This window comes from Pseudomonas sp. TE12508, assembly GCF_056279485.1.
This window is the reverse complement of the sequence record NZ_JBWCCN010000003.1, coordinates 335,324-389,233: the sequence shown is the minus strand read 5'-3', so window position 1 is coordinate 389,233 and position 53,910 is coordinate 335,324. Positions and strand designations below refer to the sequence as shown.

At 57.5% G+C, this 53,910-nt stretch carries 44 protein-coding genes, 4 tRNA genes and 1 riboswitch (1 of these 49 running past the window's edge); of the genes, 15 read left to right on the top strand and 33 right to left on the bottom strand.

What is annotated here, in order from left to right:
- Window positions 1-4,754 (top strand): beta strand repeat-containing protein (locus ACZ9IM_RS06200; RefSeq protein ID WP_476223556.1); only part of this gene is annotated, 4,754 nt, incomplete at its 5' end.
- 83 nt (window positions 4,755-4,837) lie between these two features.
- Here ACZ9IM_RS06200 and ACZ9IM_RS06195 read toward each other — a convergent pair.
- Window positions 4,838-4,914 (bottom strand) — tRNA-Arg (locus ACZ9IM_RS06195).
- A 292-nt stretch (window positions 4,915-5,206) separates the two neighbouring features.
- Between ACZ9IM_RS06195 and ACZ9IM_RS06190 the strand changes: the two genes are divergently transcribed.
- Window positions 5,207-5,440: a hypothetical protein gene (locus tag ACZ9IM_RS06190; protein WP_427625516.1), complete on the top strand. Its 234-nt coding sequence runs from the start codon at window positions 5,207-5,209 to the stop codon at window positions 5,438-5,440.
- 23 nt (window positions 5,441-5,463) lie between these two features.
- Window positions 5,464-5,643, top strand: a complete 180-nt coding sequence (locus ACZ9IM_RS06185) for a PA3371 family protein (RefSeq protein ID WP_008071818.1) — start codon at window positions 5,464-5,466, stop codon at window positions 5,641-5,643.
- Here the strand turns inward: ACZ9IM_RS06185 and phnN are convergent.
- Complete coding sequence (gene phnN, locus ACZ9IM_RS06180) at window positions 5,618-6,190, bottom strand: phosphonate metabolism protein/1,5-bisphosphokinase (PRPP-forming) PhnN (RefSeq protein ID WP_476223565.1); 573 nt, start codon at window positions 6,188-6,190, stop codon at window positions 5,618-5,620. The genes ACZ9IM_RS06185 and phnN overlap by 26 nt on opposite strands.
- 386 nt (window positions 6,191-6,576) lie before the next feature.
- On the opposite strand from phnN, the gene ACZ9IM_RS06175 reads away from it, so the two are divergent.
- Window positions 6,577-6,903, top strand: a complete 327-nt coding sequence (locus ACZ9IM_RS06175; protein ID WP_003178899.1) for an Arc family DNA-binding protein — start codon at window positions 6,577-6,579, stop codon at window positions 6,901-6,903.
- A 101-nt stretch (window positions 6,904-7,004) separates the two neighbouring features.
- Here the strand turns inward: ACZ9IM_RS06175 and mgtE are convergent, their stop codons facing one another.
- Complete coding sequence (gene mgtE, locus ACZ9IM_RS06170; RefSeq protein WP_008071822.1) at window positions 7,005-8,447, bottom strand: magnesium transporter; 1,443 nt, start codon at window positions 8,445-8,447, stop codon at window positions 7,005-7,007.
- A 321-nt stretch (window positions 8,448-8,768) separates the two neighbouring features.
- Between mgtE and ACZ9IM_RS06165 the strand changes: the two genes are divergently transcribed.
- Window positions 8,769-9,284, top strand: a complete 516-nt coding sequence (locus tag ACZ9IM_RS06165) for a cell envelope protein SmpA (protein WP_427625515.1) — start codon at window positions 8,769-8,771, stop codon at window positions 9,282-9,284.
- A 19-nt stretch (window positions 9,285-9,303) separates the two neighbouring features.
- Here ACZ9IM_RS06165 and ACZ9IM_RS06160 read toward each other — a convergent pair.
- The 7 genes from ACZ9IM_RS06160 to ltaE form a co-directional block, all read right to left on the bottom strand.
- Window positions 9,304-9,380 (bottom strand) — tRNA-Arg (locus tag ACZ9IM_RS06160).
- 71 nt (window positions 9,381-9,451) lie between these two features.
- A tRNA-Arg gene (locus ACZ9IM_RS06155) sits at window positions 9,452-9,528 on the bottom strand.
- A gap of 107 nt (window positions 9,529-9,635) precedes the next feature.
- Window positions 9,636-9,726 (bottom strand) — tRNA-Ser (locus ACZ9IM_RS06150).
- 62 nt (window positions 9,727-9,788) lie between these two features.
- Window positions 9,789-9,977, bottom strand: coding sequence for a carbon storage regulator CsrA (gene csrA, locus ACZ9IM_RS06145; protein ID WP_002554426.1), 189 nt, complete (start codon window positions 9,975-9,977; stop codon window positions 9,789-9,791).
- 186 nt (window positions 9,978-10,163) lie between these two features.
- Window positions 10,164-11,405, bottom strand: a complete 1,242-nt coding sequence (locus tag ACZ9IM_RS06140; protein WP_008071826.1) for an aspartate kinase — start codon at window positions 11,403-11,405, stop codon at window positions 10,164-10,166.
- A gap of 90 nt (window positions 11,406-11,495) precedes the next feature.
- Window positions 11,496-14,117 carry an alanine--tRNA ligase gene (alaS, locus tag ACZ9IM_RS06135; protein WP_476223555.1) on the bottom strand — a complete coding sequence of 874 codons (2,622 nt, stop codon included), beginning with the start codon at window positions 14,115-14,117 and terminating at the stop codon, window positions 11,496-11,498.
- 146 nt (window positions 14,118-14,263) lie between these two features.
- A complete protein-coding gene (gene ltaE / locus ACZ9IM_RS06130) occupies window positions 14,264-15,268 on the bottom strand; it encodes a low-specificity L-threonine aldolase (RefSeq protein ID WP_476223554.1) in 1,005 nt (334 codons plus the stop codon).
- A 212-nt stretch (window positions 15,269-15,480) separates the two neighbouring features.
- Window positions 15,481-15,650: riboswitch (FMN riboswitch) on the top strand.
- A 103-nt stretch (window positions 15,651-15,753) separates the two neighbouring features.
- Here ltaE and ACZ9IM_RS06125 point away from each other — a divergent pair.
- Window positions 15,754-16,263, top strand: a complete 510-nt coding sequence (locus ACZ9IM_RS06125; protein ID WP_008071834.1) for a 6,7-dimethyl-8-ribityllumazine synthase — start codon at window positions 15,754-15,756, stop codon at window positions 16,261-16,263.
- Window positions 16,264-16,387: 124 nt separating this feature from the next.
- Here ACZ9IM_RS06125 and astE read toward each other — a convergent pair whose 3' ends face one another.
- From astE to ACZ9IM_RS06090, 7 genes are all read right to left on the bottom strand, one after another.
- A complete protein-coding gene (gene astE / locus ACZ9IM_RS06120) occupies window positions 16,388-17,398 on the bottom strand; it encodes a succinylglutamate desuccinylase (RefSeq protein ID WP_476223553.1) in 1,011 nt (336 codons plus the stop codon).
- Between the two features lie 12 nt (window positions 17,399-17,410).
- The gene (locus ACZ9IM_RS06115) at window positions 17,411-17,701 is read right to left on the bottom strand and encodes a hypothetical protein (protein ID WP_007904718.1); all 291 of its coding nucleotides are present in this window, start codon (window positions 17,699-17,701) and stop codon (window positions 17,411-17,413) included.
- A gap of 20 nt (window positions 17,702-17,721) precedes the next feature.
- Window positions 17,722-19,068, bottom strand: a complete 1,347-nt coding sequence (gene astB, locus ACZ9IM_RS06110) for an N-succinylarginine dihydrolase (RefSeq protein ID WP_476223552.1) — start codon at window positions 19,066-19,068, stop codon at window positions 17,722-17,724.
- A gap of 166 nt (window positions 19,069-19,234) precedes the next feature.
- Window positions 19,235-20,704, bottom strand: a complete 1,470-nt coding sequence (gene astD, locus ACZ9IM_RS06105) for a succinylglutamate-semialdehyde dehydrogenase (RefSeq protein ID WP_476223564.1) — start codon at window positions 20,702-20,704, stop codon at window positions 19,235-19,237.
- Complete coding sequence (astA, locus tag ACZ9IM_RS06100; RefSeq protein ID WP_008071838.1) at window positions 20,701-21,726, bottom strand: arginine N-succinyltransferase; 1,026 nt, start codon at window positions 21,724-21,726, stop codon at window positions 20,701-20,703. Before astA ends, astD begins: the two co-directional genes overlap by 4 nt.
- Window positions 21,727-21,812: 86 nt before the next feature.
- Window positions 21,813-22,832 carry an arginine/ornithine succinyltransferase subunit alpha gene (aruF, locus tag ACZ9IM_RS06095; protein WP_427625511.1) on the bottom strand — a complete coding sequence of 340 codons (1,020 nt, stop codon included), beginning with the start codon at window positions 22,830-22,832 and terminating at the stop codon, window positions 21,813-21,815.
- Between the two features lie 227 nt (window positions 22,833-23,059).
- Window positions 23,060-24,280 carry an aspartate aminotransferase family protein gene (locus ACZ9IM_RS06090; protein WP_007904683.1) on the bottom strand — a complete coding sequence of 407 codons (1,221 nt, stop codon included), beginning with the start codon at window positions 24,278-24,280 and terminating at the stop codon, window positions 23,060-23,062.
- Between the two features lie 306 nt (window positions 24,281-24,586).
- Here ACZ9IM_RS06090 and ACZ9IM_RS06085 point away from each other — a divergent pair, with 306 nt between their 5' ends.
- Window positions 24,587-29,620 (top strand): dermonecrotic toxin domain-containing protein, encoded by a 5,034-nt coding sequence (locus tag ACZ9IM_RS06085; RefSeq protein WP_476223551.1) that lies wholly within the window; start codon window positions 24,587-24,589, stop codon window positions 29,618-29,620.
- Window positions 29,621-29,653: 33 nt separating this feature from the next.
- Here ACZ9IM_RS06085 and argR read toward each other — a convergent pair whose 3' ends face one another.
- From argR to acs, 7 genes are all read right to left on the bottom strand, one after another.
- Entirely contained in the window at window positions 29,654-30,634 is a 981-nt protein-coding gene (gene argR / locus ACZ9IM_RS06080) for a transcriptional regulator ArgR (protein ID WP_008071845.1), read from the bottom strand.
- Between the two features lie 245 nt (window positions 30,635-30,879).
- Entirely contained in the window at window positions 30,880-31,644 is a 765-nt protein-coding gene (locus tag ACZ9IM_RS06075) for an ABC transporter ATP-binding protein (protein WP_007904680.1), read from the bottom strand.
- A 27-nt stretch (window positions 31,645-31,671) separates the two neighbouring features.
- Window positions 31,672-32,784, bottom strand: a complete 1,113-nt coding sequence (locus tag ACZ9IM_RS06070) for a M14 family metallopeptidase (protein ID WP_476223550.1) — start codon at window positions 32,782-32,784, stop codon at window positions 31,672-31,674.
- Window position 32,785: 1 nt separating this feature from the next.
- Window positions 32,786-33,484: an ABC transporter permease gene (locus ACZ9IM_RS06065; RefSeq protein WP_476223549.1), complete on the bottom strand. Its 699-nt coding sequence runs from the start codon at window positions 33,482-33,484 to the stop codon at window positions 32,786-32,788.
- Complete coding sequence (locus ACZ9IM_RS06060) at window positions 33,481-34,170, bottom strand: ABC transporter permease (RefSeq protein WP_007904805.1); 690 nt, start codon at window positions 34,168-34,170, stop codon at window positions 33,481-33,483. Before ACZ9IM_RS06060 ends, ACZ9IM_RS06065 begins: the two co-directional genes overlap by 4 nt.
- Before the next feature lie 90 nt (window positions 34,171-34,260).
- Complete coding sequence (locus ACZ9IM_RS06055) at window positions 34,261-35,034, bottom strand: ABC transporter substrate-binding protein (protein ID WP_401177250.1); 774 nt, start codon at window positions 35,032-35,034, stop codon at window positions 34,261-34,263.
- A gap of 670 nt (window positions 35,035-35,704) precedes the next feature.
- Window positions 35,705-37,660 (bottom strand): acetate--CoA ligase, encoded by a 1,956-nt coding sequence (acs, locus tag ACZ9IM_RS06050; RefSeq protein WP_427625507.1) that lies wholly within the window; start codon window positions 37,658-37,660, stop codon window positions 35,705-35,707.
- Window positions 37,661-38,129: 469 nt separating this feature from the next.
- Between acs and ACZ9IM_RS06045 the strand changes: the two genes are divergently transcribed.
- The 4 genes from ACZ9IM_RS06045 (at window position 38,130) to ACZ9IM_RS06030 (ending at window position 41,665) form a co-directional block, all read left to right on the top strand.
- On the top strand, window positions 38,130-38,393 hold the full coding sequence (locus ACZ9IM_RS06045; RefSeq protein WP_123495813.1) for a DUF2790 domain-containing protein: 264 nt from the start codon (window positions 38,130-38,132) through the stop codon (window positions 38,391-38,393).
- Window positions 38,394-38,582: 189 nt separating this feature from the next.
- On the top strand, window positions 38,583-38,855 hold the full coding sequence (locus ACZ9IM_RS06040; protein WP_123495811.1) for a hypothetical protein: 273 nt from the start codon (window positions 38,583-38,585) through the stop codon (window positions 38,853-38,855).
- A gap of 646 nt (window positions 38,856-39,501) precedes the next feature.
- Complete coding sequence (locus ACZ9IM_RS06035; protein ID WP_007905373.1) at window positions 39,502-40,752, top strand: ribonucleotide-diphosphate reductase subunit beta; 1,251 nt, start codon at window positions 39,502-39,504, stop codon at window positions 40,750-40,752.
- A 367-nt stretch (window positions 40,753-41,119) separates the two neighbouring features.
- The gene (locus ACZ9IM_RS06030) at window positions 41,120-41,665 is read left to right on the top strand and encodes a BRO-N domain-containing protein (RefSeq protein WP_476223548.1); all 546 of its coding nucleotides are present in this window, start codon (window positions 41,120-41,122) and stop codon (window positions 41,663-41,665) included.
- Window positions 41,666-41,722: 57 nt separating this feature from the next.
- On the opposite strand, the gene ACZ9IM_RS06025 is transcribed toward ACZ9IM_RS06030, so the two are convergent.
- Window positions 41,723-43,024: an McrC family protein gene (locus ACZ9IM_RS06025; protein WP_476223547.1), complete on the bottom strand. Its 1,302-nt coding sequence runs from the start codon at window positions 43,022-43,024 to the stop codon at window positions 41,723-41,725.
- Complete coding sequence (locus ACZ9IM_RS06020) at window positions 43,021-44,580, bottom strand: McrB family protein (RefSeq protein WP_476223546.1); 1,560 nt, start codon at window positions 44,578-44,580, stop codon at window positions 43,021-43,023. The genes ACZ9IM_RS06025 and ACZ9IM_RS06020 overlap by 4 nt, the downstream gene beginning before the upstream one ends.
- 253 nt (window positions 44,581-44,833) lie before the next feature.
- Here ACZ9IM_RS06020 and ACZ9IM_RS06015 point away from each other — a divergent pair, with 253 nt between their 5' ends.
- Window positions 44,834-45,823 carry a hypothetical protein gene (locus ACZ9IM_RS06015; RefSeq protein ID WP_476223545.1) on the top strand — a complete coding sequence of 330 codons (990 nt, stop codon included), beginning with the start codon at window positions 44,834-44,836 and terminating at the stop codon, window positions 45,821-45,823.
- A gap of 61 nt (window positions 45,824-45,884) precedes the next feature.
- Here the strand turns inward: ACZ9IM_RS06015 and ACZ9IM_RS06010 are convergent, their stop codons facing one another.
- The 5 genes from ACZ9IM_RS06010 to ACZ9IM_RS05990 form a co-directional block, all read right to left on the bottom strand.
- Window positions 45,885-46,118, bottom strand: coding sequence for a hypothetical protein (locus ACZ9IM_RS06010; RefSeq protein WP_429424954.1), 234 nt, complete (start codon window positions 46,116-46,118; stop codon window positions 45,885-45,887).
- Window positions 46,119-46,206: 88 nt separating this feature from the next.
- Window positions 46,207-46,287, bottom strand: coding sequence for a hypothetical protein (locus ACZ9IM_RS06005; protein WP_476223563.1), 81 nt, complete (start codon window positions 46,285-46,287; stop codon window positions 46,207-46,209).
- A 69-nt stretch (window positions 46,288-46,356) separates the two neighbouring features.
- A complete protein-coding gene (locus ACZ9IM_RS06000; protein ID WP_476223544.1) occupies window positions 46,357-47,544 on the bottom strand; it encodes a hypothetical protein in 1,188 nt (395 codons plus the stop codon).
- A gap of 115 nt (window positions 47,545-47,659) precedes the next feature.
- On the bottom strand, window positions 47,660-48,028 hold the full coding sequence (locus ACZ9IM_RS05995) for a hypothetical protein (RefSeq protein WP_476223543.1): 369 nt from the start codon (window positions 48,026-48,028) through the stop codon (window positions 47,660-47,662).
- A 71-nt stretch (window positions 48,029-48,099) separates the two neighbouring features.
- Window positions 48,100-48,918 carry a sulfite exporter TauE/SafE family protein gene (locus tag ACZ9IM_RS05990; RefSeq protein ID WP_476223542.1) on the bottom strand — a complete coding sequence of 273 codons (819 nt, stop codon included), beginning with the start codon at window positions 48,916-48,918 and terminating at the stop codon, window positions 48,100-48,102.
- Window positions 48,919-49,189: 271 nt separating this feature from the next.
- Here ACZ9IM_RS05990 and ACZ9IM_RS05985 point away from each other — a divergent pair, with 271 nt between their 5' ends.
- Window positions 49,190-49,957, top strand: coding sequence for an AraC family transcriptional regulator (locus ACZ9IM_RS05985; protein ID WP_476223541.1), 768 nt, complete (start codon window positions 49,190-49,192; stop codon window positions 49,955-49,957).
- A gap of 202 nt (window positions 49,958-50,159) precedes the next feature.
- Here the strand turns inward: ACZ9IM_RS05985 and bglX are convergent, their stop codons facing one another.
- Entirely contained in the window at window positions 50,160-52,388 is a 2,229-nt protein-coding gene (gene bglX, locus ACZ9IM_RS05980; protein WP_476223562.1) for a beta-glucosidase BglX, read from the bottom strand.
- 338 nt (window positions 52,389-52,726) lie between these two features.
- Between bglX and ACZ9IM_RS05975 the strand changes: the two genes are divergently transcribed.
- Window positions 52,727-53,044 carry a helix-turn-helix domain-containing protein gene (locus tag ACZ9IM_RS05975; protein WP_123495775.1) on the top strand — a complete coding sequence of 106 codons (318 nt, stop codon included), beginning with the start codon at window positions 52,727-52,729 and terminating at the stop codon, window positions 53,042-53,044.
- Between the two features lie 11 nt (window positions 53,045-53,055).
- A complete protein-coding gene (locus tag ACZ9IM_RS05970) occupies window positions 53,056-53,310 on the top strand; it encodes an XRE family transcriptional regulator (protein ID WP_476223540.1) in 255 nt (84 codons plus the stop codon).
- A gap of 215 nt (window positions 53,311-53,525) precedes the next feature.
- On the opposite strand, the gene ACZ9IM_RS05965 is transcribed toward ACZ9IM_RS05970, so the two are convergent.
- Window positions 53,526-53,910 carry the end of an MBL fold metallo-hydrolase gene (locus ACZ9IM_RS05965; RefSeq protein WP_476223539.1) on the bottom strand. The gene runs 674 nt beyond the window's last position, so only the last 385 of its 1,059 coding nucleotides appear in the window; the start codon falls outside the window, past its right edge — the gene reads right to left on this strand; the stop codon is at window positions 53,526-53,528.

Genomic DNA, 53,910 nt, shown 5'->3' with positions numbered 1-53,910 from the left:
GCAGCGATGGCGTTGCCAGTGCCGTGCAATCGTTGAAGGCTGGCGAGAGTCACAATGAAGTGTTCACCGTGCAGGTCAGCGACGGCCTCGGCGGCGTCGACACTCAACTGGTGACCGTTACTGTCACCGGTACTAACGATGCCGCGGTGTTGTCCGCCGACATCGCCAACCTCACCGAGACCAATGCCCCACTGACCACCAACGGCACCCTGACCATCAGCGACGTCGACAGCGCCGCAACCTTCGTCGCCCAACCCAACACCGCCGGCAGTTACGGCCAATTCTCCATCGGCACCAATGGTGCCTGGAGCTATGTCGCCAACTCCGCCCACAACGAGTTCGTCGCCGGCACCACCTACACCGACACCTTCGTCGTGAGCAGTGCCGATGGCACCGTCACTTCGGTCACCGTGCATATCCTCGGCACCAACGATGCCGCCGTGTTGTCCGCCGACATCGCCAATCTGACCGAAACCAATGCCCCACTGACCACCAACGGCACGCTGACCATCAGCGATGTCGACAGCGCCGCGACCTTCGTCGCCCAACCCAACACCGCCGGCAGTTACGGCCAATTCTCCATCGGCACCAATGGTGCCTGGAGCTATGTCGCCGACTCCGCCCACAACGAGTTCGTCGCCGGCACCACCTACACCGACACCTTCGTCGTGAGCAGTGCCGATGGCACCGTCACCTCGGTCACCGTCAATATCCTCGGGACCAACGACGCAGCGGTGTTGTCCGCCGACATCGCCAACCTGACCGAAACCAATGCCCCGCTGACCACCAACGGCACGCTGACCATCAGCGATGTCGACAGCGCCGCGACTTTCGTCACGCAAACCAACACCGCCGGCAGCTATGGCCAATTCTCCATCGGCACCAATGGTGCCTGGAGTTATGTCGCCAATAGCGCCCACAACGAGTTCGCCGCCGGCACCACCTACACCGACACCTTCGTCGTGAGCAGTGCCGATGGCACCGTCACTTCGGTCACCGTCAATATCCTCGGGACCAACGACGCCGCGGTGTTGTCCGCCGACATCGCCAACCTCACCGAAACCAATGCCCCGCTGACCACCAACGGCACCCTGACTATCAGCGACGTCGACAGCCCGGAAACCTTCCAGGCCCAGTCCGGTACCGCCGGTGCCAACGGAACCTTCACCATCGATGCCGCGGGTAACTGGAGCTATACCGCCAACTCGGCCTTCGACGCACTCAATGTCGGCGACAACCTGACCGACACCTTCACGGTACTCAGTGCCGACGGCACGGCGACCTCGGTGGCCGTCACCATCAAAGGCAGTAACGACACCGCCGTGCTGTCCTCGGCCAGCGTCACGCTGACCGAAACCAATGCCCCGCTGACCACAGCTGGCACCCTCACCATCAGCGACGTCGACAGCCCGGAAACCTTCCAGGCCCAGTCCGGTACCGCCGGTGCCAACGGAACCTTCACCATCGATGCCGCGGGTAACTGGAGCTATACCGCCAACTCGGCCTTCGACGCACTCAATGTCGGCGACAGCCTGACCGACACCTTCACGGTACTCAGTGCCGACGGCACCGCGACTGCGGTGACGGTGACCATCAACGGCAGCAACGACTCGCCAACAATCACCTCCAACGGCGGTGGTACGACGGCTTCGGTCAGCGTGGCGGAGAACACGACGGCAGTTACAACGGTGGTAGCAACCGACGTTGATCTTCCGGCACAAACACTGAGCTACAGCATCGTCGGCGGAGCGGATGCCGCGAAGTTCTCGATCGTTTCAGGCACGGGTGCGCTGAGCTTTGTCTCTGCGCCCAACTTTGAAGCGCCGACTGATTCGGGAACCAACAACGTCTATGACGTGATTGTGCGGGCGTCGGACGGCACGTTGTTTGACGACCAGGCGATCGCGGTGACCGTGACGGGGGTCAACGACAACAGCCCGGTGATCACCTCCAACGGTGGTGGTGCAACGGCTTCGGTCAATGTGGCGGAGAACAGCACGGTGGTCACGACGGTGGCAGCGATCGACGCCGATCTGCCGGCGCAAACCCTGAGCTACAGCATCGTCGGCGGAGCGGATGCCGCGAAGTTCTCGATCGTTTCAGGCACGGGCGCGCTGAGCTTTATCTCTGCACCCAACTTTGAAGCGCCGACTGACTCGGGAATCAACAACGTCTATGACGTGATTGTGCGGGCGTCGGACGGCACGCTGTTTGACGACCAGGCGATCGCGGTGACCGTGACGGGGGTCAACGATAACTCCCCGGTGATCACCTCCAACGGTGGTGGTGCGACGGCTTCGGTCAATGTGGCGGAGAACACCACGGCGGTCACGACAGTAACGGCGACCGATGCTGATCTTCCGGCGCAAACCCTGAGCTACTCGATCCTGAATACGGCCGGGACGGACTTCAGCAAGTTCTCGATCAGTTCAAGCGGGGTGCTGACGTTCAATTCGGCGCCGGATTACGAGAATGCCCAGGATGTCGGTGATGCTGACGGTGACAATGCCTATGTTGTGGACGTTCTGGTGGCCGACGGCAATGGCGGAACCGACACGCAGACGATTACCGTAAACGTGCAGAACGTAGTTGAGACTCCAGTTGATACCGTGGCGCCGACTGTGACAGTGACGGGGACAGCCTTAGGGAATGTGATCAACCCTTTCCCTTCAACGTCGACAGTCACATTCCAGTTCAGTGAGGTTGTGAGCGGTTTCGACCTTTCGGACGTCACGGTAACAACAACGAGCGGAACGCCCCGCGGAACCTGGAGTAACTTCACGCAGGTAGACGGCGATACCTACACGGCAACGCTGACTAGAACACAATCCGGTAGCGTGAAAGTCGACGTTACCGCGAACAGCTACACCGACCTGGCGGGGAATGCTGGTGCTGCGGGAGGCAGTGCAAATCTTCCGGCAGGCGTTGCCGGCGAACCCATCAATCTAGCCCTCACTACTCCATCGGCCGATATTAGCGGTCCGATAACGGTGTCAATCAGCGGTGTTCCCTCGGGATGGATATTCAATGCGGGAACCGACAACGGCGACGGCACCTGGACCGTGCAGACCAGCGATCCTGGCGCATTGACTGTGACAACCCCAAGCGACTTCGCGGGAGCGTTGGTGCTTGATGTCAACATGTACTGGAGCAATAGTGACGGCAGCGACGGTAGTGCTTATGTGTTCAACAACATCGAAGTCTATGCCCCCGACGCACCAATCTTCGCCTTGTCCGCTGACGACAACCTGACTGGCTCGTCCGGTGCCGACACTTTCGTCTTCGCTCAGCCGATCGGCAACAACCAGATCTACAGTTTCGATGTCACGGCAGACAAGATCGACCTGATCGGCTTCGCGGGCGTCACCGGTTTTGCTGACTTGAGTATCGCTAACGACGCCAATGGCAATGCGCTGGTCAGCATCAGCTCCGGCCAGTCGGTCACCCTTAAAGGTGTCGATGCGGCGGACTTGAGCGAAGCGAACTTCCAGTTCGATGTGGACCCGGTCATGACCAATACCGGTACCCTCACCATTGCCGACGGCGCGATCATGCCGTTCGGTGGCAGCATTCATAACAGCGGCACCATCGAACTCGGCTCCACCGGCAGCGAGACCAATCTTGAGATTCTGTTCCGCGGTGCAACCTTGACCGGTGGCGGCCAGGTACTGCTATCCGACAGCGCGCAGAACGTGATTTTCGGTGGCAGCGCCGACACCGTGCTGACCAACGTCGACAACCGCATTTCCGGCGCCGGCCAGTTGGGCGCCGGGCAGTTGGTATTGGTCAATGCAGGCCTGATCCTGGCCAGTGGGCTGAACAGCCTGGTGCTCGACACCGGCACCCACACCATCACCAACAGCGGCGTGCTGGAATCCACGGGTGAAGGCGGCATGACGGTGGCCAGTGCGGTCGAAAACTCCGGTCACTTATGGGCCAACGGTGGCGACATGCGCCTGCTGGCCGACGTGATGGGCAACGGCAGCGCCACCATCGACGGCGACGCGACCCTGACCTTTTCCGGCGCAGCACACGGGTCCGTCGCCTTCCACGGCGACGGTGCGGGCACGCTGGTAATCGCACAGGCCGAAGCGGCGGGTTCCTTGGTCGGCATCCTCGGTCTGGAAAGCGATGACATGCTGACCTTCGGCGATCTCGCCTTCGGCGCCAACACCCAGCTCAGCTACAGCGCCAACGCCTCTGGCAGCGGCGGCCTGCTGACGGTGGACGACGGCATGCACCGGGCCGAGGTGAACCTGCTAGGGCACTACACAGTGGAGGACTTCCAGGTCTCCGACGGCGAGGCCGGTACCCAGGTCAGTTACAACGGAGCATCCAGTGGCACACTCGTAGGCAGCATGGCGGCAGACGTACTCAGTGGCGGCGACGGCAACGACATCCTGGCGGGTCGTGGTGGGGAGGACACGCTCAGCGGTGGCGCGGGAGCCGATATGTTCGCCTATCTCAACGCGGCGGAAGGCGGGGACACCATCCTCGACTACAACTTCGCCGAAGGCGACGCACTCGACCTCTCTGCCCTGCTCAGCGCCAACTTCGTTAGCGGTATCAGCCAGGCGTCCGACTTCGTCCAACTGGCGCAATCAGGCAGCGACATCACCGTGAAGGTGGATGCCGATGGTGCAGCCAATGGTACGAACTTCGCCGATGTGGCGGTCCTTGCCAACACGGGCACAAGCGGTACCGATCTGGTGCGCACCTGGTTTGGGGAGGCTGACCATACGCTGACGGCTTGATGTTGGGCTGGAGACGAATCCACCGCTGCAGACAACCACAAAAAAGCCCCACCAGATCACTCTGCGTGGGGCTTTCAAATAGGTGGTGTCCCAGGGCAGGTTCGAACTGCCAACCTTCCCCTTAGGAGGGGGATGCTCTATCCAATTGAGCTACTGAGACACAAGTCGCCCGCAAAGAAATGCGCAGCGATGGACGGCGTGCATGTTAACGGGCAGGCCCGCTTTTGTCATGTCGTCCGTAGGGCTTTTTAAGTGTAGGCAGACGCCTCACGAGAGCGTGGCTTTGTTTACCGTGCAAATTGCATAACCGCAAAATGCCATCATTGCAAAATGCAATGCGGGGATTTTGCAAAAATATCTTAATTCATTGTTTTTAAAGGATTTAATAGCCGTTAAACTTTTGGCATGCAGGCTGCTTCGGCTGTTCTCACAGAACACAGGAGGTCAGCCCCATGAACAGCGCTCTGTTAGTCGCAAACGCGGTCGCTTTGGCGGTTCTGGTGGGTTTTCATTTCTTCCCCGAAAACGATGTTGCGACGATTGCTCAACGCATCCCCCATTACCTGCAACTGCAAAAAACACCGCAGTTGGCAGTCCTGAGCGATCAACGCGGTTTTGTCAGCCAAGAGGTGAGCCAAGAGACTATTCAGTTGCGCACACAGTCTTTCGAACGCTTGGTATTTTGAAATCACCCCATCAGGAGCACAGCATGTCTAAATCAGCCGCAGGATTTTTCGTCCTCGCCTTACTGAGTGGCATCCTTCATTTGTCATTGGTCGGGGACACGGTCGTCACCCTGCCCCTGATTGCTTGCGCCGTGTTCGGTACGCTGTTCGTGCTGGCGCTGATCGCCGGGCGCAAGATCAAGTTCGATCCGGTTTTGCGCTGAGGTTCAGCAGCTCCAGAAGATTGGCGACAGTTACAGTAAGGTCGCCGGAGTTATCGAGTTGACAGATCTGCATACCATCGATTGGCTCATCAGCCGTAAACAGCGCATTACGGCGCAGTCTTGCTTCAATTTCTGCCGGGCTCTCACGCCCCCGCCGTAAAAGGCGCTCGCGCAGGGCTTCATCCTTGACCGTCAATAGCACCGGCAATAGCGTGGGATAGCGCTGTTGCGCTTCTGCCAGGTGCCCGCGCGAACCGTTGATCAACACATCGCGACCATCCGCGAGCCATTGGTCTACGCGCACAGGAATACCGTAATTGAGCCCATTGGCCTGCCACGACAGCGCAAAATCTCCTTCGGCCCTGCGTTGTTCGAACTCTTCGCGGGACACCTCGATGGCGTCTTCACCCACCGATTCCGCCGAGCGTGTGATAACGCGACGCACGACTTCACAATTGCGTGCGCGCAGCGGCTCGCGAGCGGTTTCGATAAGGCTGTCCTTGCCGGATCCCGAAGGCCCCATTAAATAAATTAGCCTGCCACCCATCCTGAAATCATCCCGCGCCATACGCCCAGACTAGTAAATCGGCCATTTGCCACTATCCTGTATAAGGTAAGGAACAAGGATCGAATCCGCATAGCATGCACCTTCAGGCGTCTTCGGGCATCACCTGTCGGGCAAGAGGACGCGGTCAGTCATTCGGACTCATGGATTATTTTCAAACCAGTCCGCATTTCTGGTAATAGGTGCTGGCATTAAGCCTTTACCCAGATCAATATTTGTCACAGAATTGACGCCAATGATCTGGCTAATTTGAGGCATGATACGCGCCTCTATCAATTCAGGTTGAACATTTGGCCGGAGTGCTTGTCCTATCTGACATCCTGCGGCCTATCCCGAGAACCGCTCCCCTGAACTAACCGGTTAAATATATGCGCCCATTGAAACAGGCAATTTATTCCAGCCGTACGGCTGACAAGTTCGTCGTACGTCTGCCAGACGGAATGCGTGAACGCATTGCCGAGGTGGCTCGCAATCATCATCGCAGCATGAACTCCGAAATCATCGCGCGCCTTGAGCAGAGTCTTATTCAGGAAGGCGCGTTGGGTGAAGAGTTGAGCATGCGCCTGGACAGCCCCGAACTGTCTTTGCATGAACGCGAACTGCTGCAGCGCTTCCGCCAGCTCTCCCACCGCCAGCAAAACGCTCTGGTTTCGCTGATCGCCCATGACGCCGAAATGGCCGCAGACGCTTCCTGATTCATCCCGAAAGCTCAAGCCAGCGTAATTGCTGGCTTTTTTTTGCCTGAAATTTGGCTAAAAAAAACCCGCCGATTGGCGGGCTCTTTTAAAACAGGACATCAAAGCAGGAAAATCGTCGCCAGCCCGAGGAAGATGAAAAAGCCGCCACTGTCAGTCATGGCCGTGATCATCACACTGGCACCCATTGCCGGGTCGCGCCCAAGCCGCGCCAGGGTCATCGGAATCAAAACCCCCATCAACGCCGCAAGCAACAGGTTAAGCGTCATGGCGGCGGTCATCACCACGCCCAGGGACCAACTGCCATAAAGCAAATAGGCTACCACACCAATCACGCCGCCCCAGACCAGACCATTGATCAGGCCAACCGCCAACTCCTTGCGCATCAGCCGCGACGTATTGCCGGTACTGACCTGGTCCAGCGCCATGGCCCGAACGATCATGGTGATTGTCTGGTTACCCGAGTTGCCACCGATACCGGCAACGATCGGCATCAATGCCGCGAGTGCTACCAGTTTCTCGATGGATCCTTCGAACAGGCCGATCACCCGGGATGCAATGAACGCGGTGATCAGGTTTATCGCCAGCCAGGCCCAACGGTTGCGCAGGGACTTCCAGACTGATGCGAAAATATCTTCTTCTTCACGCAGACCCGCCATGTTGAGAACTTCGTTTTCGCTCTCTTCACGGATCAGGTCGACCATTTCATCGATGGTCAGACGACCGATCAGCTTGCCGTTCTTGTCGACTACCGGCGCCGAGATCAAGTCATAACGTTCGAATGCTTGCGCTGCCTCGTAAGCATCTTCATCCGGATGAAAACTCACCGGGTCGCTGGCCATGACTTCCGACACCTGCTTTTCCGGGTCGTTGACCAGCAGACGCTTGATCGGTAACACACCCTTGAGCACGCCGTCGTAATCGACCACGAACAGTTTGTCGGTGTGGCTTGGCAGTTCTTTGAGACGACGCAGGTAACGCAAAACCACTTCGAGACTGACATCCTCACGGATAGTCACCATCTCGAAGTCCATCAGCGCACCGACCTGCTCCTCGTCATAGGACAACGCGGAGCGGACGCGCTCACGCTGTTGATTATCGAGGGTTTCCATCAGCTCGTGGACGACGTCTCGCGGCAGCTCGGATGCCAGGTCAGCGAGTTCGTCGGCATCCATGTCCTTGGCCGCCGCCAAGAGCTCGTGATCGTCCATGTCGGCGATCAGGGTTTCACGAACCGAATCGGATACTTCGAGCAGAATGTCGCCGTCGCGATCAGCCTTGACCAATTGCCAGACTGTCAGGCGATCGTCCAGCGGCAAGGCTTCAAGGATGTAGGCAACGTCGGCGGAATGCAGATCATCGAGCTTGCGTTGCAACTCGACAAGGTTTTGCCGGTGAACCAGGTTCTCGACCCGGTCGTGATGCGGACCTTCCTGGCGATGAGTCAGGTCTTCGACCACTCGCTGGCGCTGCAGCAGCTCAACGACTTGAGCGAGGCGGTCCTGCAAGCTTTCCTGCGTTTTCTTTACTTCAGCTTCAGACATAGGCGAACTCCACTCCCAGCAGCGGGGCACGCCGGAAGGATCAATCAGTCAATTCATGATTGTAAAAACGGGGTAACGAGTAACTACTGGGTAAGTCCATGGAGGTATTCCACAAGCCCCGGCGGGGCTGACGGGCGCAATGATAACACCGCCTGACGGTTTTAAACGTTAAAAAATCGCGGCTGAAACAAGTGCTTGCGAGATAAACCTGAGCGCCATCCTGATCCATGAAACTGCGACGACTCATCCTGAAAAGAAAACACACCGCCGCCTGAAAATGTAATGACTACCCTTGATGAAGACCGTCATGGAGGACGTCGAATGCCATCGATTGCTCATTATTTGCTTGCCACCCTGCTCTGCCTGCCGCCCCAAGTGCTCGCCACGACCGTTCACCGGTGCGAAGCGGCCAATGGGCACATCACCTTCACAACCTTGAGCTGTACGACAGGAGAAAGCCTCTCAGCACACGACGTACGCACGTTCCTGCCAGGCAGCGTGACGCCCCTGATGCCTGAGGCCGAGTCTCGCGAAACATCAGGTACGAAATTGCAAAGGAGAGAGCCGACGGTGGTTGGTCAATCCGAAGGCATATGTGGAGATCTGCTCAGCGCGAAGGAACGCCGCATAGCAATCATCAATCAGCGGGTCGTTGCCGGCATGAGCCAGCAGGACGTCGAAAGTGCGCTCGGCAAACCCGACAAAATCACCACCCGCAATTCAGCCACAAGCTATCGCTACGACAACAAGCGAGGGCGCAGTGCTCATATCGAGTTTGACGAGAAAGGTTGTACCAAAGGAAAAGCCAAATCGCAGACGGCAAAAAGCCCGCGTTAAACGCGGGCTTTTTGTTGTTTGGTGCACTCGACAGGATTCGAACCTGTGACCGCTCGGTTCGTAGCCGAGTACTCTATCCAGCTGAGCTACGAGTGCATTTGTGTTTTTATACCAGATCACAACTGGTTGAAGCCAAGTTATTCACATTACTGCAAACAACTCTTAAATGGTGCACTCGACAGGATTCGAACCTGTGACCGCTCGGTTCGTAGCCGAGTACTCTATCCAGCTGAGCTACGAGTGCATTTGTTGCCGCGCATTATAGGCCGTTGAATCTTTTTGTAAAGCACTTTTTCTAGTAATTTCAACAACTTACCGAAGAAGCCAGATTACAACGTACTACGCAAATAATGGCGGAGAACGGGGGATTCGAACCCCCGACACCCTTTTGAGGTGTACTCCCTTAGCAGGGGAGCGCCTTCGGCCACTCGGCCAGCTCTCCGCAACACGGGGCGTATCTTAACCAACCTTTTCCCCGTTTGCAAACATAAAAAACGATAAAAATTAATGGCTTGGTTCTTCGTCCTTCTCTTTCTTTATACGCAGGTAAATTTCTTCACGATGCACAGCAACCTCTTTCGGGGCGTTGACACCGATACGCACTTGATTTCCTTTTACGCCGAGCACGGTCACAGTGATTTCGCCATCACCAATAATCAGGCTTTCTGCGCACCGACGAGTCAGAATCAGCATACCTTTCTCCTCACGCATTTCATTTCAGGGACAACAGTCTGCAAAAAAAAGGCATTCGACCTACAACCGGAACGATCGCAGCCCTACATGCCTGAGTATTGACTAGCGCGAGCAAAAGAACAGTTTTGGTACGCGCCATTCAAAAAAACGAAGGGCGCGGTCAGACCGCGCCCTTGGGGGAACGTATTACTCGCCCTGTCGGGCCGGCGCATCCAGTTCGAAAGCCGTGTGCAGAGCGCGCACAGCCAGCTCCAGGTACTTCTCTTCGATCACCACGGACACCTTGATTTCCGAGGTCGAGATCATCTGGATGTTGATGCTCTCTTTCGCCAGGGATTCGAACATACGGCTGGCCACACCTGCGTGGGAGCGCATGCCGACGCCGACGATCGAGACCTTGGCGATCTTGGTGTCGCCAACGACTTCACGGGCACCGATCTCACGAGCGGTGTTTTCCAGCACGGTTTGCGCTGCCTGGTAGTCGTTGCGGTGCACGGTGAAGGTGAAGTCGGTGGTGTTATCGTGCGCAACGTTCTGCACGATCATGTCGACTTCGATGTTCGCGGCACTGATCGGGCCGAGAATCTTGAACGCCACGCCCGGGGTGTCTGGCACGCCACGGATGGTCAGCTTGGCTTCATCGCGGTTGAAAGCGATGCCGGAAATGATCGGCTGTTCCATGGTTTCCTCTTCATCAATAGTAATGAGGGTGCCCGGACCCTCCTTGAAGCTGTGCAGTACGCGCAGCGGAACGTTGTACTTGCCGGCGAATTCCACCGCACGGATCTGCAACACCTTGGAACCGAGGCTGGCCATTTCCAGCATCTCTTCGAAGGTGATCTTGTCCAGGCGCTGAGCCACGGACACCACACGCGGGTCGGTGGTATAGACGCCGTCGACGTCGGTGTAGATCTGGCATTCGTCAGCCTTCAGGGCTGCCGCCAGCGCCACGCCGGTGGTGTCGGAACCGCCACGACCGAGGGTGGTGATATTGCCGTGCTCGTCGACGCCCTGGAAACCGGCGACAACCACCACACGACCAGCCTTCAGGTCACCGCGAATCTTCTGGTCATCAATCTGCAAGATACGCGCTTTATTGTGCGCGCTATCCGTCAGAATCCGTACCTGATTGCCGGTGTACGACACCGCTGGCACGCCACGCTTGATCAGCGCCATGGCCAACAGTGCAATCGTCACCTGCTCACCGGTGGATACGATCACATCCAGCTCACGAGGAACCGGCTGACCGTCGCCACTGATTTGCTTGGCCAGATCGATCAGACGGTTGGTTTCGCCGCTCATTGCAGACAGCACAACCACCAGGTCATCGCCCGCCTCGCGGAATTTCTTAACCTTGTCGGCGACCTGCTCGATTCTCTCGACAGTGCCGACTGAGGTGCCTCCAAATTTCTGTACGATCAAAGCCATTTCAAAGCCGCCTCTGCCCATGAAGGGCGCCCAATAATCACTCAAACAGCGTTCTGGCCCGCCACTAGACCGCGGGCCAGACACACTGCCTTATAAACCCTGCTCTACAAATGGAACAGTCAGGGCCAATGCGGCATCCAGTGCGCCAGCGTCAATACCACCGCCCTGCGCCATGTCTGGACGACCACCGCCCTTCCCGCCCACTGCCGCAGCAGCCTGTTTCATCAAATCACCGGCTTTGAGTTGGCCAGTCAGGTCTTTGGTCACGCCTGCAACCAGAACGACCTTTTCCTCATGGACACTGCCGAGCAGGATCACTGCGCGGCCGAGTTTGTTTTTCAATTGATCGACCAGCGCCAACAGCGCCTTGCCGTCCTGACCGTCCAGACGCACGGCCAGCACTTTCACGCCTTTGACGTCCAGGGCAGAAGCCGACAGATCGTCGCCCGCCGCGCTGGCCGCCTTGGCCTGCAACTGCTCGAGTTGCTTCTCCAGCAGACGGTTGCGCTCCAGCACAGCCGACAGCTTGTCGATCAGGTTATCGCGGCTGCCCTTGACCAGGTTGGCCGCTTCCTTGAGTTGTTCTTCAGCCGCGTTCAAGTAGGCCAGCGCTGCTGCGCCGGTCACTGCCTCGATACGACGCACACCGGAGGCCACACCGCCTTCGCTGATGATTTTCAGCAGGCCGATGTCGCCGGTACGGGTGGCGTGAATACCGCCGCACAACTCGACAGAGAAATCGCCCATGCTCAGTACGCGTACGCTGTCGCCGTACTTCTCGCCGAACAGCGCCATGGCGCCTTTTTGCTTGGCGGTTTCGATATCGGTTTCTTCGGTTTCAACCTCGGAGTTCTTGCGAATTTCGGCGTTGACGATGTCTTCCAGCGCCTTCAACTGCTCAGGCTTGATCGCCTCGAAGTGGCTGAAGTCAAAGCGTAGACGCTGACTGTCGACCAACGAGCCCTTCTGCTGAACGTGCTCGCCCAATACCTGACGCAATGCAGCGTGCAGCAAGTGAGTGGCGGAGTGGTTAAGCGACGTCGCGTGACGCACGTCGGCATCGACATGAGTCTCGACCGGAGCGCCCACGATCAGGCTGCCCGAATCCAGCACACCGTGGTGCAGGAACGCGCCGCCGGTCTTGGTGGTGTCGCGCACGTCGAAACGCGCAGCGCCAGCCTGGAGGAAGCCGCAATCACCAATCTGACCACCGGATTCGGCATAGAACGGGGTCTGATTGAGAACGACCACGCCCTCTTCGCCTTCGCTCAGCACGTCAACCGATTGCCCGTCTTTATAGAGAGCTACGATTTTGGCGGAACCGCTGTGAGCGGTGTAACCGGTGAACTCGGTGGCCACATCAACCTTGACCAGGCTGTTGTAGTCCATGCCGAAGGAGCTGGCGGAGCGAGCACGGACGCGCTGGGCTTCCATTTCGCGCTCGAAGCCTTCTTCGTCGATGGTCAGGCTGCGTTCGCGAGCGATGTCGCCGGTCAGGTCCATCGGGAAGCCGTAAGTGTCGTAAAGCTTGAACACTACATCGCCCGGCACCACGTCGCCTTTGAGTTCGGCCAGATCCTGCTCGAGGATCTTCAGACCCTGTTCCAGGGTCTTGGCGAATTGCTCTTCTTCGGCTTTCAGGACGCGCTCGATGTGCGCCTGTTGGGATTTCAGCTCAGGGAACGCTTCGCCCATCTCGGCGACCAACGCCGCAACGATCTGATAGAAGAAGCTGCCCTTGGCGCCCAGTTTGTTGCCGTGACGGCAAGCGCGACGAATGATCCGGCGCAGCACATAACCGCGACCTTCGTTGGACGGCAGCACGCCGTCGGCAATCAGGAAGCCGCAGGAACGGATGTGGTCAGCCACGACTTTCAGCGACGCCTGAGCATCGTTGGTGCAACCGATGGCTTTGGCCGATGCGCTCAGCAGGCTCTGGAACAGGTCGATTTCATAGTTCGAGTGAACGTGCTGCAGCACGGCACTGATCCGCTCCAGGCCCATGCCGGTGTCCACCGACGGCGCTGGCAACGGGTGCAACACGCCATCGGCGGTGCGGTTGAACTGCATGAACACGTTGTTCCAGATTTCGATGTAACGGTCGCCGTCTTCTTCCGGCGAGCCCGGTGGGCCACCCCAGATGTCGGCGCCGTGATCGTAGAAAATCTCGGTGCAAGGACCGCATGGGCCGGTATCGCCCATGGTCCAGAAGTTGTCGGACGCGTACGGCGCGCCCTTGTTGTCGCCGATGCGAACCATGCGCTCGGCCGGCACGCCGATGTCCTTGGTCCAGATGTCGTACGCCTCGTCATCGCTGGCGTAGACGGTGACCCAGAGCTTTTCTTTGGGCAGGTTCAGCCACTTTTCGGAGGTCAGGAAGTTCCAGGCGTAGGTGATGGCGTCACGCTTGAAATAATCACCGAAGCTGAAGTTACCCAGCATTTCGAAGAAGGTGTGGTGACGGGCGGTGTAACCGACGTTTTCCAGATCGTTGTGCTTGCCGCCGGCGCGCACGCATTTCTGGCTGCTTACAGCGCGGGTGTACGCGCGCTTTTCCTGGCCCAGAAAGCAGTCCTTGAACTGGTTCATCCCCGCGTTAGTGAACAGCAGGGTTGGGTCGTTGCCCGGAATCAAAGAGCTGGAGGCTACACGGGTGTGGCCTTGCTCTTCGAAGAAGCGAAGGAAGGCTTCACGGATTTCTGCGCTTTTCATTAGGTTCTTCCACGGAGGCTGCGGCCAAAGGCCTGTGCGAAACGTCAACAGACGAAGCGACGGCAAAGGGCCGCATTATATCGGCGTTAGTGACTAGGTACAGTGTGTTTGTACGATACAAACAGTCAATTGGACGGCTAACACGGTCAGTTGTGAGAAAAGTCGATAAATGTGGCGACGACTTGCTCGATTTGCGCACGACTGACGTCCATGTGCGTGACCATTCGCAGACGACCGGCAGCGCTGAGCTTGATCCCGCGTGTCGCGGCAAAAGCCTTGATCGCTTCGGCCTTGTCGCCCATCTGCACGTAAACCATGTTGGTCTGCACCAGCTCGACCTCATAGCCCGCTGCTCGCAGGCCGTCGGCCAAATAGTGCGCATTGGCATGGTCATCTGCCAGGCGCTGAACGTTGTTGTCCAGCGCATAAAGCCCCGCTGCGGCGAGAATCCCGGCCTGGCGCATGCCGCCACCGACCATTTTGCGCAGACGCCGCGCCTTGGCGATCAACTCGACCGAGCCGCACAGCACCGAACCGATCGGCGCACCCAGACCTTTGGACAGGCAAACCGAAACCGAATCGAAATACTGAGTGATCTCCCGCGCATCGACCCCCAGCTTGACTGCCGCGTTGTAAAGTCGTGCGCCATCCAGATGCAGCGCCAAGCCGTTTTCACCAGTGAAACGGCGTGCCCGGGCCAGATATTCCAGCGGTAAAACCTTGCCCTGCATGGTGTTTTCCAGCGCCAGCAAACGAGTGCGGGCGAAGTGGAAGTCATCCGGTTTAATCGCGGCGGCGACCTGCGCCAGGTCCAGCGAACCATCGGCCTGCACTTCCAGCGGCTGCGGCTGGATCGAACCAAGCACTGCCGCGCCACCACCTTCGTACTTATAGGTGTGAGCCTGTTGTCCGACAATGTATTCGTCACCGCGATCGCAGTGGGCCATCAGACCGAGCAAGTTGCTCATGGTGCCCGTCGGGACAAACAGTGCCTGGGCAAAACCCAATCGTTTTGCCAGTTCGGCCTCCAGACGGTTGACCGTCGGATCTTCGCCATAAACGTCGTCACCGGTGGCTGCATTGGCCATCGCGTCGAGCATTCCTTCGGTCGGTTGGGTGACGGTGTCGCTGCGAAGATCGATAACGCTCATGAATCTGGCCTCGGTAAGCAGGGGAAAATCCCTTTTGGATTGGAATTACTGCGGTCAAGTCGCCGAATAATCAAGCCTTGAACAAGGAAAAGGCACGTTACTCCTCGAGAAAGCCCGCTCCCACAGGTTCTGCATTTTGATTGACCGGTATTGGCCATGCACGTCCCGGAAATATGTGTTAAAAACGCTCGCCGCCAAACAATCTGGCGGCAAAACGTTCTCAGGGCGGGGTGTAACTCCCCACCGGCGGTAATTGCGCGCAATGCGCATAGCCCGCGAGCGCTTGGCGGCAGCACGGCAATGGCTGTGATGGCGGCAAGGTCAGCAGACCCGGTGTGATCCCGGGGCCGACGGTCATAGTCCGGATGAAGAGAGAGCGGGATTGGCGCCAAAGGGCTGTCCGCAGGCACTCGTGCGAGCGTGCATACCCTTAAATCCCATTCGATTCATAACGCCCTGTTTTTCACACAAACAGGAGTCAGAACATGCAACCCACCGCAATCGATAGCAAAAGCAAAAACCATCAGGGCGAGCGCGTCGCGTTCATTCAGGCCTGCTGGCACAAGGAAATCGTCGATCAGAGCCGTAAAGGCTTCGTCGCCGAAATGATTGCTCAGGGTTATCAGGAGTCGGACATCGATTTCTTCGAGGTCGGCGGCGCCTTTGAAATTCCGCTGCACGCCAAACTGCTGGCCAAGTCGGGTCGTTATGCTGGCATCGTCGCGGCGGGCCTGGTGGTCGACGGCGGCATCTATCGCCACGAATTCGTCGCCCAGTCAGTGATCAGCGGCCTGATGCAGGTGCAGCTGGAAACCGAAGTGCCGGTGTTCTCGGTGGTTTTGACCCCGCATCACTTCCATGCCGGCGAAGAACATCAGAAGTTCTTCTTCGAGCATTTCGTGCATAAAGGTCAGGAAGCGGCAAAGACTTGTGCGGATACGCTACACAAGATGCGTGCGTTGCGTCGCAGCGAGCCCCGCGCAGTAGCCGTCTAGTCGAATGATCGTTCCCACGCTCTGCGTGGGAATGCCTCAATGGACGCTCTGCGTCCGCTATTGGGACGCGGAGCGTCCCGGGCTGCATTCCCACGCGGAGCGTGGGAACGATCATGTGTTGTGCCTACGCGAGGTTTTCGTCGGTGGTCGGCACGATCAGGATGCCGGCGCGCAGGCCGTTCTTGACCTTGGGGTTCGGGAAGATGATCCGGGCGCCCTGCTCTTCGATGACCCAGCGGGTATTGGCGATATCCTCGGCCAGTACATACCCCACCTTCAACTCTGAAAAGTTCTCGATATCCGTCGGCAGGTTCAGGCGGAAGCTATCGCTGTGCTTGATGACTTCCCGCGCGACGCTGAACAATTGCAAGCCATCCAGTCCGTCGTCGGTCATTGGCGGCTCGGTGCCTTCGATGATCTGCTTCAGGCGGGTTTCAAGAAGGCTGACGTTGACCCCATCGTTCTGCCCGAACGGCCGGGCCTTGCCCAACTCCAGGGTGAAGGACTCGGCATCGAGCTTGTCGTAGGTATAGGAGCTGAAGACGATGGAGGGTTTGTTCTGCAACAGCACCGCTTCCATGCCGGCGGCGCGCAGGCGAGCCAGTTCCTGACGTGAATGCTGACGACCTTCTTTCCAGGGATACAGGGCAAACTGCTCGATTTTCGAGCCACGGATCGCCGTGTGCAGGTCGTAGTGCAGGCGATTGCGGTCCGGCAGACTGAAGAAAGTCGCCGCCAGCCGCTCCAGCTCACAAGCGCGCAAGGCCTCGGAACCACTGGTTTGTTCGTGCCGGCCGTTGAACAGCCGATTGACGTCCTGCTCGATGAAACGCTCGCCTTTGCGAATCGCTTCCGGGTTCCCGAACAGGAACAGAATACGTGCGCAGGGCTTAAGATCGCCGCGGGCAATATCGTGCAACAGGCGATCAAGCAATTCGATCGGCGCTGTTTCGTTGCCATGGATGCCGGCCGAAAGCAGCAGGTCCAGGCCGTTGTCGCGGGCTTCAGGTGGCCGGACTTCCAGCGCACCTTCGCTCAACCAGCGCATCCGCACGCCTTCGACAGTCAGTTGAGTCTTCTCCGCCGGTTCGCGGCCGGCGAGGGTCAGTTCAAGCAGTTTGCCGAGGGCGAGCATAGAGCGGTTTCCTTAGTGGTCGTGATTGCAATCCGGGCCGTGTACGTGGTCCTCATCATCACCGACGTCGGCCGGTTCCATCTCCAGTTGCAAACTTACCAGATTAGTCGCCAATGGGCGCAGCAGCAGGTTGGCGTATTCAGCGTCACCTTCTTCAACGTCTACGCCGATCAGCAACTGGCCGCGGCCGTCCTGCTGGATCCACAGCTCTTTGCCTTGCCACATGACCGCGACGCGGGTGCAGGAAGTTTCCAGTTGCGTGCCGTCGGTGTCTTCAAGGATCAGCTGCAGGGTATCGCTCATGTGTTTTACGCTCTCGACGTTCAATTGATCTGGAATGGATAAACCGCGCCCAGTTTAAGGATTTGCGTCAGTTCATCCAGTGCCGTCCGGCACTCAAGCAGCAATTGCGGGTCCGCCAGATCGTTTTCGGTCATGCGGTCGCGGTAGTGCTTGTCGACCCATTCGGTCAATGTGCCGTACAACGGTGCCGTCATGATAACCCCTTGGTTGACGGCCGCCAGTTCGGTTTCGTTGAGTGCGACGCGCAACCGCAGGCAAGCCGGGCCACCGCCGTTCTGCATGCTCTGCTTGAGATCGAAAACTTTCACTTCGCGGATCAGGCCGCCAGAGCTGGTCAGGCCTTGCAGGTACTGCCAGACACGCTCGTTGCCACGGCATTCTTCCGGCACGATCAATAGCATGGAGCCGTCAGGACGCGACAGCAGCTGGCTATTGAACAGGTAGGAACGTACCGCGTCTTCTACGGTGACCGCGGAACGCGGTACGCAGATCGACTGAAATTTCCCACCGGCTTTTGCGAGTTTGCCTTGCAGTTCAGCCAGCATCTGCTCGGTGTCGAGGAAGGCGTCCTCGTGATAGAACAGCACCTCGCCGTTACCCACCGCGATCACGTCGTTGTGGAACACGCCCTGATCGATCACCGAAGGGTTCTGCTGGGCATAGACCACGCCGTCATCGCTCAGACCGTGCAGACGCGCAACGGCCTGGGACGCTTCGAGCGTCTGGCGTGCCGGGTACTTCTGCGGATTCGGGTAACGGGTGTCGAACGCGCTGCGACCGAACACGAAAAACTCGACGCCAGCTTCACCATAGTCACGGCAGAAACGGGTATGGTTGGCCGCGCCTTCGTCACCGAACTGCGCCACGGCTGGCAAAGCGGCGTGGTGAGCAAAGTGCTTCTGATCGGCGAACATCGCCCCCAGTACGCGGCTGGTGGTCGGGTGTTCGATGCTGCGGTGGTATTTGCAGTTGAGGTTGGCGGCGGTGAAATGCACGCGGCCATCCGCGGTGTCGGCACTCGGGCTGACCGTGGCGGCGTTCGCCACCCACATGCTCGACGCCGAGCAACTGGCAACCAGCAGCGGCATGGCCTCTTTGGCGGCGCGCTCGATCACCTGAGCATCGGTACCGCTGAAACCCAGTCGGCGCAGTGCGGCTACGTCCGGACGTTCTTGTGGCGCCAAAACGCCTTGTTGAAAGCCCATTTCCATCAGCGCTTTCATCTTCGCCAGGCCTTGCAGCGCGGCTTCCTTCGGGTTCGAAGACTGCTGGCTGTTGCTCTGGGACGCGACGTTGCCGTAGGACAGGCCGCCGTAGTTATGGGTCGGCCCCACTAGACCGTCAAAATTGACTTCATAGGATTTCATCAGCGAGGCTCCACGAGAATCTGTTGTTATAGGCTTCAGTAACTAACTGTTCAGTGCGATCGAGTCGCGGCCATCGCCAGCAGGCTGGCTCCCACAGTAATTACGTCGCACACAAAATGTGCGAACGCCATCAAACCGGTGGGAGCCAGCCTGCTGGCGATGGGCATCACGCCATTTTCACGCCAGGCGTGAGAGCCGCTGGCATGGTCAGGCTCGGGGTTTCCAGCGAGGCCACCGGGTACGCGCAGTAATCTGCGGCGTAGTAGGCACTGGCGCGATGGTTGCCCGATGCGCCGACACCGCCGAATGGCGCGCTGCTCGCCGCACCGGTCAGCTGCTTGTTCCAGTTGACGATACCGGCCCGGCTTTCCAGCCAGAACTGCTGATAACGTGCTTCGGAATCCGACAGCAAACCAGCCGCCAGGCCATAGTCGGTGTCGTTGGCTTCCGCGATCGCCGCTTCAAAATCAGCGTAGCGGATCACTTGCAGCAGCGGACCGAACAGCTCTTCGTCCGGGCGATCGGCAACCGCCGTTACGTCCAGAATGCCCGGGGTCAGCAAGGCTGCCTGAGCCTGGGGCTGAGTCATTTCCAACAGCGCCACGGCGCCGTTGGCCAGCAGGTGTTCTTGCGCATCCATCAGCGCTTTCGCAGCGCCGAGGGAAATCACCGAGCCCATGAATGGTGCCGGTTGCTGATCGAACGCACCGACTTCAATCGTCGAGCTGACCGCCACCAGACGCGCCAGCAGCGTATCGCCCCAGGCGCCTTGCGGCACCAGCAAGCGACGGGCGCAGGTGCATCGCTGACCGGCAGAAATGAAGGCCGACTGAATAATGGTGTAAACGGCGGCATCGAGGTCCGCGACCTGATCCACCACCAGCGGGTTGTTACCGCCCATTTCCAGCGCGAGGATCTTGTCCGGACGACCGGCAAACTGCTGGTGCAGGTGATTGCCGGTACGGCTGGAACCGGTGAAGAACAGGCCGTCGATGCCCGGGTTCGCCGCCAGGGCGATACCGGTTTCGCGAGCGCCTTGCAGCAGGTTCAGCACACCGGCCGGCAGACCGGCTTCGATCCAGCACTTGACCGTCAGCTCGGCCACTTTCGGGGTCAGCTCACTCGGCTTGAACAGCACGCTGTTCCCGGCCAGCAGCGCCGGCACGATGTGACCGTTCGGCAAGTGACCGGGGAAGTTGTAAGGACCGAACACCGCCACCACACCGTGCGGTTTGTGGCGCAATACCGCTGTGGCGTCGCCCAACGGGCCGCTCTTCTCGCCGGTACGTTCGCGATAGCTCTGCACCGAGATGGCAATCTTGTTGACCATGCTGGTGACTTCAGTCGCCGCTTCCCACAGGGGTTTACCGGTTTCTTCGCCGATGGTGCGAGCCAGCTCGTCAGCGTGATTCTTCAACGCAGCGGCAAAGGCTTCCAGCACGCTGATGCGCTCTTCCAGGGTACGGCGAGCCCAACCCGGGAACGCCTGACGCGCAGCTTGCACAGCCGACTCGACCTGACCGGTCGTGGCGCCTTCGCCGGCCCACAGCACTTGCTGGGTCACCGGGTTTACCGATTGAAAGCTTTCACCTTGACCAGCCAGCCATTCACCGGCGATGTATAGCGAATTCATTATTTCGACTCCCGAGCAGCGGACAACGGAACGGCGCGTACTTGATCGCCGGCGTTGAGTTGAAGGCGTTTGGCCGTCAGCGGATCGACCACCAAAGTGCCGGCGGCGAAGCGTGCTGGCGCGGCAGTGATCCGGCAGTCTTCGCGCTTGCGGTTATGAATCAGGAACGGCGTGGCGTCGTCACCCGGGGTGCCGATGGCCAGCACCAGCGCCTGGCTGTCGCGCACTGCGCGGATCTTGGTGGTTTCGCATTCCACCGCAGGGCCGGCATCAAAGATGTCGACGTAGCCTTGATAGCTGAAACCTTCGCTCTTGAGCATCGACAGCGCCGGCTCGGTGTCTGGATGAACCTGGCCAATCACGTTGCGCGCATCTTCGGACAGGAAGCAGGTGTACAGCGGGAATTTCGGCATCAGCTCGGCGATGAATGCCTTGTTGCCCACACCCGTCAGGTAATCGGCCTGGCTGAATTCCATCTTGAAGAAGTGACGGCCCAGGCTTTCCCAGAACGGCGATCGGCCCGCCGCGTCGGACATGCCGCGCATCTCGGCAATGATCTTGTTGCCGAACAGTTGAGGGAACTCGGCGATGAACAGCAGACGCGCCTTGGCCAGCATGCGGCCATTGAGGCCACTGCGATAATCGGCATGCAGGAACAGCGAGCACAGTTCAGAGTTGCCGGTCAGGTCGTTGGCCAGGAACAGCGTCGGAATTTCGCGATAGATGTTCAGCTCTTGGGAGGCGCTGACCGTCAGGCCGACCCGGAAGTTGTACCAGGGCTCGCGCAGGCCGACGGCGCCGGCAATGGCGGAAATACCCACCACACGGCCATTGTCGTCTTCGAGTACGAACAGGTAGTCCGCATCACCGCGCCCGGCTTCGCCGCGGAAGGTCTTCTCGGCCCAGCCGACCCGATGAGCCAGACGTTCTTCGTTGGCCGGCAAGGTGGTCAGGCCGGTACCGGTGCTGCGGGCCAGGTCGATCAGAGCGGGTAAATCGCTGCTGCGTACGGGACGAACAATCATGCTATCTCCTCAAACGGGCCGCTTGAGCCACCCGTGAAACTCGCTGCTTTACTAAGCATTCACTCTTTTAGGCATAGCAGCAGGCGTTAAACCGCCACCAGGCGCACGCTGGCACCTTCACCGACGCCCAGGGCTTCGGCCGCTTCAAGATCCAGGGTTACGGGTTTGCCCGGCGCGTAATCGAGCTCAAGCAAAACGGCGCGGTAATCCTGCAACTGGGCATTGGCCACCAGATACTGACGACCAACGCCTTTGACCGGCTCGCCGATTTTCACCGGCACTACACGGCTCTGGGCGATCGAACGGATCCCCGAGACGCGGGCATGCAGCGTCGGGCCACCGTCGAAAATGTCGATGTAGTGATCGGTCTCGAAGCCTTCGCGCATCAGAATGTCGAAAGTGATCTGCGCCCGCGGGTGCACCTGGCCCATCGCCTCTTGAGCGGAATCCGGCAGCAACGGCACGTAGATCGGGTAATGCGGCATCAGCTCGGCCAGGAACGTGCGGCTTTTCAGGCCACACAGACGCTCGGCTTCGGCGTAGTTGAGGTCGAAGAAGTTGCGACCGATGGCATCCCAGAACGGCGAGTCGCCATTTTCATCGCTGTAACCGACGATCTCGGTCACCACCGAATCGGCAAAGCGCTCCGGATGGCTGGCCACGAACAACAGGCGACCACGGGAATTGAGCTCAGCCCAAGGCGAACCCACCAACTCCGGCTTGACGTAGAAACTGGTCAGCAAGCTGTTACCGGTCAGGTCGTGGCACTGGGAGAGCACGTGGATCTTGTTGTGAATCTTCAGCTCGCGGGAGGCGTGCACAAACGTTTCGTTACGAAAGCTGTAGAACGGCTCGGAATAACCGGCCGAGGCAACGATGGCCGAACAGCCGACCAGCTTGCCGGTGGCCGTGTCTTCGAGGACGAAGAAATAGCTCTCTTCGCCGTTGAAGCTGACTTCAGCGGCGAACGAGGCTTCGCTTGCGGCGATCTTGTCGCTCAGGCGTTCAACGTCATCCGGCAAGGAAGTGACACCAATCGGGCTGTCCGCAGCCAGACGCTGTACCTCGCCCAGATCAGCCATTTGCGCGGGGCGCATCACCAGCATGGTGTCACTCCTTAATCTCAGAACTTACAGAAGAAAAAACCCGGGCCATCCCTGAAACAACTCAGAGTCAACTGTGGGAGCTAGCCTGCTAGCGATATCGTCCTGTCAGGCAACAATGATGTTGGCTATCAGGCCCTCATCGCTAGCAGGCTAGCTCCCACACTTTTGATCCAGCCCGAAACAAATATTTGGATCGACGCCTGAACAGTCAGGCGTCGAAAGGTCTATCAGGCTTGCGTCAGCTTCGCCGCGGCGCGCTCGAAACGGTCCAGACCGGCATCGATATCGGCGTCTTCAACCACCAGGCTTGGGGCGAAACGAATCACGTCCGGGCCGGCTTGCAGAATCATCAGGCCTTCACGCTCGGCGGCGTTGAAGATGTCTTTGGCCTTGCCTTTCCAGGCATCGCTCAGCACGCAACCGAGCAGCAGGCCCAGACCGCGGACTTCAGTGAACAGGCCATACTTCTCGCCGATCTGCTCAAGACGGGTCTTGAACTTGTCGTGCTTGGCATTGACGCCATTCAGCACTTCGGGCGTGTTGATCACATCGATCACCGCTTCAGCGACAGCGCACGCCAGCGGGTTGCCGCCATACGTGGTGCCGTGGGTGCCGACGACCAGGTGTTTGGCCAGGTCTTCGGTGGTCAGCATCGCTGCGATCGGGAAACCGCCGCCCAGGCTCTTGGCGCTGGTCAGGATGTCCGGGGTCACGCCGTAATGCTGGTAGGCGAACAGCTTGCCGCTGCGGCCCATGCCGGTCTGAACTTCGTCGAACACCAGCAGCGCGTTATGCGCATCGCACAGCTCACGAGCACCTTGCAGGTAAGACAGCTCGGCTGGCAGTACGCCGCCTTCGCCCTGGATCGGCTCCAGAACCACCGCGCAGGTCTTGTCGGAAACAGCGGCTTTGAGCGCGGCCAAATCGTTGTAAGGCACGTGGGTGATGCCGGTGATCTTCGGACCGAAGCCGTCGGAGTACTTCGACTGGCCACCGACGTTCACGGTGAACAGGGTACGGCCGTGGAAGCTGTTGAGAGCGGCAACGATTTCGTACTTCTCGGTACCAAAACGGTCATGGGCCACGCGACGGGCCAGCTTGAAGGCAGCCTCGTTGGCTTCAGCGCCGGAGTTGCAGAAGAACACGCGCTCGGCAAAGGTGGCGTCGACCAGCTTATGGGCCAGGCGCAAGGCCGGCTCATTGGTGAACACGTTGGACACGTGCCACAGCTTGTTCGCTTGCTCGGTCAACGCAGCGACCAGCGCCGGATGCGCATGGCCCAATACGTTAACGGCAATCCCGCCGGCGAAGTCGATCAGCTCGCGGCCAGACTGGTCCCAAACACGGGAACCGGCACCACGCACAGGAATGAAAGCGGCTGGCGCGTAGTTGGGAACCATTACCTGGTCGAAATCGGCGCGTTCTACCGCAGCGTGCTCAACGGACATCGGAGTCTCCTGAAAAGGAACACTCGCCTGAAACTGGCGAGCGATGAGGGGATTGTAAGGACAGTTTTCAGCCCGGCCTTGCCGCCAAGCGACAACTTCTTATAGCGCAAACACAGGTTTTGCCCGGGTTTACGGCAATGCGACAAATAGCGTCGCAAAGGCGCAGTTTAAACTGCTGGCGGGGTTTGCGGCAGGCGTGCTCAGTTCTATCTGATGCGGTGTTGCCGATGGCGGTAAATATGTACCGCACGTCGTTCAGGCTGATGGGTTTTGCTAGGGGTCTTTCGAACCCAGACGACCTCTTCCATGAACATGAACACCGAACACCCAGACGCTTCGATGCTACCTTTCAGGCCGGATGCGCACTATCAGCACCTGATGAGCGTCATTCCTTCCTGGTTGATGCAGGCGAACGCACAAAAGCGCGAAGCCTTGCTGAAGATCAAACCGCAGCTACCCGCTGAACTCAAGGCAGCCTCCAGGGCACAGCACGTCGAACTGGGCAAACTCAATGCACGGCATTGGGAGGCGCAAAACCGTGTCGATCGGGCCTTGGCGCGCGTACAAAACGCCAGCACCTTTGCCGAGCCAATACTTGCAGCCGAGATCAAGAAACGCTTTGGGCTGGAACTGGATGTCAGCCATACCTTTTTGCGTCTTTATATTCCTGCCCGCATTCCCTGGCTGCGATTGAAATCCGGGGCAGCACGCATCTGGACCGTGTCGCTGCTGGATGCCGCCCTGCACAATTTTGAAAGCAGCGAGACGACAGACCAGGCCTTTGAGTCCGCTTCCACCTATATCACCCCGCCTTCTTCCACCGGGCAATTCAAACAACTGCCGCATATCCTGCAAAAAATGCCCATCGCTGCATTTACCCGATTGTGCCGGGAACTGGACATTGGCGAGCGCTACAAAGAGCACCTTGAAGAAAACCTGGGCCTGCGCAATCCGGTGGCGACAGCGGTCATGCAATCCAAAGTTCGCAACAGCCAGAAAGCGGCACTCACCGCCGCCCTGCAAATGGCGTACATGCAAAACAAGCTTGGCGATGCTGTTCATCAACTGATCCTTGGCTTATTGGATGGCCTGCAACACTTGCGCCTGCGCGGCCAGGAATGGGGCTGCCATGAACTGACAATCATGAACGCCAACCTGACCGGTATCGTGCTGTTTGCCCCGGATCTGGAGCGTTCGCACGAAACGGTTCGGGTAGTGGCCTATATTCCCGACGACCCCGAACACCCGATCAAGGCGTATTCCTCCACCAGTGCATTTGCCCAAGAGCTGACCCAGCGTTTGCGCAATCATGACTATCAACAATTCTTCAGTCGCTTTTTCGACCATGAGGATCGCGGGCACTTTTTCGCTCAGCTGAACAACCACCTCACCCCCATCACCTGGCAACCGGTTCAACCCGGCGACCCGCGCCCCACCTGGAGAGAAAATCCAGACCAGCGTCCCGACCTGCAAATGACGGCAACGCCGATCCGGGGCGATCTGTGGGTTCATCTCTACCAGCGCAAACTGGACAAGATCCTCAACGATGCACGGGTCATCGCAGTATCCACTGCCCTGGTCGACCAAAAAGCCCGATGGGCGTTATGGGACTCCTTCACAGAAATTGCCTCGGCGCTGTTGAACATCGCAGCCTTTGTCGCCCTGCCGTTCGTGCCGTTCCTCGGCGAACTGATGCTGGGCTACATGGCATATCAATTGCTCGACGAGACCTTCGAAGGCATCGTCGACTGGGCAGAAGGCCTGACAGATCAAGCGCTCGAACATTTCATGGAGACGGTTCAGTCCGCGGTACAGCTGGGCACCTTTGCGGTAGGAGGCACCCTCGTCGTGGGGGAGTTTCGTTCAGTCCTGCCTCGAGAAGTCGTTGAGTTCATTGACCGTTTCAAACCGGTCAAGACACCGAATGGCGAAACCCGCTACTGGAAGCCCGATCTGGCGCCGTTCGAACAACGCGCAGAACTGCCCAAGGGTTCGCCAACCGACGAACGCGGGCTGCACAACCATCAGGGCAAATCCCTGTTGAGGCTGGAAGACAAACTCTATGCCGTGATCGAGGACCCGCAAACCGGCCAGCACCGCATCGACCACCCGACACGCCCCGACGCCTATAAACCAGTGCTTAAACACAATGGCGAGGGCGCCTGGCAGACTGAGCTGGAGCAACCGCTGGAATGGGATCAGGCCAAGTTGTTGCGCCGTATCGGTCCCGACATGGAACGTTTTTCCGCCATCGAGCGTGAGCGCATGCTCAAGATCAGCGGCGACGATGAAAACACGCTGCGCAAGATGCACACGGATGTCGAACGGCTGCCACCGATGCTGGCCGACACCCTCAAACGGTTCAGGATCGAACAGGACATTCAAACCTTTATCGAACAGATGAACAGCGACCGGCCTGAAGACTTCCTCAAGGCCGATCCCGTGACACAGCTGGAATTACTCCACGAAAACGGCTACTGGCCCGAGCGAAAAGGCCTGCGCCTGATTGATGAAAAGGCTCAAACCCTTTGGCAAAGCCCCGGCTCCGCGGTGCCGGACCTGCAAATCGATGTCACTCAAATGAACGACGACGACTTGCTCAAAACGTTTCTTCTGACACTGGATGAAGCCGAAATAAAAACGCTGATGGGCGAAGAATTCGGAGCCTCCGTCGCCCGTCTCGACACCCGCACTCGCACACTGCGTCGCACGCTGGCTGAGATTGTCGAACGCAAAAGAGCCATCTTGTTCGACTATCGCTATCGCAAACTCGAACGCGGCGCTCGCGCCCTGGCACACACCATCATCAACGCCGAACCCGGCCTGCCGACGAGCCTCGCAGAAGCGGTGCTCGACACGGCGAGCGATCAGGAACTGCAACAGCTCAAACAGGGAACATTGCCCGGACGACTGGTGGAACTGAGCCGTGAGGCCGCTTTGCAAACACGGGTGACACGCGCCTACGAAGGCCTTGAGCTTAAGTCGACCGCCGATAACCTCGACACACAGCGACTGGCCCTGCACTCGCTAGAACGTTTACCGGGCTGGTCGGGGCAACTGCGCATCGAACTGCGGCAGTACAGCTATGAGGGACAACTGATCGATAGCGTCGGCAAAACGGATGCGCCGCTGCACAAGGTCCTGGTCATGACTGAAGAGGGCCCGTTTCAGGCTTATGACGAGACAGGCCAGGCACTCAACTCCGTCAGCGACTTGTATACCAGCCTGCTGCAGGCATTCCCCGACATCGAGCGTAGCGCGCTGAAGATCCATATCGGCGAAGGTGAAAAACTCAAACAATCGATCCGCGAACATGCCTTGAGTCGCGACGAGTTGCGCGCACTGCTATCGCATCACCCCATCTTCAAACCCACTTACGACCCATCAGTGATGCGTCTGCTGGGTGGCTCCGAAGGCTATCGGCGTATGCCGAGCCAGCCACCGACGTTACAAGCCAGAGCCCATAATCTGTTCCCCCATCTTTCGGCCGAGGAACTGCAGGCGTACGTCGAACGGCTACAGCTGCATCCGAGCGGGCCGCGAGCAGAATTGACGCGACTGATCGGCGAACACGAAAGGCTCGTCGATGAACTGCAACTCTGGACCGGCGATATCCCGCTATATATCCCGGATACCGATGTCAGAATCGTCGCCAACCAGTTCTCCACACAACAACGCAATCGCAGGCAGTTCATGAACCAGCTGCTCGACTGCTGGCGTCGGCAGGCTTCCCACCCCCTGACCGACACCTGGCAGGTCGATTTTATTTTTTCCCGGCCGATTTTGGGCGAGCTCCCGGTGCTGAGCGCCGATTTCACTCACGTGAGCAACCTCTCATTGACCGGCCATCGAGCCACTCGGGGCGTGAATGGATTCTTGAAGCGCTTCTCCGGGCTGCATCGTTTGGCCCTGCGCAATTTCAACCTTGGCAATATCCCGGACGCCATCACCCAATGGCCGCACCTCAACGAACTGATTATCAGCGACTGTGCGCTCACCCTCACCCCGCAGAGCCAGGCGACACTCGCTGCGCTGGGCGAGCTGACAACACTGGAGCTGTATCAAAATCCGCTGGGGTTACTCCCCAACGTCGAAAACATGCCCGATCTGGACTACATCGATGTGGCAGGGACCGGCATCTCCAGCATTCCCACCGGTTTGCTGACGCGCCCCAACCTTCGAACCGCCCTGCTCAATGACAATCGAATCCCGGAACTGCCTGCCGCCCTCTTCGAATTGCCACCGGACATACAGAATGGCTTTGACCTGGGCGGCAACCCGATTTGCGCAGCAGACCGCGAACGCATCAAGCGCTACTTCGTCAAGACCGGCCTTGACTTCGGTGTCTTTGCTGAACAGGCGGATATCCAACGATTACAACGACTCTATCCGCGACTGGATCAAGAGCGAGCCAGCGATTTCATCTATCGCCTGCCTGGCACACTGCAAGAGGGCCAAACAGAGCTGACACGCCTGGAAGGCGAGTTCGAAACGCTGAGGACCACCCTGGAAATCTGGACCCAGGACATTCCCACCCACCACCCGGTTTCTGGCCAAGCCCTGACGGACGTGGAGCGGGTACTCGAAGAGTTGAACCGAATTGAAACCAAACGGATTCTGGAGCGTTGCTGGCGTCATGAAACCAATGTGGATGGGTTCAACGCGACACTGACGCCCACCTATGATTTGACGCTGACCATCAACATCACTGGCAACCTGCCGGTGCTGAGCGCCGACTTCAGTCACGTCACGCTGCTCTATTTGCACAGTAATGCCGGCATGACCTCAGGGGCCGGGCGTTTTCTGGAATGCTTCCCCCGCCTCAAAAGCCTGACCATCCGCGAATACACGCTGAACGAAATCCCCGACGCCGTTTTCAAGATGAGCGATCTGACAACATTGGCCCTGACCCGGTGTCAACTCACCCTGACCGCGCAAACCGTACTCGAACTGGCACAAATGGAACGCCTGGATTATCTGGAGCTGAGCAACAACCCATTGGGGCTGACACCCGACGTCAGTCAGATGCCCGAGCTTGCCGTACTGCTGTTAAACAGCACCGGCATCACCGAGTTTCCCCCTGGGCTGCTGCAACTCGAGTTTCTGGACGTGGTTGATCTGAGCGCAAACGCGATCATTGAGATACCCAGCGACATTCTGGAGCTGCCGATGGAAATTGGCGAAAGCCTCAACCTGAGAGGGAATCCGTTGTCCGAAGACAGCCTTCGACGACTCTTTGATTATTTCAGGTTGAACAACGTTGACTTCGGGCTTGATGAAATCATCGATAACGCGCAACTGGAGGTGTCGTCCTCTGGAAACTCAGAGGTTGACGAATAATCAACGCCTGGTTCGAGTTAGCCTTGCGCAGATTCAACCGCGCTCGGACGGCACCGATGACAACTCGAACGGGCTGCTGCTGCGCCGCTGGTTGCGATCTTCCCGCGGCGTGGCACCGAAGAAGTTGCGATAGGCGCTGGAAAAATGCGGCCCCGAAGAAAAGCCACATGACAGGCCGATCTGGATGATCGACTTGCTGGTTTGCATCAACATCTGCCGGGCCTTGTTCAGGCGCAGCTCCAGGTAGTACTGGCTCGGCACACGGTTGAGGTATTGCTTGAAGATCCGTTCCAGCTGCCGACGCGATACGCACACGTGCTGGGCAATTTCGTCGGTGGTCAGCGGCTCTTCGATATTGGCTTCCATCAGCAACACCGCCTGGGTGAGCTTCGGATGACTGGAACCGAGGCGGTTCTGCAGCGGAATGCGTTGGCGTTCGCCGCCCTCGCGGATGCGCTCGACCACCAGCTCTTCCGACACCGCACCGGCCAGTTCGGCGCCGTGATCGCGGGCCAGCACCGCCAACAACAGGTCGAGTACCGACATGCCGCCGCACGCGGTCAAGCGATCGCGATCCCAGTCGAACAGGTGACTGGTGGCAATCACCTTCGGGAAACGCTCGGCGAAATCGTCCTGCCAGCGCCAGTGCACGGCAGCGCGATAACCGTCGAGCAAACCCAATTGCGCCAACGGGTAAACACCGGCCGACAACCCGCCTATTACACACCCGGCGCGCACCAGTTGTTTCAGCCCACTGCTGAGCGCTGGCGCGAGCGAGGTCGGCGGCTCGTCGGCGAGCAGGAACAGTTTCTGGAAGTTTTCGAGCTTGCCGGCCCAGGGTTCACCCGGCAATTGCCAGGCGCCTTCGGTCGGTGGTTCGGCCTGCAAAAACGACAGTTCGTAAACAACGTCCGGATGCACACGCTGGGCAACACGCAAGGCCTCCTCAGCCAGCGCAAGCGTCAGAGCTTTAGTGCTGGGCCAAATCAGGAAACCAATTCGATGGGCAGTCATGGCGGGCAATCCGAAGCAAAGAACAGAATGAAGGCATGGGCCAAGGCTAGCCCGTAAATGAACACAAATCTTGAAACCGATGGAAATCAAACTGTGGGAGCTGGCCTGCCAGCGATGGCGGTGGGCCTGTGCCAAAGATGCAAACTGGCCCACCGCTATCGCTGGCAGGCCAGCTCCCACAGGAATCGGGCCCGGCCTCTAAATCGCGAAGCATGCACTATCGCGGTGCACAACGGCAGCCCTGATTATTTCAAGCTGCCGGACAAAAATTGTTGCAAACGCTCGGACTGCGGATTGACCAGCACTTCACGCGGGTTGCCGCTTTCTTCGACGACGCCTTTGTGCAGGAACACCAACTGGTTGGACACTTCACGGGCAAAGCCCATTTCGTGCGTCACCACCACCATGGTCCGGCCTTCCTGTGCCAGGGCCTGCATGACTTTCAGCACATCACCGACCAACTCAGGGTCGAGGGCCGAAGTCGGTTCGTCGAACAGCATCACCTCAGGTTCCATCGCCAGCGCACGGGCAATCGCCACACGCTGCTGCTCGCCGCCGGACATGTGGCCAGGATAAGCATCTTTGCGATGAGCAACACCGACCTTGTTCAGGTAATGCTCGGCCTTCTCGCGAGCTTCGGTCTTGGACATGCCGAGCACGTGGACCGGCGCTTCCATGATGTTTTCCATCGCGGTCATGTGCGACCACAGGTTGAAATGCTGGAACACCATCGACAGGCGCGAACGCATGCGTTGCAGCTGTTTCGGGTCGGCGGCTTTCAGCGCGCCGTCCTTGTTGGCGACCAGCTTCAGCTCTTCGTTGTTGAGCAGAATCTTGCCCGCGTGCGGCTGCTCGAGCAGGTTGATGCAGCGCAGGAAAGTACTTTTGCCGGAGCCACTGGAGCCGATGATGCTGATCACATCGCCAGCCGCCGCTTTCAGGGACACGCCCTTGAGCACTTCGTGACTGCCATAGCGTTTATGCAGGTCTTGGACTTCAAGTTTGTACATGCGGTCGGTTCTCACAAAAACAGTCAGTCAGTCGTTGAGCAAGCGCCCGTGACGCAGCGCTTCGCGCCCCGCCACCTTGGCCAGCCAGAAACCGGGTTGGGCATAACGCAGCCGTTCAATGGCAAACAGCACCCCGGACGTACCAGCACACACCGTGCTGACCCGATCCGATAACGGATCGATCACTTCAAAAATCTCGTCACCCGCCTCAACCCACTCACCGGGTTTACGCAGAAAACTCACCACGCCCGGATGCGGCGCGAACAGCAATTCAGTGCCTTCGAACGGCATGCCTTCGCAAGCGTCTTGCGCAGGCTTTGGCCATTCGCCGCTGATCAACCCTTGCTCAGCGAGGAACGCCAGAATGCCTTCGGCGTAAGCCTCTGCCTCTTCGCGACCGGTATCGGATTGGCCGCCCAACTCGATGGTCGTCGCCAGGCAGGCCAGTGGAATCTGGGCATCCGGAAACAGACGCGACAGACGCAGCCATGGCAGCGAACACGCTTCATCAAAGGAGCTGCCGCCGGAATCTTCCGCCAACAGCCCGACCTTGACGTTCAAGTGTGCGGCCAGCGAACGCCAATGCGGCCAGTGTTGCGGCAAGGCGTACATGTGCAGCGCCGCTTCGCAATCGCAGTGCAAATCCAGCACCACGTCGGCATTGCAGGCATGGCTGAGCAGGATGCGCTGCATGCCTTGCAACTGACTCGCGGCAGGCGGCAAGGCAGCCAGCACATCGCTCATGGTTTCTCGGATCAAACGGACATTGGCGTGAGGATCGTCACCCAGATGCCCTTGCAGCTCAGCGGCCACAGGCTCGCTCAGCTCGACGAAATCGCGGTTGAAATTCTTGCCGCTGCCGGCCTCGAATCGCCCCTGATGATTACCCTGAAGCAGTTGACCCAGGCCCAGTGGGTTGGCCACCGGCACCAGTTCGATCACACCGTTGAGCAAGCCTTGGGCTTCGAGTTCGGTCAGGCGCTTTTTCAGCTCCCAGGCCGTGCGCATCCCCGGCAGTTCATCGGCGTGCAGGCTGGCCTGGATGTAGGCCTTGCGCTCGCCAGCGCCGAAGCGGAACACCGAAATCCGGCGTTCACTGCCCAGGTGGCTCCACGGCAATACATGATCGATGCGTTCCATATCAGTGCTTCCGCGGGGCCAGATAGCCCAGCCAGCGGTGCTCGGCCATTTTGAACAGGCGCACCAGAATGAAGGTCAGGCACAGGTAGAACACGCCGGCGGTGATGTAGGCTTCAAACGGCAAGTAGAACTGAGCGTTGACCGTGCGCGCGGCACCGGTGATGTCGATCAGGGTCACGATGGACGCCAGACTGGTGGTCTGCAGCATCATGATCACTTCGTTGCTGTACTGCGGCAGTGCCCGGCGCAGGGCCGATGGCAGCAGAATCCGCTTATACATTTTGACCCGTGACATGCCCATGGCCTTGGCCGCTTCGATCTCGCCATTGGGCGTGGCACGCAGGCTACCGGCGATGATTTCAGCGGTGTAGGCGCTGGTGTTGATGGCGAAGGCCAGGCACGCACAGAACGTGGCGCTGGACAGCCATGGCCAGAGGAAGCTTTCACGCACCGCTTCGAACTGCGCCAGACCGTAGTAGATCAAAAACAGCTGCACCAGCATTGGCGTGCCGCGGATCACGTAGGTGAACAGCCAGGCACTCATGTTGACGACCGGCTGCTTGGAGACGCGCATCAGCCCCAGCGGCAGTGCCGCCAGCAAACCGAAGAACAGCGACAGCGCGAGCAGTTTGAGGGTGGTCACCAGGCCGCCGAGGTACAGCGGCAAGGCCTCCCAAATGACGTTGTAGTCGAAGATCATAGATCAGCCGCCCTTACGCCTACCGAGTAGCGCTTCTCAAGGTGACGCAATGCCAGCAACGAGACGCTGGTGATCACCAGGTACATCGCCGCCACTGCGAGGAAGAAGGTGAAAGGCTCGCGGGTAGCATCTGCCGCCTGCTTGGCCTTGAACATCATGTCTTGCAGACCGACCACCGAAATCAGCGCGGTCGCCTTGGTCAGTACCAGCCAGTTATTGGTGAAACCCGGAATCGCCAGACGAATCATCTGCGGCACCAACACCCGGAAGAACACCTGAAAACTGCTCATGCCGTACGCCATGCCGGCTTCTGCCTGCCCCTTCGGGATTGCCATGAAGGCACCACGGAAGGTTTCCGACAGGTACGCACCGAAGATGAAGCCCAGGGTGCCGATGCCGGCGGCCAGCGGGTTCAGGTCGATGTAGTCGTCATAGCCGAGCATCGGCGCGACACGGTTGAGCAGGTCCTGGCCACCGTAGAAAATCAGCAGGATCAGCACCAGATCGGGAATACCGCGGATCACCGTGGAATACAGATCGCCCAGCCAGGCCAGCCAGCGTATTGGGGACAGACGCAGCGCAACGCCGATCAGACCCAGAACAATGGCCAAGACCATGGACGACAAGGCGAGCTGAAGCGTCAGCCATGCGCCATCGAGGATGACAGCCCCGTAGCCTTTCAACATGATTCAGGTCCTCGAAAGTTGGGATGAAAAAATGGCGCAAACCTCAGAGATCCTGTTGCTTGCGCCATTTCGGACTTGTTGCGGGGACGATTACTTGCCGTAGATATCGAAGGCGAAGTACTTGTCCTGGATTTGCTTGTACTTGCCGTTCTCGCGAATGGCCGCGATCGCGGTGTTGATCTTGTCTTTCAGCGCGTCGCCCTTGCGAACTGCGATACCCACGCCGTCGCCGAAGTATTTGACGTCGGTGAAGGCCGGGCCAACGAAGGCGAAACCTTTGCCGGCGTCGGTTTTCAGGAAACCGTCATCCAGCAGGGTAGCGTCTGCCACGGTGCCGTCGAGGCGACCGGCGGCCACGTCGAGGTAGATTTCGTTCTGCGAACCGTAAGGCTTGATCTCGGCACCCAGCGGGGCCAGGACTTCGCGGGCGAAACGCTCGTGGATCGAACCACGTTGCACGCCGATGTTCTTGCCCTTCAACTCAGCCAGGCTTTCGCTGACTGCAGTGCCGGCCTTCATGACCAGGCGAGCCGGGGTGTTGTAGTACTTGTTGGTGAAGTCCACGGACTTCTTGCGGTCTTCGGTGATCGACATGGACGACAGGATCGCGTCGATCTTGCGCACCTTGAGTGCCGGGATCAGGCCGTCGAACTCTTGCTCGACCCACACGCACTTGACCTTCATCTCTTCGCACAGGGCGTTGCCGATGTCGTAGTCAAAACCCACGATGCTGCCGTCCGGCGCTTTGGAGGCGAACGGAGGGTAAGCTGCTTCGATACCGATTTTTACGGGCTTGTCATCGGCGAAGGTCGGCAGGGACAGCACGGACAGTGCCAGGGCGCCAAGCAGCACAAGTTTCTTCATCTTGGGACTCCATCGGTAAAGGGCAAAAACGGCAGAGTGAGCAACAGCCCAATATGCGAATGGGTTAAACCGCAAAGCGGTGCTGCGTCCTAGGAACCGTGCGCTGATTTCAACACAGGCAACGACGAGCGAGTGATCGGCATTCTAACGACAGGCCCGAAGCCGATATTTCTTCAATGCGACAACAAATTACAGATGCACCGAGAAAGCCGCCCGAGCGCGTTGACAGCCTTGCAATTTCATGCAAGAGCAAAAGACAGTGAACCGATCTATATTGCAAATTGCGGGCCTATTATTGGCAAACCCTTCTAATCCGGCAAGCGCAGCGTGGTGTCTTATTTTTCATGGCGGGTTTAGAGGCCCTGTGACGGGGCTTTGCGTTTCCCATCGCCCCGTAGCGGAGCGCGCGGTTACACATTCAGTTACTTGAAGGGTGATGGGTAACAGTGGGAATGGGCCTACGGCGGACATCGATAATTATTGGCACTCCCGCTGATCGTTCCCACGCTCCGCGTGGGAATGCATCCCGTGACGCTCTGCGTCACAGCGTCAACGGCGGACGCGGAGCGTCCATTGCGGCATTCCCACGCAGAGCATGGGAACGATCAATACGAAAAAACCCCACCAGGCTCAACACCTGGTGGGGTTTCGATGACTCAAAAATCAGCGCTTACGCGACGTTCATGGTCTTGTGCGTATCAATCAAGTGCTGCACCACACCCGGATCAGCCAGGGTCGAAATATCCCCCAACCCATCGTATTCGGCCGTCGCAATCTTGCGCAGAATCCGGCGCATGATCTTGCCCGAACGGGTTTTCGGCAGCCCCGGCGCCCACTGAATCACATCCGGCGAAGCAATCGGACCGATCTCCTTACGCACCCAGTTTTTCAACTCCAGGCGCAATTGCTCGCTCGGCTCTTCGCCAGCATTCAACGTGACATAGACATAAATGCCCTGCCCCTTGATGTCGTGTGGCACACCGACCACCGCCGCTTCGGCGACTTTCGGGTGTGCAACCATCGCGCTTTCGATTTCGGCGGTGCCCATGCGGTGCCCGGAAACGTTAAGCACGTCATCCACGCGACCGGTGATCCAGTAGTAACCGTCCGCATCACGACGTGCACCGTCACCGGTGAAATACATGCCACGGAACGTCTTGAAGTAGGTATCGACGAAGCGGTCATGGTCGCCAAACAGCGTGCGCGCCTGGCCTGGCCACGAGTCGAGAATCACCAGGTTACCCTCGGCAACGCCTTCGATGATGTTGCCCAGGTTGTCCACCAGCGCCGGCACCACGCCGAAGAACGGCCGTGCCGCAGAGCCAGGTTTCAGAGCATGAGCGCCCGGCAGCGGGCTCATCATGTTGCCGCCGGTTTCGGTCTGCCACCAGGTATCGACGATCGGGCAACGGGATTGGCCGACGTTCTTGTAGTACCAATCCCACGCTTCCGGGTTAATCGGCTCACCGACCGAACCCAACAGACGCAGGCTGCTGCCATCGGCACCTTCAACAGCTGCAGTGCCCGACGCCATCATCGCGCGGATCGCAGTGGGCGCGGTGTAGAGGATGTTGACCTTGTGCTTGTCGACAATCTTCGCCACCCGGGTGATGTCCGGATAGTTCGGCACGCCTTCGAACAGCAGCGTGGTCGCGCCATTGGCCAGCGGGCCGTAGACGATATAAGAGTGGCCAGTGACCCAGCCGACGTCGGCGGTGCACCAGTAGATTTCCCCCGGACGGTAATCGAACACGCGCTCGTGGGTCATCGCCGCATACAGCAGGTAACCGCCAGTGGTGTGCTGCACGCCCTTTGGCTTACCGGTGGAGCCGGAGGTATAAAGGATGAACAGCGCTTCTTCGGCGCCCATCTCTTTCGGCGCGCACACACTGCCCGCCACTTTCATCAGGTCTTCGTACCAGATGTCGCGATGCTGGTTCCACTTGATGTTGCCACCGGTGCGCTTGCACACGATGACTTTCTGAATGCTGCTGGTTTCCGGGTTGGTCAGTGCGTCGTCGACGTTGGACTTGAGCGAAATCTTCTTGCCGGCACGAATGCCTTCGTCAGCGGTGATCACCACTTTCGAGCGGCAGTCGATGATGCGACCGGCCAGGGCTTCCGGCGAGAAACCACCAAACACCACCGAGTGAATCGCGCCGATCCGGGTGCAGGCCAGCATGGCGACCACGGCTTCGGGGATCATCGGCATATAGATCGTCACCACGTCGCCGCGATGCACATCCTGGCCGCGCAAGGCGTTGGCGAACTTGCAGACTTGTTCGTGCAGCTCGCGGTAAGTGATGTTGCGGCTTTCGGCAGGGTCATCCCCTTCCCAAATAATCGCGATTTGATCGCCGCGCTCGGCCAGATGACGGTCGAGGCAGTTGTAGGAAACGTTCAGCGTGCCGTCGGCGAACCATTTGATGTCGACATGGTGATCGTCGAAGGACGTCTGCTTCACCGTGGTGAAAGGCTTGATCCAGTCGAGGCGCTTGGCTTGTTCACGCCAGAAGCCGTCCGGGTTGACGACCGACTGCTGGTACATGGCCTTATAGGTGGCCTCGTCAGTCAGCGTGTTGGCTAGAACCTCGGGACGAACGGGATACAAAGAAGCCGCACTCATCTTTCTTACCTCGGTGGAATAGTTGTTTTTGTATGCCCCCAGTTGTAGCCGGGCGGGGCCTATAGAACCATTCGACGATGGTAGTAACAAGCCCCTACAAAATGTGGCTATACCGCGACAAAACGCTCAAACCCGGCTATTAGGGCCTGCGTAGAAGCGGGCGAAGCCTGTGATCTTTTGATCTTCGGCTTTTTAAGTCGAAAGATCGCAATCTTCGGCAGATTCTGCGCAGTGGAAATGGGCGGGCTCTCGAGGGATTGTTACCAAATCTGCCAAAAGTGTTTATCAAAAGCACGGCTATATGCACGCCACCCCTAGGCCTAAAATCAGCCTCGCCAACAAGGCAACGTGATTAACCCAGTTGCAGCCCCCACGAAGGCAGTTAATCCAAGACTCTTTATTAAAGCTCCACACGCAATCCAAAAAATGATTGCGCGACCCCATTCGACCTCAGAAAGGTAAATTTGAAATGAAAGCTTTATGGGTTCTGGTCCTCAGCAGTCTGTGCGTAACCGCCATGGCGGATGAGGTCCCGACTGATGTCGCACAGCAACAACCCGCTATTGAGGAATACACCTACTCCACCCACCTGGACATCGCCAAAGTCATATCGATGAGCGAAATCCCGAATGTCTGCGAAGTGGTTCCAGCCAAAATGGAATACGACGACTCCAAAGGTCAGCGGCACATTCTGCGCTACAGCGTCATGGGCAACGGCTGCTCTAACGGCTGATCCGCCCCCCCCTCTTATTTATCAAGGCTCGACCCATCCGCCCGCTTTAAAGGCAGATGAAGCGCCGAGCACTACATCGATAAATACGATTGTTTTCAGCGTTTATTTGCGCTTTTTAATCAAAATAGTTGGCGTAGGATGAATTCCACACCCAAGGCACACAACGCCAACGAACCTGGAGATACCACCATGAAAACCAAACTGATCCTCGCCCTGACCCTTTCCGTCCTGGCCGCCAATACCTTCGCCGCCGATGGTTACGACCACACTGGTTCGGCTGCTTTCACTGAAGCGGCTGTCGCTTCTGACGGTTACGACCACACTGGTTCGGCCTCTTTCGCTTCCGATGGTTTTGATCACACCGGCGCCGCCAAAGTCGCTGCTGACGGCTTTGATCACACCGGCGCTGCCAAGGTCGCTGCCGATGGTTCTGATCACGTAGGTGCTGGTCGCCTCAGCTGAAAACCGAAAGCGACATTAAAGCCCGACTTCGGTCGGGCTTAGTTGTGTCTGGAGTGGTCAAAAATCGACCAAAACCACTACATGTAGTAAAAAATGCTGTTTTTGGTTGTTTTTTGAGCAATCCATTTCAAGAACATTTTCAGCCAAAAACTACCCCCACAAAAACGGCTCCCCTCCCCCGAAAGCCCCGCCCCACCGGGCTTGCAACACAACAACAGACCATAACCACGCGAACACCCAGCCCTCACCGTCAAAAACAAGCCAAAACAGACGAAAAAAAAACTTCCTCCGCCAAAGCCCTGTAAACCCTCGCTCCAACCTGAAAACGCCCCTCGCCGACCGCTGCGAGTGCCATTTCGCCGCACCACGGGGCCGAAAATTTCCTTATAATGCGGACTTAAACGGGCCTGCAATATTCCCTTACAGGGGTGAAAAGCCAGTCTGAAGCCCACGCAGAGCGGTTCACGTTTTCTGCGCCCATCGGCGGCTTCGGAACACCCGTACAAAATTCTGTTTATTGCCTGCGTTGTACTGCTGCAAAAAACGATTTCCTTTAGATCCAACGCGGCCAGAAACGGCTGTGTGAAAAACCAACCTATCAGTTTTCACACGGGCAATCTGGCCCTCACGCAGGAGACGACACGTCATGCTGAGCTGGGACGAATTCGACAAAGAAGACAGCGGCGAGACCGTGGTAAAAGGCGCCAACGCCGGCCACGCGACTGAAGCCAACATGGACCGACTCGACACCGCTGGTGGTGTCGCCGCTCAAGAAGCTCGCGCTGTTACCGCGACCGACTCTGCCGCAATCGCCCGTGCCAAAGCTGCCCTGGACACCCTCGACGTCGCCGAAGGCCTCGCCGAACTCGAAGGCGCCTCCGCCCGCGTTGCTGTCGACGAAAAGCGCATGATCAACTGCCGTGCCGACCTCAACCAACTCGTACCGTTCAAGTACGACTGGGCCTGGCAGAAGTATCTGGACGGTTGCGCAAACCACTGGATGCCGCAAGAAGTCAACATGACCGCCGACATCGCCCTCTGGAAAGACCCGGAAGGCCTGACCGACGACGAGCGCCGCATCGTGATGCGCAACCTCGGCTTCTTCTCCACCGCCGACTCCCTGGTTGCCAACAACCTGGTCCTGGCCGTGTACCGCCTGATCACCAACCCGGAATGCCGCCAGTACATCCTGCGCCAGGCCTTCGAAGAGGCGATCCACACCCACGCCTACCAGTACTGCATCGAATCGTTGGCCATGGATGAAGGCGAGATCTTCAACATGTACCACGAGATCCCATCGGTCGCGAAAAAAGCCACCTGGGGCCTGAAATACACCCGTTCGATCTCCGATCCGAAGTTCGAAACCGGCACCGTCGAAACCGACAAAGAGCTGCTGCGCAACCTGATCGCCTACTACTGCGTTCTGGAAGGCATCTTCTTCTACTGCGGCTTCACCCAAATCCTCTCCATGGGCCGCCGCAACAAAATGACCGGCGTCGCCGAGCAGTTCCAATACATCCTGCGCGACGAATCCATGCACCTGAACTTCGGCATCGACGTGATCAACCAGATCAAAATCGAAAACCCGCATTTGTGGGATGCTGAGATGAAGGAAGAAGCGAGCCAGATGATTCTGCAAGGGACTCAGCTGGAGATCGAATACGCACGGGATACCATGCCTCGTGGGGTGTTGGGCATGAATGCGGCGATGATGGAGGATTACCTGAAGTTTATTGCTAACCGTCGTTTGTCGCAGATTGGGTTGAAGGAAGAGTATCCAGGGACGACTAACCCGTTCCCTTGGATGAGCGAGATTATGGACTTGAAGAAAGAGAAGAATTTCTTTGAGACGCGGGTTATTGAGTATCAGACTGGTGGGGCGTTGAGCTGGGATTAATAGCCTAGCTCGCCACGATTTGACGATTTGCTGCCTGAGTCGACAAGTCAAAAAAAGCAAAGCCCCGATCAGATCGGGGCTTTTTTATGGGCCATGAGTAGTCCTTTTTCATCCCTACGCCACAGCGCTAAATCTCCTACAGCACTTACAGCTGTTTCTCCATTGATACCCGCTAAAAGCACCTCTAAGCTCCATCGCAGGTGCCTAAGAAACGCCCAACGTAGAAAGCTTGGTCAATCACACAGATTCGCAATTCACCCTTTGGTGGTTTGTCGTTGGAATGTGACGGCTTTGCTCGTTGGGATTTTTTAGTTCCACTCTACGTTGGGTCTGGCCCTGTCCCATTAATACGTAGAGGTCATGGATTATGTCCACTCAACTCGCATCCAGAAATTTATCCACACCAATGAACGACGAGTGGGAGCCTCTCCCATCCACCCTATTCACTCGCCACGACATTCATCTCCACGCCCTACTCTTCGAAAACCAAGCCTGGTTTTGCGCGCGCGATATAGGGCGGTTGATGGGCAAGTATTTGGACGAGCGAATGTCCCGAAAACTCGATATGGATCAGCGACGGATGTTATTGGTACATGCTCATGGAGCAGCAGAGGAGCGACTGATGCTCAGCGAGTCGGGCGTGTATGCATTATTGGTTTATCACTATTGCCCGGAATATCGCTCACTACGCGAATGGCTGACGCATCAGGTTGTAGCTGCACTGCGTGACGCAAGACCGGCGCAGGCAGTTGAGCGTCCAACCTTGAGCGTTTTGGATTGGCCTCAGATGCAACTGAGTTTGCTGCACTGGCGGAATGAACCATGGATACGGATGCGGGACATGCCTTGCATCCTGCTGCCCCAACAGCAAACATCTTGGTGGAGGAAAGCTTCACGGCTATTTCTATTTTAGAAAGCCGCTAAAGATGGGTGCAGCTTTCTGCACCCATTTGATTGGGAGCGTTGAGCATCACGCCAACCGTTCACTTGATCGCTGTTGCTGAGAGTGAAGCGGGAACCCTTCAGGAGCCCCTAACAATACGCCACGTTCCATATCAAACGGCAGCACCCAAAGCTTGAGTTGCGATGCAAACTCAAATACCTGTAACGGCGCATCAAACGCAGATCGTCTTGGATAAATCAGCACCAACTCCCCCTCACCCGCTAGGTATTTGTGGCCATAGGCGAACAACTGATAGAAATCGGACTGCTTCAAACCGTAGCTCTTATCCTCACCAGATGAGTTCAACCGCTTCCATTTTGTGTCCAGCACCCAGCTTTTATTCTGATGGTGAACCATCAAATCCGGCCGCAATTGAAAGAAGTTTTTGCCTTTGTGCTGACACAAATATTCAGTGTGGGCTTGAGTTTGAAGTCGAGCGTCTTGCAGCAGATCCCTGTCTAGACTCGCAGCTACATAGCGCTCAAACAGCTTCTCCATAGGAAACAACAAGCTCATGCCATGCCACTCCCCTGCGACCGCCAAAGGCATCTTTTGCTTGATAATCAGCTCACACCAGGGTTTCACTGGCATGTAGTGCGCCATCAGCCGCTCGCTGCTCCATTGGTTGAAATCCTGCTGCACATTGCGACTTGTAGGAACCTCTAACAACACACTTCTTAACTCGTGAGCCAGACGCCAGTTACCAGCATCTTTTGTTGCTTTGCAAACCTCATCTAACGCGAATTTGAGTAAGCGGTTTTCTGGTCGGTCGGGCAAATAGATATCGTGTCGAATCTGGAAATGGTGCTGGCGTCCAGGGGGTTGACGCATTTGCTTAACCACATCCAATTGACCACGTAGGAACCGTTGTTCCTCCTCTACGCGCTGGTAGTCAAAGCGTAGACCTCGCTTGATCAAATGATCCAGAGTCAGTAGGAATCGGCCCATGACCCATTCGCCCAGCGGTGCATCGAAACTTTGAAGATCTGCCGCGCCGACTTCACGGGTGGGTAAATTTAGAGAAGCTTGGATCATGCGCCGCAACAACACTCTGCTCTGCTTAATGCAGTCCTCTCGCTCAAAATGTTTGGGGAGAATTTCAAGACGCGTGCCACAGGGTGTTTCCAACACACCAACGTAGTTGTCGAGTTTAAGTAAACATCGATTTTCAAGCTGAACCAGTGCAGCCCCAGCATTGCTGAAAGTAGCATTCAATTTGCACAGCCAGTCAAAGGCAGAAATCGATACCTGAGCAAGATCCAACGTCGGCTCAGTGATTTTATCTGTCGTCAGCCTCGCGTACTCGCGGACCGTGATGACGGGTTTCACACCGTCACGCCTTTCAATGCACTGATTACGGCCGCGCCAAGATGGCGAGTATTAAACTCAAGACCACTTGCATGGTGTGTTGTCAGGCCATGCGCTGCGGCAAGCTCTCGCAAAATAGGTTTAGATGGACTGACGATCTTCCCAGACTTTAAAACCTCGATTGTTCCGCTTTCAAGCTGACGAACCTGGATGTCGTCTTTTTCAGCTTCGATAGCCTCCTGGACCTTTGGAGGTACTAATAGATGATCAATGACACCCCAAAAAGACTCAATCCGAGTAAAGGCATCCTCGTTGATAAACCATTGGTTATTTTGGTTACTCAACACCACTTGATCGCCAAACAAAGATCCTGAGTTGGATAGCGACTGCGCGATAAAGCAGTTTTCAGGGGCCTTGCGATGATCGTTAAGGACCCATTGAATCCGTAGCCAATCTTCGAAGAAATACTCTTGCAGTAATGGGAGCACCTGCTCGCGGAATATTTGGCCCAATCGCTCCAGCGTTGGCTCACTCTCTAACGGCATGAAATACGCGTGCCCTAAGCAATGATCTCGGTCTAACAGCATCTCAATTCGTTGATTCATCACTATTAGGAGTTTGGCAACATTGAGTTCCCCCACGGTGACGTCTTTCAGCAGCTCAGGCTTAGGCGGCATTTCGCGGAACGTGAAACGACGACGCAGCGCGATATCTAGACCAGCCAATGAACGATCAGCGGTGTTCATGGTGCCAATGAGGTAGACATTACTCGGCACGCTGAAATGATCCTTCGAGTACGGCAGCGTAACCTTTAATGCCTCATCAGCTCCTGCACGCTTGGATGGCTCGATGAGAGTAATCAGCTCACCGAAGATCCGAGAGATATTGCCGCGATTTACTTCATCGATGATGAGTACGCGTGCGTCGCTGGATTGAGTTGTCTCCTTGACCTTTGCGTCTTCGGATGACGTATCCAAAATGCGCTGAACCAAAACCGGCAAAATATTGTTGTAGCCATTGATGAGATATGGTTCCAGCTTAGTTTCTGACACTTTGTCAAAAACCAGCTTGTTGCGGACATCTGCGACGGTTAACCGCCCTGCGCGCACATATTCAGCGAGCGTGTGAAGAATACTCATCCCAATCGGTAGCTCTTTACCATTAGGTTTAACCAAGCTCAGTAACTCAGCAGATGCACTCGCGACTATGTACCCAGAACCAAATGACTCCCCCTTTATAAATAGAACACCGGGGCTCTTTACCTTGGCCATGGCAGAGGTGCACATTTTTTTGAACACACCATCGACAACTTCGTAGTGCAATTGCCCATCTTCTCCGCTTTCAGCACGTAGACCTTCGACGAAGTCCTCGTAGCTGAAGCTTTGATGAAAGGTGACGAACTCAACGTGCCCATCTTCGGCTAACTCATCAAAGCGCTTCTTTAAAGCCACCCGTTTGCCTTTGTTGGCCCGAAGAAACTCAGGAGCAAGAATTTCCAGCGCAGCCTCGATAGTGGCGTACGTCTTACCGGTTCCCGGAGGGCCAAACAAGATTTGGTTAAGTGCAGGCGAAGTCATCGAGTCGCTATCCTTGCTACGAGAGCAAATGGTCATCGCGGGGTGCGGCTCAATCACTGTCGACACGGGTTGCAGAAACCGAAACTCGACGTAGGAAATAGCGCACAGCCGCAGGAAATTTATCCTACAACGGTAGCTACATTGCCATCACTGGTAAAGCCGCACAGAGAAGTAGATCGCGCTGTGGAAAAAGCTGTGCAGGACGAGCGCTTAGCGACTATAAAAACGATCCCCTCAAAGAGCCCGATAGCCCATGAAATTCGACCTCGCCTACTGCCTCAGCCTCGACGACAAGCTGTCGATCTATGACGTGCGCGATTTGAATTTCGACGAAACGATGGAGTTCGATTCCGCCAAGGAGCATTTCCAGTGCCCCAACGATGCCTGCCGTTCGGCGTTTGATGCGGCCAACGTGTTGGGGACGTTCAACGCCAAGAACGTGAATTACGTGCGCACGCCGCACTTCAAGAACATCCCCAGCACGCGGCATGTTGAGGGTTGTCCTTATGTCAGTCTGAAGACCCCGGCGTCGGGCCTGGAGGTGGACGGGGTGGAATCGGATGACAGTCGCGAAGAGCATTTTCCGTCGGAGCTGTTGCTGACTCGGCGTGAGTATGTGCGCAAGCCTGCGAGTCCGGCGGTGGCGGCGGATGCCATGCGGGATGACCCAAAACCAGCTTCAGCGGCCAGTAACGTCGAGCAGCCGAGCCGGGAGTCGACGCCGGACAAGACCAGTGTCTTCGCCCACCCGGTGGAGTGTTTTGTGTCGAACTTCGAGGACAAGGATCTGCTCAAGCGCATGCCGCTGAAGATTGGCGAACACTCGGCGCCTTACGGGTCGTTCTTCAAGAAGATCGAATATCTGCAGGACAACAAGGGGCTGATTTACTGGGGCAAGATCAAGGAGATCAAGGATTACACCCAGAGCTTTCGCATCGATTTCGAGCAGAAGGTCTGGTTCAAGCAACCGGACGAGGCGAAGAAGAAGCCTTATTCGGTGAACGTTTATTTGAGCAAGAAGCTGATCGACAACTACCGCAAGCGCAAAGCGTTTCTGGAGGAGATCAAGCACGCGGTCGACAGTGACGCCGAGTTGTATTGCTTCTTTTATGGGGTGACGCCGGAGTTGAAGCAGGTACCGAGCAAGAAAAACCCCGAACAGACGTTCGGGGTGTTCAGTGCCAATATTGAGAACCTGGATCACTTCATTATTCGTGAAGCGTCGGGGTTGGCGGGTAAGTAATCGGCGTCACCGCGTTATTGCTGTGGCTGATATTGCGTCGGGACGGCGGCCATCGTGTCGTTCAAACACGTGCTCTGCGCAGATAACGCCGATACAAAACAACCCCCATAACAATCGAAAGCATCCCAACCCCCGCATTACCCAAAAGCCAAATTGCAAAGTTCCGACGTTGGTCCGCTTCACTTTCGTAGAACGGCCCAAAGTAGTCAGACACTGCCACGAACAACAAATTAAATGCCCCAACGGCCAAGGCAACCATGAGGATGACGAACAAGGCCCCTTTAACAATTTTCATATGACCTTCCAAAACCATATTTCCTTCGACTCGTGGTAGTCGGAGAAACTGCCCTCAATGGAAAACCCCAACTGAATACGAGGGTAGCTCAGTTCCATAGGTCGATATGATCGCCACTGCGATTGCCGATGGTCTCGCTTCCTCGGCGCCAGAAGTCTTTGAAGAAAATGATGCCTTGCTGCCCTTCAAGATCATCCTCGAAGTCCTTCGGCTTTATCTTTTGGCGTCGGGCCAGGGCTTAGTCCTGAGGCAGTTCGAGTTTGACCGCGCCAGGATGTTGCTTGACCACAGCGTACGGCAGAACTGACCAGCCCGGGTCATCGCAACTGCGTTGCACGCGGGCGAAGTACGGTCCCAGGTACAGGCCTTTTGCAGTGAAGTACCAGTTGGAATAACCCCAAACGCTTTCGTCGGTGTAGTCGCAGCTGTCCTCGTCCACCGGCTTCTGCATGTCGTTGGGGTACAGCGCGGTGAATTGCTTGATCACCCACGGTATGAATACTTCGCGCTGATAGGTGGATCGCGCGTTGTCCTCTTCCTCGGTCAAGGCTGTGTCGCCCATGCCGTCGCGATCGGCGTGCAGCAGCGGCTTGCCTATGCCAACCCACAATACGTCCTCCAGCGACAGGTTATGACCGGTGTGAACGTCGAGGTTGATCGGCGAATTGCCAAAATCCGGGTGAGCGCCGCCACAGTAATAGCTGGTGGAGATGTTCAGGCTGACCACATCGGGCGACAGGAATTGGGGACTGACACCTTGATCGAACTCGGCATTATCTGACCCCTGCAGCACACAACCGTGGTAGCTGATGACTTCGCTCCAGAGCCGTCCCAACAATTGCTGATTGATTCGCTGCTGATCGGCTTTCGGATAGCCGGACTCGACGCTGAACATGGAGAGACTGGACTCGGGCTGCGTCCACCATTGCAGGTCGTAACCCATGAAGGACTCTTTCTTGCCCGGTTTGAGCTTCAAGCCTTGCAGGCGAAGATATTCGTAGGGGTCGCTTTTCGGCAGCGCGGCGATGAAGGGCAATGTGTCTGCCGTCGGTGCCGGGAGCTTGGCCTCGGTCAACTGCATTTGAAGGACTTTGCCCTTGGGGCTTTTCCATTCGCCCTGCCAGCCGTTGGCCGTTTCTTGCAGCTTCAGGATTGGCAGGGGTTTGTCGTCACCGTAGCGGTTGTTGCCTTCGGTTAGCGTCAGGGTCTTTTCTTGCAGCGAGCCGCTCAGCTCGAGGTCGCGATGGTATTTCTCATAGAAGTAGCGGCCGGTGACTCCGTTCTCCTCGCTGGTGTTGAGTTCCAGCACGATCGGCATTTTGCCCAGCGTGCCGGTGAAGACGCGATTGTTGCCTTCGGCATCGGCTGTCGAACAGAACGCGAGTAACAACGTGGCGCAGGGTGTGAAGCGCAATCCTTTGAACATCAAATCATCCTTGAAAGAAGTGAGCGTCTGCTCACGAAATATTGCCGCGAATTATGGTGAATCAACGTCCGAGAATCCGCGGCTTAAGAAGGTGCTGGCAGCTTGCAGTTGAAGATCAGTCCTGTCTCACGATCTCGTCAACCCATTCAAGCTCATAGGGTTGGCGAACAACGCCGGCAATATAATTCAACGCATCTTCACTAAGAATTGATAACTCTGCTTCGGTCAGCAAGTCATGCATGACCATCAAGCTCAAACCTGTAAGCGCGCTGGAGCGAGATTGACTGTTGTAGTCAAAGGCTCGGGCCATGTCCTTGTTCCGATCCTGGATCAATCCATAGAGCATTCCGTATCGAGCGTGAGCTGACAGCGCCCCGTGTTGGGCGATCGTCTTGGCATCGGCAAGAACACCTTGGCAAAATCTATCGAGCGCAATCTTGCGCAGTTCCCTGAATTTCTTCCAGTCGCTTTCGAGGATCGGCATGACATTCTCCTGCGTGAAATCTTGAACAGTGCGAAGGCCTATTCTTGCGAATAAGCCGACTGATTCCAACCTCACTTGGCGCACATACTGAGCATCACCAAAACCAGCAAACCAATATAAACCAGCGCATGCACCCGATCCGGTATCCGCCCGATCCACGGCGTGGCCAGCCGAATGCCTAGCACCGAACCGGCAGTCAACACCGCAAACGCCAGCACATCCACATAACCGACAAACCACCGCCCCAAATCAAACTCAGTAAACCCCGCCATCACCATGTAAGTCAGCGTCCCGGCCAGCGCAACCGGCAGACTCAACGGATTGGCCATCGACGTCGCCTTAGACATGCTCAGCCCACAACGCCGCAACAACGGCACGGTCATGACGCTGCCGCCCACGCCGAGAAACGTGGCGATGGTGCCGATGCCTACACCGCCGCCCGACACTTCTGCCCTGCCCAATCGCCGTGGGATTATGGCGTCGGACTGTGTGAGAAAACCGCGTCGGAACAGGCAGTCCAGCATCGTCACGCCGAGGTAGGCGATGAAGGCAAAACGAATCAACTCGCCACTCGCCCACATCGCTGCAACGGCGCCGATGATCGCGCCCAAACCGATGAACCCGCCCAACGGCCACAGGTAATGGCGAATGAGATTACCGGCGCGGTGATGTTTTCCGGTAGCGATCAGGGCGTTGACGATCATCACGCAGGTCGAGGTGGCTACGGCGATGTGCATCGCAGATTGGCTGATGGGGTTGTCGGCGCCGTGGCTGGCCGTGAGCATGCGGTACAGCAGGGGCACGACGACGAAGCCGCCGCCGAAGCCGAACAGCACGGCGGTGACGCCGGTCATGCAGCCGAAGAGTGCCAGCAAGAGGTAGAAGAACATCGCGCATCGTCCGTTGGTTGAGAGTGATCGACGATAGAGCGATGGGGTTTGGCCTATCGCCGGTAAGTTAAGTAAGAGCACTCCATTGTGGGAGCGGGCTTGCTCGCGAAAGCGGTGTGTCAGGCGACATTAATGTTGGCTGTGCCGCCATCTTCGCGAGCAAGCCCGCTCCCACATGGAGTGCTCTTAACTTACTGGTATTGGGGCTTGGCCTGCTTCAGCAAGTCAGCCAATAATGTTTGCGTTTACGCCAACCGCTGGGTACCGCTCGATGCGCAATGTTTCGATTGATCTGCTGGACCATACGCCACGGCCGGTGGTGGCCCTCGGCACGGATTACCCCGACGGTCATCGATTGCCGCGCCATACCCATCGGCGGGCGCAGTTGTTGTACGGCGCCACCGGGGTGATGCAGGTGAGTACGCACGACGGCAATTGGGTGGTGCCGCCGCAGCGGGCGGTGTGGATTCCGCCGGGGGTGGCGCATGAGGTGTTGATGCTGGGGGTGAGCACTCGCAGCTTGTACATCGAACCGGGGGCGGTTGATTTGGGCAATCGCTGTCAGGTGATCAGTGTTTCGCCGTTGATGCGGCATTTGCTGATGGAGGCGGTGGAGGTTGCGCTGGAGTACGACGAGGCCGGGCGCGACGGTGCGCTGATCGACTTGCTGCTGCACGAGCTGGCCCGTAGTGCTCACTTGCCGTTGCACATTCCGCTGCCTATGGATTCGCGGCTGCTTGGGTTGTGTCAGATGTTTCTCCAGCAACCGAACGCTCACCAATCGCCGCAACACTGGGCTGATCAGTTGCATATCAGTTTGCGTACTTTTAATCGTCTGTTCCGCCAACAGACCGGGCTGAGTTTCAGCCAATGGCGGCAGCGGGCCTGCGTAGTGCTGGCTCTGGCGCGGCTGGCAGTGGGCACGCCGGTGACGCGGATTGCCCTGGATTTTGGCTATGACAGCCCGGCGGCGTTCTCGACGATGTTTCGTCGCGTGCTGGGGCAAGCACCGTCCGTTTGGTTGGAGGGGGCGAAATAGCGAGGCCAAAAAAAGCACCTGCCAAGTGCAGAACCTGTGGCGAGGGGGCTTGCCAACGTTGGGCTGCGAAGCAGACCTGAAACCTGCAACCCCGTTCTGTCAGGCACACACCGCATGCACCGGGCTTGCGACTGCTGCGCAGCCGAACGGGGGCAAGCCCCCTCGCCACGGGTGTGGTGTTGGTCTTTAAAAATTCCTGGCCTTAGCCACTGCCTTGTTCTGACAGCAACTCAAAGCTCTGCTCCTTCACATCCTGGGAATCCAGACCGATTTGCACCCGGAACTCACCCGGCTCGGCGGCGTATTCCAATTGGGAGTTGAAGAACTTCAAGTCGTTCTCATTAATGCTGAAGTGGACCGCTTTCTCTTCTCCGGCCTTGAGCATGATTTTTTGAAAGTTCTTCAGTTCTTTGACCGGACGGCTGACAGAGCCAACGACATCGCGAATGTACAACTGAACCACCGTTTCACCATCGCGCTGGCCGGTGTTCTTCACCATGACACTGGCGACGAGGTTGTCGGTCTTGCTCAGTGTGGTCGACGACAGGGCCATGTCGGTCAGGCTGAAGTCGGTATAGCTCAGCCCAAAGCCGAAGGGGTAAAGCGGACCGTGGGATTGATCGAAATATTGAGACGTGTAGTTGCGAAGCGCACCCGCTATGTAGGGGCGACCGGTGTTCAAGTGGCTGTAGTAATTGGGGATCTGCCCCACGGAGCGTGGAAAGGTGATGGGTAATTTGCCAGACGGGTTGTAGTCGCCGAACAACACATCGGCAACGGCGTTGCCTCCCTCGGAGCCGCTGTACCAGGTTTCCAGAATTGCATCAGCCTGTTTCTGCTCCTTGCCGATGGACAGTGGCCGGCCGTTCATCAACACCAGTACCAACGGCTTGCCGGTGGCTTTCAGGGCGGTGATCAATTCACTCTGGCGCCCAGGCAGGTCGAGGCTGGTTCGACTGGCCGCTTCGTGAGACATGCTGCGGGGCTCGCCTACCACTGCGATCACGACATCGGCTTGCTGTGCAGCCTTGACCGCTTCATCAATCATTTCTGCTGCCGGACGCGTGTCATTCTCGATTTTGGACACGCCCTGGTATTCCAGGTATTTAACGACTTCCTGATCCTCCTCGAGATTGGCGCCTCGGGCATAGATCAGCGAGCCCTGGTTCATCGCGTTTTTCAGGCCGTCGTAGATCGTCACCGATTGCGCGGGCACGCCGCTTGCGGACCAACTGCCCATGATATCGACGGTACTTTTTGCCAATGGGCCTATGAGCGCGATCACGCCCTCTTTTTTCAGCGGAAGGAGTCCGTTTTCATTCTTCAGCAGCACCAAGGTCTTGCGTGCCACCTCACGGGCCTGGGTTCTGTGCAGACGGTATTCGGCATTGTTGTCAGCGGGGTCTTCACTGGCAATGCCGATGCGCCGGTAAGGGTCTTCGAACAGCCCCATGTCGTACTTGGCACCCAGCACTTCCCGCACAGCGTTATCAATATTGCTCTGGGAAATAGCGCCCGACTCAAGCAGCCCCTGTAGCTCCGGACCATAGGAGAAGTCGTTCATGCTCATATCGACGCCGGCCTTGATCGCGAGCCTGGCCGCTTCTCGGTGATTCTTCGCCACGCCATGCTGAACCAGATCGTTTATCCCGTTATGGTCGCTGATGACCAGCCCCTTGAAGCCCCATGCTTTGCGCAGCAGGTCTTGCATCAACCAGGCATTGGAAGCGGCTGGCACGCCATTTATCGAGTTAAGCGCCACCATCATCGCCCCTGCGCCCCCCTCAATTGCCGAACGATAAGGTGGCAGGTAATCCTGGTGCATTCTGGCCAGGCCCATGTCGACGCTGTTGTAGTCGCGCCCACCCTCGACAGCCCCGTACAACGCAAAATGTTTGGCGCTGGCCATGATGCTGTCGGGTGCATTCGGGCTTGCGCCCTGGTAGGCCTGAACCATCGCTTTGGCAATGCGCGACACCAGGTAGGTGTCTTCGCCAAAGCCTTCGGAAGTGCGTCCCCAGCGAGGATCCCGGGCGATATCTATCATCGGGGCGAAGGTCATATCGATACCGTCCGCGCTGGCTTCTTTTGCCGCTATCCGACCACTTAGCTCAATAGCGCCAATGTCCCAGCTGGAGGCCAATGCCAGACCAATGGGGAAAATGGTTCGATGGCCGTGTATCACGTCCCAGCCGAAAAACATCGGGATTTTCAGGCGGCTTTGTTGAGACGCGTCCTGCATGGGGCGGTTTACGAAACGGCTTACAGAGTTATACATACCCCCGATTCGCCCGGCGGCGATCTCTTCGCGTATTTTTTCGGGCGTCATCTTTTCATCAATAGCGATCAGCCGCAGTTGGCCGATTTTTTCCTCCAGGGTCATTTGATTTATCAGGTCGCTGACAAAGGCCTCTTTGCTCAACGATGCCATATCAGCCGCGACGGGCAAGCTTGTAAAACCGATCAGGGCACATAACAGACGTAGTCTTTTCATGATTCCCTTCCCTGCATAACGCTGTGGCGCACTGCGTCATAAACGCCACCTTCCCTGTATTGAAGATCAGAAAGCTGACGTTCAATCATTGCTGCTCACGGGCGTTGAAAGCCTTGAGCTTTCAGGTGCCCGCATAGAAACAGCGTAGTCGCTCCCAAGCTCCTGCCGGACTGAAAAGTGTAATCAATCAAAAAAATGAGTTTGATCCGGGATCAAAACAACTGTACAAAAACACAGTATATTTTGAATCAGCACTCTCGAGCCCGGAGAACACCATGGCCACTCTTGCGATGAAAATCACCCTGGAACGTATCGCCCTCTTCCAGTTCACCCCCGCCCACTGTGCCCAGGCCCGAGCGATGCTGGGCTGGAGTGTTGAAGAGTTGTCCGAGGAATCCGGGGTTTCCGTTGACGCCATTCAGCGCTTCGAGGCAGAACGCGAGGTGCTCGATGTCACCCGGCTGGCGTTGGCGTATCGGTTTGAGTCGCAAGGCCTGGTGTTCTTCCCGGGATTTGCACCGGGCAGAGGGATGAATGTGAGAGGGTCGACACCGGATCCGGTGGGGCGGGCGGATTATGCAATGGTTGAGTGAGGTGTCTGCAAATGAATGAAATCGATGGAAGCAACCGCTGCGTTCATGTGGCGCCGGGCTGTCCCGAGGCGGGTGAGATGCGAGCCAAAGCCGGACACGTCATGAAGATTGGCCTGCTCCTCCAAAACGGTCGGCTGAGCAAGACTGAGGCCGCGCAAAGGCTCGGACTGTCGCAGGAAGAACTGGACGAATTACTGAGTGGAAAATTTCGCGATTTGACCGTGGCAAAAATCTCGGAATATCCAAATTTGGGCGAACGCAGATAGATGGGGGCTGCACACATCCTCTTTGTAGCAGCTGGCGAAGCCTGCGTTCGGCTGCGCAGCAGTCGTGAATCCGGCTGACGCGATCTGCCTGACATACCGCAATCTCTGATTTTACGACTGCTGCGCAGCCGAACGCAGGCTTCGCCAGCTGCTACAGATTGCATTCGGCATCACTTACCGGCCGCTCCCACGGCAAGCGGCCCGACAGCACAACATCAAGCGTTCTGAGGCGCCGCCTGATTGCTTTCACCTTCCAGCCCAAACCACCACGCACTACCCCGTTGCGGATACATCACGTTGAATGCTTCGCCCATCTGCGGCGTGGTGATCGACACGTTCCGCTCCCAGGCCAATGCCAAAATGCGGTCGAAGGGTTCGTACCAGGCGTGCATCGACAGGTCGAAGGTGCCGTTGTGGATCGGCAGCAACCAGCGCCCTTTAAGGTCGATGTGCGCTTGCAGGGTTTGCTCGGGCTGCATGTGAACATGCGGCCACTCGACGTTGTAGGCGCCGGTTTCCATGAGCGTGAGGTCGAACGGGCCATACTGTTCGCCAATGCGTTTGAAGCCGTCGAAGTAGCCGCTGTCGCCACTGAAGAAG

What these genes read in the sequence shown, in the direction of transcription:
- ACZ9IM_RS06190 (WP_427625516.1), top strand. Translation starts at nt 5,207, where the DNA reads ATGAACAGCGCTCTGTTAGTCGCAAACGCGGTCGCTTTGGCGGTTCTG.
- ACZ9IM_RS06185 (WP_008071818.1), top strand. Translation starts at nt 5,464, where the DNA reads ATGTCTAAATCAGCCGCAGGATTTTTCGTCCTCGCCTTACTGAGTGGC.
- phnN (WP_476223565.1), bottom strand. Translation starts at nt 6,190, where the DNA reads ATGGGTGGCAGGCTAATTTATTTAATGGGGCCTTCGGGATCCGGCAAG.
- ACZ9IM_RS06175 (WP_003178899.1), top strand. Translation starts at nt 6,577, where the DNA reads ATGCGCCCATTGAAACAGGCAATTTATTCCAGCCGTACGGCTGACAAG.
- mgtE (WP_008071822.1), bottom strand. Translation starts at nt 8,447, where the DNA reads ATGTCTGAAGCTGAAGTAAAGAAAACGCAGGAAAGCTTGCAGGACCGC.
- ACZ9IM_RS06165 (WP_427625515.1), top strand. Translation starts at nt 8,769, where the DNA reads ATGCCATCGATTGCTCATTATTTGCTTGCCACCCTGCTCTGCCTGCCG.
- csrA (WP_002554426.1), bottom strand. Translation starts at nt 9,977, where the DNA reads ATGCTGATTCTGACTCGTCGGTGCGCAGAAAGCCTGATTATTGGTGAT.
- ACZ9IM_RS06140 (WP_008071826.1), bottom strand. Translation starts at nt 11,405, where the DNA reads ATGGCTTTGATCGTACAGAAATTTGGAGGCACCTCAGTCGGCACTGTC.
- alaS (WP_476223555.1), bottom strand. Translation starts at nt 14,117, where the DNA reads ATGAAAAGCGCAGAAATCCGTGAAGCCTTCCTTCGCTTCTTCGAAGAG.
- ltaE (WP_476223554.1), bottom strand. Translation starts at nt 15,268, where the DNA reads ATGAGCGTTATCGATCTTCGCAGCGACACCGTCACCCAACCGACCGAA.
- ACZ9IM_RS06125 (WP_008071834.1), top strand. Translation starts at nt 15,754, where the DNA reads ATGCAACCCACCGCAATCGATAGCAAAAGCAAAAACCATCAGGGCGAG.
- astE (WP_476223553.1), bottom strand. Translation starts at nt 17,398, where the DNA reads ATGCTCGCCCTCGGCAAACTGCTTGAACTGACCCTCGCCGGCCGCGAA.
- ACZ9IM_RS06115 (WP_007904718.1), bottom strand. Translation starts at nt 17,701, where the DNA reads ATGAGCGATACCCTGCAGCTGATCCTTGAAGACACCGACGGCACGCAA.
- astB (WP_476223552.1), bottom strand. Translation starts at nt 19,068, where the DNA reads ATGAAATCCTATGAAGTCAATTTTGACGGTCTAGTGGGGCCGACCCAT.
- astA (WP_008071838.1), bottom strand. Translation starts at nt 21,726, where the DNA reads ATGATTGTTCGTCCCGTACGCAGCAGCGATTTACCCGCTCTGATCGAC.
- aruF (WP_427625511.1), bottom strand. Translation starts at nt 22,832, where the DNA reads ATGCTGGTGATGCGCCCCGCGCAAATGGCTGATCTGGGCGAGGTACAG.
- ACZ9IM_RS06090 (WP_007904683.1), bottom strand. Translation starts at nt 24,280, where the DNA reads ATGTCCGTTGAGCACGCTGCGGTAGAACGCGCCGATTTCGACCAGGTA.
- ACZ9IM_RS06085 (WP_476223551.1), top strand. Translation starts at nt 24,587, where the DNA reads ATGAACATGAACACCGAACACCCAGACGCTTCGATGCTACCTTTCAGG.
- argR (WP_008071845.1), bottom strand. Translation starts at nt 30,634, where the DNA reads ATGACTGCCCATCGAATTGGTTTCCTGATTTGGCCCAGCACTAAAGCT.
- ACZ9IM_RS06075 (WP_007904680.1), bottom strand. Translation starts at nt 31,644, where the DNA reads ATGTACAAACTTGAAGTCCAAGACCTGCATAAACGCTATGGCAGTCAC.
- ACZ9IM_RS06070 (WP_476223550.1), bottom strand. Translation starts at nt 32,784, where the DNA reads ATGGAACGCATCGATCATGTATTGCCGTGGAGCCACCTGGGCAGTGAA.
- ACZ9IM_RS06065 (WP_476223549.1), bottom strand. Translation starts at nt 33,484, where the DNA reads ATGATCTTCGACTACAACGTCATTTGGGAGGCCTTGCCGCTGTACCTC.
- ACZ9IM_RS06060 (WP_007904805.1), bottom strand. Translation starts at nt 34,170, where the DNA reads ATGTTGAAAGGCTACGGGGCTGTCATCCTCGATGGCGCATGGCTGACG.
- ACZ9IM_RS06055 (WP_401177250.1), bottom strand. Translation starts at nt 35,034, where the DNA reads ATGAAGAAACTTGTGCTGCTTGGCGCCCTGGCACTGTCCGTGCTGTCC.
- acs (WP_427625507.1), bottom strand. Translation starts at nt 37,660, where the DNA reads ATGAGTGCGGCTTCTTTGTATCCCGTTCGTCCCGAGGTTCTAGCCAAC.
- ACZ9IM_RS06045 (WP_123495813.1), top strand. Translation starts at nt 38,130, where the DNA reads ATGAAAGCTTTATGGGTTCTGGTCCTCAGCAGTCTGTGCGTAACCGCC.
- ACZ9IM_RS06040 (WP_123495811.1), top strand. Translation starts at nt 38,583, where the DNA reads ATGAAAACCAAACTGATCCTCGCCCTGACCCTTTCCGTCCTGGCCGCC.
- ACZ9IM_RS06035 (WP_007905373.1), top strand. Translation starts at nt 39,502, where the DNA reads ATGCTGAGCTGGGACGAATTCGACAAAGAAGACAGCGGCGAGACCGTG.
- ACZ9IM_RS06030 (WP_476223548.1), top strand. Translation starts at nt 41,120, where the DNA reads ATGTCCACTCAACTCGCATCCAGAAATTTATCCACACCAATGAACGAC.
- ACZ9IM_RS06020 (WP_476223546.1), bottom strand. Translation starts at nt 44,580, where the DNA reads ATGACTTCGCCTGCACTTAACCAAATCTTGTTTGGCCCTCCGGGAACC.
- ACZ9IM_RS06015 (WP_476223545.1), top strand. Translation starts at nt 44,834, where the DNA reads ATGAAATTCGACCTCGCCTACTGCCTCAGCCTCGACGACAAGCTGTCG.
- ACZ9IM_RS06010 (WP_429424954.1), bottom strand. Translation starts at nt 46,118, where the DNA reads ATGAAAATTGTTAAAGGGGCCTTGTTCGTCATCCTCATGGTTGCCTTG.
- ACZ9IM_RS06000 (WP_476223544.1), bottom strand. Translation starts at nt 47,544, where the DNA reads ATGTTCAAAGGATTGCGCTTCACACCCTGCGCCACGTTGTTACTCGCG.
- ACZ9IM_RS05995 (WP_476223543.1), bottom strand. Translation starts at nt 48,028, where the DNA reads ATGCCGATCCTCGAAAGCGACTGGAAGAAATTCAGGGAACTGCGCAAG.
- ACZ9IM_RS05990 (WP_476223542.1), bottom strand. Translation starts at nt 48,918, where the DNA reads ATGTTCTTCTACCTCTTGCTGGCACTCTTCGGCTGCATGACCGGCGTC.
- ACZ9IM_RS05985 (WP_476223541.1), top strand. Translation starts at nt 49,190, where the DNA reads ATGCGCAATGTTTCGATTGATCTGCTGGACCATACGCCACGGCCGGTG.
- bglX (WP_476223562.1), bottom strand. Translation starts at nt 52,388, where the DNA reads ATGGCATCGTTGAGCAAAGAGGCCTTTGTCAGCGACCTGATAAATCAA.
- ACZ9IM_RS05975 (WP_123495775.1), top strand. Translation starts at nt 52,727, where the DNA reads ATGGCCACTCTTGCGATGAAAATCACCCTGGAACGTATCGCCCTCTTC.
- ACZ9IM_RS05970 (WP_476223540.1), top strand. Translation starts at nt 53,056, where the DNA reads ATGAATGAAATCGATGGAAGCAACCGCTGCGTTCATGTGGCGCCGGGC.